This window comes from Phormidium sp. CCY1219 (assembly GCF_035615515.1).
In the GTDB taxonomy this organism is placed as follows: Bacteria; Cyanobacteriota; Cyanobacteriia; order Cyanobacteriales; family Laspinemataceae; genus CCY1219.
The window spans coordinates 1-52,336 of the sequence record NZ_JAJENT010000858.1; the positions used below are offsets into that span (position 1 = coordinate 1).

Consider the following 52,336-nt stretch of genomic DNA (forward strand, 5'->3'; position numbering starts at 1 on the left):
GACGGCGGCTAAAGCCGCACGTTCGTTTTTCCTCCCCCGGCTAAAGCACGGGGGTTTCCAAACGTATCGGAGGTTATTATGATTCGTCAACTGGTAGAAAAAGCCCTCTATATCAAGCAATTAACTCCCGATATTGAAAATGGGATTAACTCCGAGTTAACCAGGCTAGGATATATCGATGATGTGGATTATGAAGCCCTAGAGTTATTGATGGCAGAGATGGATGCAGGACGCATTCAGCTCGTAGCCAGCCGATAACCCCTACAAAGCTGCGATCGCAGCTCAGCACCAGCAAATCGGCACCAGTGGTTACATCCTCTGGGGCAAAATTTTAGGGTGCATTGCTTCAACCTTGCTCGGGTTCCACCTCATCCACCCGACAACCCGTCAGCAGCGACTCGAGCCTCAACCCCCCACAGTCTAGAAAAACACTGTTGAGCCGCCCCAAGGGTAAGGTAAACTGTCTAATGGTTTTCTACCCTTAGCAGGAGCTGATTGTCTAGTCGTCATGGAGTTTGCCAACCGTTTAAAGAAAATCCCCCCTTATTTATTTGCCGAGATTGACCGCAAACGAAAGGAATTATTATCTCAGGGGATTGATATTATCAATTTGGGTGTGGGAGACCCGGACAAACCGACTCCCGATCGCATTCTCCAGGCAATGCATGAAGCCATTGACAATCCAGCCACCCATAACTACCCCCCTTACCGAGGCACGAACGACTTCCGAGAAGCAGTGGTGCAGTGGATGGAACACCGATTTGGCGTAACGGGACTCAACCCGCAAACCCAGGTCGTTGCTTCGATTGGCTCGAAAGAAGCCATCCACAATACGTTTTTAGCATTTGTGGATCCTGACGACTACACCCTGATTCCCGATCCGGGATATCCGGTCTACCGAACGGGAACCTTATTTGCCGGTGGCGAACCCTACATCATGCCACTGAAACCGGACAATGACTTCTTGCCGGATTTAAACGCCATTCCCGAAGCCGTTGCCAGAAAAGCAAAACTGCTATGGATTAATTACCCCAACAATCCCACCAGCGCTGTAGCCAATTTGCAGTTTTTTGGAAGATTGGTGGCATTTTGCCGAGAATACGATATTTTGCTATGCCACGATTGTGCCTACTCGGAAATCGCGTTTGATGGATATCAGCCTCCAAGCGTGCTGCAAGTCAAGGGGGCGATAGATGTGGCCATCGAATTTCACAGTTTGTCTAAATCTTTTAACATGGCAGGCTGGCGGGTGGGTTTTGTGGTGGGGAATGCAAGTGCAATTCAAGCCCTGGCGCAGGTGAAATCTAATGTAGACTCCGGGGTGTTTAAGGCCATTCAACAAGCGGCGATCGCTGGTTTTTTGACCCCAAAAGCAGAACTCCACGCCATCCGCTCGGTTTATCACCAACGTCGAGACCTCCTGATTGCCGGACTACAATCGCTCGGGTGGCCCGTGCAACCGCCCAAAGCCACCCTTTACGTGTGGACACCCGTTCCGCAAGGGTATTCTTCTACAGAATTTACCACCTTACTTCTAGAAAACTGTGGGATTATCGTCCCTCCTGGGAATGGGTACGGAGTCTTCGGGGAAGGCTTCGTTCGCATCGCCCTCACCCTCCCCGAAGCGCGCATCACCGAAGCGATCGAGCGCATGAAACATGCGGGGATTCATTACGCTTAACTCCTGTAGGAATTCCCTCTCAATCGGCTTGTGGGTCTCCTTGCTCTGTAGGCACTCCATTGCCAATTTTCTGAAACACATGGGGATAGGCGTGCCAAACCTGCTGTACGAAGCCTCTAAGTTGCTGATGGTTCATTTTTGCGGTTTCCGGCGCAGGGGAGGCAGAATTCTCAAGCTGCGCGAACAGGGAAATCACCTCCGTATCCACCGCCAGTCGAAATAAATGAATCGGCCACACCAGATCGGCACCCTCGCGCAGATCGTAAAGCGATCGCGGCGATTCCTGAAAGGGGTCTCGGGTGTCACTCGGCCAAACTGCCAACATAAGAGGGCGGATCCAAAGCATTCCGCGATTTTCTACGATTTGAATCACTTCTGCATACAGGTAGCGACCAAGATGTTCGAGGCAAACTATCTGATAGGGTTGAAAAACTTGGGAAACTTCCATTCCTGTGAGTTTGACACAACGATGGCAATATCAACAGCAGATGTTATAGTTTTGTATTTTATTCCACAGACCGATGGGGAAACGGCGGGGTGAAACTTGCGGGCTTTCCAGGGTGGGGCTCGGGATGGGAAGGGGCGATCGCCACTCGGAAAATTATCCCCTTCATTCACCGAGGCTGAACCTGAATCGATGCAGCGCCTGAGCAATCCCTGTGATTTTCCTCCCCCGAGTGGTTGGGTTTTCTCAGTCCACACCCTAAGAAAACCATTCAGATGGGAAGAATAGTTGTTGGGGCATCGAAGCCACGGAATTTTGGTGGCGCTTATCGGGCACCCCTCCCGAGCAAGGTAGGAGTGTCCCATCCGGAAAAGAAGGTGAAGGCAGTGAAAAATGATTGGCAAATCAAGGATGAATCGATTAAACTAACACAGCTTGTCATCAAGCCTTGGTCTTCGTCTAAACGGGCTTGGTAGGGCAAGAGCGTTTTATCCCCTCTGGGTCGATTGCACGATCGCGATAAGACAAACCCGATGAACGATACGTTAATTTGGGAAACTGTCCCACGTCCTTCGTCCCATCCAGGCTCGCAACATGCTATCTTTCAAACCAGCTTTAAATATTATGTTAATCCATTGAAGTTCAGATATCGTTAGAGGCCCAACTCAGACGCTTGCGCGAGCGTCACGAGCAACCAGGCAAACCTCTACGGCTGTGTTATTTGTCTAAACAACGGCTCCACAGGAGAAATTGGGTGAAACCGCAAGTATTTTCTTGGCTACTACCTTCCGCAATCAGTGTCTTGCTGCTAGCAAGTCCGTCTCAAGCAGCACAACTGGAGTTTTGGCGTTTTGATACCAGTCAAAACCGACTTCACTTTACGACAGAAGGGGGGGTGCAACCGAAGGCGCAATTAATTGCCAATCCCACTCGGTTGGTGATTGATTTACCCGGAACCACCCTCGGACGTCCTACGGTGACTCAGCCGATTGTGAAGGAGGGATTTCAATCCATTCGGGTGGGTCAGTTTGAATCTGACACGGCTCGGTTGGTGATTGAACTCAGCCCGGGTTACACGTTAGACCCGGGAGAGGTGAAATTTAGAGGCATAACGGCCAATCAGTGGACCGTGGAAGTCCCCACTCCGCAACGGCGAGGTGCAGTATCGAGTCGGGCCTCCGAACCAGAACGGCTGTATGGAGAAGCATCCCGGGACGAGATGGCGATCGCGGCGGGAGGCATTCAACTGGAGAATGTTCAGGTGACGCCGGATGGCTTTTTTATCCGGACGCAGGGGGGAGAGCCACAAATTGAAGTCCAGCGCAATAATGACGAAGGGGCTTTGTATGTAGATTTACAAGGAGCTACCATTTCGTCGGATATGCGATGGAGAGACCAGCTTTACAATCAGCATGGGGTGGCGCGTCTGAATGTTAGGCAGGTAGAGTCCTCGCCGCCAGTGGTGCGCCTGACGTTTCTGCTCAGCGATCGCGACTCGGAGTGGTTGGCGACAGGGAGCAGTTTTGGGGGCGTGGTGCTCTTGCCGAATGCTAGCGGGTCGGGAACTCCCGGAAATGTAGCATCTAGGTCCAGGTCGAGGAGCGATCGCCTGGTGGAAATTGAGGGGGTCGAACTTCAAAGAGATGGTTCGCAAATTTTGGTGAGATCCGATAGCCCGTTTACCTACACCAGCGGATGGGATCGCGCTTCAGGAGCTTATAAAATCTCGATTCCATCGGCACGTCTCTCCAACGGGGTTAGACCGCCAAAACCTACCGGAAACCGATCTTTTTTGTGGGTTCGCCTGGAACAAGAAGACCGGGAAACTGTGGCAATTTTAGTGCAGCCATCGGCTGGGGTGCGAATTGGTCAACTCACTCAGCCGAGTCCGGAAGTGCTCTCCGTGGCGTTGGACGGGCCGCGTCAAACTTCTGCTTCGAGTTCTAGGGGAACGGGTTCGGTGGCTCCACCCCAGCGCAATCCAAGGCCGAATTCGATGCGTCTGCCTCGCAATGCCCGCGTGGTGGTGGCGATCGACGCCGGACATGGCGGTCGCGATCCGGGTGCAATTGGGATTGGCGGAATTCAAGAAAAGGATATCGTGCTGCCGATCTCGGAACGGGTGGCGGCAATTTTAGAGCAAAATGGGGTGCAAGCGATTTTAACTCGTAGCGACGATCGCGAAATCGATTTGGCTCCTCGGGTCCAGCTTGCTAATCGGGTGAATGCGGATCTGTTTGTTAGCGTTCACGCCAATGCGATCGATATGAGTCGTCCTGATGTGAATGGCATCGAGACCTATTATTATGCTACGGGGAATGGTCTGGCGCGGACGATTCACAACAGTGTGCTACAGATGAGCGGATCGCGCGATCGCGGCGTGCGCCGAGCTAGATTTTATGTGTTGCGGCACACCTCCATGCCGGCGGTTTTGGTAGAAGTCGGTTTTGTCACTGGTGCGGAGGATGCACCGCGATTGGCAACTGTGGCCCATCAAAACCAATTGGCTGAGGCGATCGCTCGCGGTATCCTACAGTACCTTCAGAATCGTTAATTTCTGCGTGGGTCTGCAACCGGTTAGTCCCTCGGACCGACCGAGTGCTTAGACAGCAGCGGGTTGACTTCATCGAACGAACAGTTTTCGTCCGTTGCACCAAACTCGCCTTTAGACCTGAACTCTGCATCAAACTCAACTCTATCTCTAGCCTCGTGTCTAACTTTATCGATCCTGTCTCCAGTGCCTCTCGAGATGCCGACGCAACCAGCTTTTCGCCATCCTCGTCTCGCTCTCCCGACCCACTTTTCCCAGAGACGCCAGTAGGTGCGTCTTCACAACCCCGCCCTCGCAAACCCTTTGGGGGAAATATCCAAAAAGCTAGAATTGGAATTTTTGACAGTGGGGTGGGGGGACTGACGGTTTTACGAGAACTTTACCGACAATTACCTTCCGAGTCGATTCTTTATTTTGCCGATACGGCTCGCCTCCCTTATGGCAACCGCCAGCCGGCAGAAATCGTGCAATTCGTGCGCGAGATTCTCTGCTGGATGGAGTCACAGGGGGTGAAAATGGTGATTATGGCGTGCAATACCAGTTCGGCTTTGGCACTCGAAACCGTACAATCGGAATTTGATGTGCCAATTTTGGGGCTGATTTTACCGGGAGCGCGGGCGGCTGTCCGGCAAGGTCGCAGAATTGGCGTGATTGCAACTCCAGCTACCGCCGCAAGTAATGCGTATCGGCGAGCGATTCAGGAAATGAATCCTCAGTGTCGGGTTTGGCAAGTGGGGTGTCCGGAATTTGTGCCGTTAATCGAGCGCAATCGAATTCACGATTCTTACACGATGGAAGTGGCGCGGGAATATCTTGCGCCCCTACAGGAGCAGCAAATTGATACCTTGATTTACGGCTGTACTCACTATCCGCTTTTGGCCCGCGTACTCAAGTCCATTTTGCCGAGGTCGGTGCAATTGGTGGATCCGGCTGTATGGGTGGTGCAAGCTGCGGCTCGAGAACTCGAAGCTTTGGGATTGCGCGATACTGGTGCTGCCCTGCCAACTCGATTTGGGGTGAGCGGTTGTCCGGAAGAGTTTGGCCAACGTGCGGTGCAGTGGCTCGGTTGTACTCCCACGGTGGAAAAAGTTTGCTTACCTCAGCCAGAAAGCGAGCCTTTACCGCTTAAACCTTTGGAGTAGCAGTGGGTTTGGCGGATCGAATGGAAGTCAACCCGCAGCGCGATTTTGCTGCGGGTTGACTTTTTCGATTCTGCGATCGAGTAGTTTGTTGACCACAGAGGGTTCTGCTGCGGCTGTTGACCCGATCGCTGAGATCGGGAATGTGCCTAAATTGGGCTAGGGACGCGAACTCGATCCTCTCGCGTGTCGTCCTACTAAGCTCAATAGCAGATAAATTGCTAACAAATAACCGGTTGCCAGAATCGGAATAATCAAAGGCATATCGTGGTAAGTCATAGTACGGCCAGATGAGGTAAGCGAGGAGGTCTTGAACTTAAATGTTTATGAGAAATCTTTGGCTCAGCATTCTCAGGCAGGAAACTGACCGCAAGAATGCTGACCCACCACAGGCCAAGCTCGGAACATCGCGAGCCGCGCCTCCCTCGGGGCGATATCTCGCCCTTGCCCCCGCGCTTTGGAGCCAGACTCGCAGTCTCGATCGCCGCAACCTACCTTCGCGAGATGACTGCAGCTTGATGCCTGCGTCCTCCTTCCAAAACAGCTCAGGAGCGAACAAAACAATTAGAATCATGCCGTGGAGGCGAGACCTTTTCCTGCTCCAGTATCGGGTACTCCTGGGCGGAACCCGCTCGGCGTAACCCGCTCTGGGTTTTCTTGAGGTCTGCGAACAGATTGGGTTCCTCCAGCTAAGAGCAGGTCGGGAACCAATACAATTAGGGAATTCCCCTAAAGTTTTTGCCAAATCCACAGCACCCCTCAGTTACAAATCGTAACCGAATCTGGGATTTCCGTGGTTCGAGCTATAGCCTCTCCTAAAAGGAGACCCAAATTAGGAAGGCTACCTGTAGCTGGGATATTGCCCCCAGTGCGTACTCCGCTACAACAGACATTCACAACGGAAGTCAGCAAGACCTACAGCCGTTGTGGCGCTTTATGTATGGAAATGTTTCAATTATTACGATTTAGGATAACACAAGATGGCTGAATTGGAACGGGTTTTGCCAAATTGCTTAACAATTCTCTACAATTGACGCAGCAAGCTGCTGGATGAGATTTGAGGAGTTTTTTGTCATAAAACTTTCGGATTGCCAGAGGCTTCGCTTAGAATGTATGTAAAATTTCGTAACTTGACGCCTGAGTCGGCCTATCCATGACCTCAACCACCTCCCTATTTTCCCCGGTTGAAGCAGACCTGCGTTTGTTGACCGAGAATCTGAAAAAGCTTGTTGGGGCCCGTCACCCCATATTATTCGCTGCGGCGGAGTACCTCTTCGGCGCTAGGGGAAAACGGGTGAGGCCAGCAATTGTCCTGTTGCTCTCGAGAGCGACGATACCCGATCGACAACTGACCCCCCGGCATCGGCGGTTAGCGGCCATCACCGAAATGATCCACACCGCCAGCTTGGTGCATGACGATGTGGTGGACGAATCTGAAGTTCGCCGAGGGGTGCCTACGGTTCACAGCCGATTTGGCAACCGCGTGGCGGTGTTGGCAGGAGATTTTCTGTTTGCCCAGTCTTCCTGGTACCTAGCGAATTTAGATAACTTGGAAGTTGTCAAACTTCTTTCAGAAGTAATTATGGATCTCGCGGAAGGGGAAATTCAACAAGGACTGAATCGATTTGACAGCCATTTGTCAATTGAAGCATACCTAGAAAAAAGCTATTATAAAACTGCCTCCTTAATTGCCAACAGTGCGAAAGCCGCTGGTATATTAAGTGAGGTAACAGCGGAAATGGCCGAGGACTTTTATCAATATGGCCGTCATATTGGTCTGGCCTTCCAAATTGTGGACGATATCTTGGACTTCACCGGTTCGACGGAAAGCTTAGGCAAAAACGCGGGTTCGGATCTCCAAAGTGGGAATCTGACAGCCCCGGTGTTATTTGCCCTGGAAGAAAAACCTTATTTGGAAGTCTTGATCGAGCGCGAGTTTGCTGAAGCAGACGACTTGGAAAAGGCGATGACCCTGATTAAAGAGTCAAACGGGATTTCACGATCGCGAGAACTGGCGGCTCATCATGCCGAAGTGGCGGTGAAACATCTAAATTGCCTAGAGCCATCGGAATGTTCTGAAGCGTTGGTGAAGTTGGCTGATTACGTCCTGAGCCGTCTGTATTAGCAATGAGGGTTCAGCAAGAGGAAAGCTCTGCTGGAACGCGCACGCCCCGGGCGATCGCCAGACATCGCCAGAAAATCACTGGCGATGCTGTAGATCCCCGGATGCGTTGCGGCTTCTATCTCAGGCAATGTCTGGCGGAAGCTGGCTCGATTTGGGACGCTTCGGTGAATGCTGTAGGTACTTCTGTAGCTGAAGCCGGATCGGATGTTGAATGTCTTGACGAGGGACTTCCGTGCCGCTAGTCAGTTCCCCGGGGGTCTCAAAGAAAACCACACTATCCACAGTATCAATCGTGACCATCTGAAACAAAATGTGAATCACTGGCACGGGCAGAGCGATCGCTTGAGACGCTTTGGGAGCATAAGCACTGTTTTTAGCGTCCTCTAACGAAGGAAACGCATAAATCACCTTTTTTTCAATATCAGGTTGGGCGCGATTGCTTAACGTAGTCACTACCCAACGCTGGTTGAGGGTTTGCAGGATGTAATACTGGGAATGGCGCAACTGAACAGCGATCTGCTCGAGCGCTGGCGCGATCGCCTTTATAATTCCCGGAGTTTGTCCATCTTGGGGTGCATTGTCAATTAACAGCCGAACTTGTTGGTCTAAATCCATGTTGACACTGTTGCAACTTTAGATCGTCTCTTCAAGTTTAGCTGTTGGAATCTCTAGTCAAAGCTAGGGTTGTTGATAGTTACAAACCATGATGGCAAAAATCGACGGGCGCGTGGAAGAAATATTAGAATTTTTATTGACACAACTCCAGCAGTCCACTCGTGCTTCTGAACAAAACTGCCGGGAGGTAGCCGCCCGCATAGCCGCAGAAGTAACCCGGATTTGCCAAGAAAGCAAGCGCATTCAAGCCTCTGGAGAGGAGCAAACTTGGATGGAGATCCTGGCGAGACATCGCCTACAGCAATGTCTCAACTACTACAAGCTAGGAGCAAGAGCCGGAAGAGTGGAATTGCACAGTACCCTGAGTGCGATTGTTTATCGTTACATAACTCCTCCCCAAATCCAATCGAGCTATCAAGCAAGATTAAGCCTGATTGAAGATTTTTTGCAGGGATTTTACCTCGAATCCTTGAATGCTTTTCGACGAGAAGCACAACTCGATCCAACATTTTCACCGTCAACCCTGTTAGAACTGGCCGAATACATGGCCTTTACCGAAAGATATGGAAAGCGACGCATTCCCTTGCCTGGGGGGCGCTCTCAGCAGCTCATCATCTTGCGATCGCAGACCTGCGCCCAACAGCAACCGCCGGAAACCACTGTAGATATGGAACAAGCGGCAGAAGGAGCGGGGGTGGAGTCGGACAAAACCTGGAATGACTCCTCGGTGCAGCAGGTGCGAGAGGCAATGGTGGATCTCGACTCGGAACCGGCGGAGGATTCCCTGCGCGAAACTGTAGTCAAAGAATTAATGAGTTACCTGCAAGAGCGGGGTCAACAAGACTGTGCCGACTACTTTACCTTGCGCTTGCAAGATTTACCCACCAGCGAAATCGAAGAAATTCTCGGTCTGACGCCTCGTCAGCGAGATTACTTACAACAGCGCTTTAAATACCATTTGATTCGCTTTGCCCTCTCCCATCGCTGGGAACTGGTGCATCAATGGTTAGAAGCGGATTTAGAGCGCAACTTGGGTCTTAGCCCAAGCCAATGGAAAGACTTTCAAACCAAAATCGGTCCGGAGCAGTTGCAACTACTCGAGCTCAAGCAAAAAAAAGTACCCGATCCAGAAATCGCCCAAAAACTCGGTTGTACCGTCAATCAACTGCAAAAACGGTGGTTTAAACTGCTAGAAGCAGCCTGGGGTCTTCGCAACGCTCGGGATTCCGGAAAAAGTGCATCTACAGATGAATAGGGGGTTAACACATGACTAGGGACGAGCAAGTTTTCAAATACCTTGCTTCCTCAGAAGCGATCGAGCAACATCTACTCGCTTGGCTCTTGCAAAAGCCGATCGCCAGCGATCGGCCACCCACTGGGGAGCTGGCAAGTCCCGAAACACCTCCGGGGGAAAATGAAAATTTCGTCGCCCAGGACGAAACCGACGACTTACATCCCCTCGATTCGCAAGCGATCGACCCCCCACCCGGGACAGCGGGTGACTCGGAGGCCGGATTTGCAAACCTCAATGAATCGAGTTTCGGAGGAGATCCACCAACTAAACCAGGAGAGATACCTGCCGTGCAAGACCGTTTTTATGCACTCGTGAAGCGCCGACTCCAAGCTGAAATCCTTTCATCTCCGCCCCTATTCCCCTGGGAAACCGAGATACTGGATTACGAACCTGAGAACATTGACTTTTCTCTCGCGCAAGAAGTTCCCGCTATGGTGTGGAGCGCTCAATTACCCGCCTTGAGCCTGCCAATTTCCCTGCCGGAAAAAGTTTTGGCTCAAATCCTCGCTCGCTCTCAGACCCTCGTTCAATCCTCCGTGCGCGAAGGTGCCAAATTAGTCCGAGCGGTGGAAGAATTATTCCCCGATCGCTTTACCACCCTAAACCACCTGGCGGGATTGGTCATGCAAATGTCTCCCACCCGAGGCTCGAACTCTTCCACCACCAATCCAGTCTCCAAAACCGCTGGTGAATTTCCCGCCACCTACGAAGCGGCTACATCCGATCAACAAATGGTCCTGTGTTTGCTGGCGGCGCGAGAAATTATGGGCACCCTGAGCATGACGGTTCGGGCTTGTGGGCATCCGGTGGAACGACAATGGCTGACCAGTGCGGGGATGCTGAGCATTCAAGTTCAATATCTCCACCGGGATCCGGAGGCTTCTTCCTCCACCGAGTCTGGAGCCTCTCTCAAGGTTCAGGCTCAATTGCCTTGTGCCGGCAGTTTGCACCTGCATCATGGAGAAACTCAAACCACTGCCCAACGCCCGCATTCTGGGGTCTTGAGTGTGGAACTCAACGACGCGCAACCTAACCAAACTTATCTGTTAGAAGTTCGCTTCCACAATCACGACAATAACTCCCTTACCTTTGTCGTTTTTCCCACCACTGACACCCAAAGATAAATGCAAAAACGCCGAACCTTCCCTTAAAGTAGGAAGAAAATTCCCCTTCTTCCTACCCCTACATTTCCTTCCACGATTTATGTTTAACTTTTCAGGGACTCAGCATCTGCAAAACCTCCCCTTAGTCGGTCGTCTATGGCAGCAGCTTAAAACCTTGCCAACTCCCGTGGTGGAGGACTCTCTTTCCCTCCGCGTTCTGGTGCAATCACTGGTTCTGGTGGGAATTGTGGCGACTGATGTGGCAGCAGGAACTTCTATGAGTCTGTGGGCGGTTCCGGCGAGCATTCTCGGTGCAACTTGGAGCTGGTATCGACGGCGCAATCGCAATATTGCGGTCAAGTTCCTGCTCGCCATCGGAATGCTGGTGGCGTTGGCGGCGTTCTTCGGGCGCTTGGTGGAAGAACTCAACGACACCCGGGTGGTTTTGGCGGAATTATTAATTCAACTTCAAGTTCTCCATAGCTTTGACCTACCGCGCCGACAAGACTTGGGATATTCGATGGCGATCGCCTTGATTCTGTTAGGGGTCGCCGGAACGGTTAGCCAAACGTTAGCCTTCGCCCCTTTTTTGCTGGTATTTTTAGCGATCGCCCTGCCAACTCTTGTCTTAGATTATCGCTCTCGCTTGGGCCTGACTCCCTCGCCCCGTGGAAAAACCAAACGCAAACGCCGTCAACTCAACGTCTCGGCGCTCAAATTTTACGCTATCCTTTTCGCGGCGATCGTCTCTTTGGGACTGGGGATTTTTGCCCTCCTGCCTCGCTTTCCGAGCTACCAACTCCAAACGTTTCCGGTGAGTTCTGGCATCGAATTCGAGGGGGAATTTGACGGTCGCAGTATTGTCAACCCGGGTTATAGTAACGGGGACGGCGAAGGCACCGGCACGGGGGAGGGTTCTTCCGATGACGCTGCCGGCGAACTCGACGACACATTTTACTACGGTTTTAACACCCGCATCAATCAAAACCTGCGCGGCGAAATGACGCCCCAGGTGGTGATGCGGGTGCGATCGCAGGCTCCCGGTTTTTGGCGAGTGCTGGCATTTGACCGCTACACGGGTAAAGGTTGGGAAATCTCTCGCAATGAAGATGCCGAAACTCTCGATCGCCCAAGCTGGACTTACCAATTCGTGATTCCTAACGAGAAACCCCGAGTCCCGCATCGAGATGTGGTTCAAAGTTACACGGCGGTTTCCGATTTGCCGAATATTATTCCCGCACTTGCCGATCCGAAGATTCTTTATTTTCCCACGGAACAAATCGCGGTGGATCCGGAGGGCAGTCTGCGATCGCCCCTGGGGTTAATTGAAGGTCTGACTTATACGGTGATTTCTGAAGTCCCCTACCGCGATCGCACCGCTTTAGGTCAAGCGCCCACGGACTATTCTGACCAAACTCGCAAATACTATCTCCAAGTTCCACCGGCAATCTCCGATCGCGTCCGCCAACGCACTGAAGAAATCTTACAAACCTCCCCCAAACCCCTCACTTCGGTTTACGAAAAATCCCTTTATCTCGCCCAATACCTCAAACAAAACTACACCATCCCCTCAGACCCCTTCGGTTTGCCTTTTTTGGATCCTGATGAAGATTTGGTCCTCCAGTTTCTCTTCGAGGTGCAAGGAGGCTACCCGGATCACTTCTCCACGGTTTATACCATCATGCTGCGTTCTATTGGTATTCCAGCGCGTCTGGTGGTCGGTTTTGCTCCGGGAGACTTTAATCCCTTTACCGGTCTTTATGTGGTTCAAAATACCGATGCTTATGCGATGACTGAGGTCTATTTTCCTGAGTTCGGTTGGTTTGCCTTTGACCCCATTCCCGGTCACGACCTCATTCCTCCGTCAATTGAAGAATCTCGACGGTTTGGCGTTTTGCGGCAGTTTTGGAACTGGGTGGCGGGTTGGTTGCCCTCTCCAGTAACCGGTCTGCTCGAAGGAATTTTTTCCGCTCTGGGCACCTGGGTGCTTGGCAGTATTGCTTGGCTTTTTCGCCTGTTTACCCGGGGTTGGGTGGGTCTGTTTGCCGGCTTGATTTTAGTGACCAGTATCGGATTTCTCGGTTGGTTGGCTTGGAATGGATTCGTGCAGTGGCGCTATGGTCGTTTCCTGGGAAAAATGCCGCCGATGGAACGGCTTTATCGTCAAACTCTGGATACTTTAAAGCGTCAGGGATATCGCAAGCATCCAGCACAAACGCCGTTTGAGTACGCGCGGGAGTTGCGCCGACACCAAACGAATCTGGATGTGGGGGCGATCGAAGAAATTTCCCAGGCTTATATTCGTTGGCGTTATGGTCGTCAAGAACCCAATATCGAGCACCTGCGCCAACGGTTGCAAGGGTTGAAAAAGCGATCGCTCCGCCAGCGTTAAAAAAGCGCGGTGAGGATAACAAATACCGCCAGTTGAGATATCCAATTCAACCATAGGCTGATGATTCCTCACCGCATTCTTCTACCAAATAACATAATGCCCGGAAGCGAAGACTCATCAACTGTTCGTATAACGGGTTTATCTTGCACAGGGGCGGAATGCGAAACCAAACTTTTCCGAATAGTTTAATTTCTCGCGCAAACGGACACTGTGCTGGAATCAGTTTACACAGTAACCTTGCCGATTTTGGATTTCCGACTTGGATGCGATCGAGCCGCTGCTTTAGGGGACGCAATAGGTCAAATTTGCGGTTCTGAGAACTATGCAGCCTAACAGTATTGCGGGTGCTGTTGCTTTGTTTTGCAGAACGTTCCGCTGTAGGCGTTTGAAGCAAGTTTTTTAAGGTAAGCTCTAATACATTCATCTTTCTTTTCCGCTGTTTTGGATGTCTGAAAAGCGCTTTTTACAACTCTACAACTGTGAATTTGCCTGAACCGGAAAGTGCAGAATTCGCGTTTTGTAGCTTAGGTTGCTTTTCATTTACCTGTTGGGTTGTGATGAGCTGATTGTTTCGGCGATTCCTTCTCCTGTAGTGCCCCATTTTGCAAGGCTTTCGAGTGACGGAAAGCCCAAACTTTGGTTATCTGACTGTGCAGTTGCGATCGCCACCCCTTGATTTTGTTCCCTTGCTCCTCCGACTATCTGTTTTTGGCCCAATAACAGACTTCTATCCCAGCTTGCGTTATTGCCACTTTGACAAAAGCTATTAATTCAACAACAAAATACGGCCAATAGTTATTTGAAATATTCCGATTTTTCCGATTTAAATTGTAGGTAACCAGATAGAAAAATAATAGAACAACAATTACTGACGAATAGTGTTTAGCAGAGTTACTCCTCTTCATCGGCGGCTTGGTACCTATTATTTGAAACTACAATACACAATAATTGGCAAGTGTTTTAGTCAAATTAGCAACCTCAGCCTGCAATCATACCTTACCAAAGAGGGACAAATAAAATACCTCTCCAGAAAGAAGACAAAAAAATAGATTTAGGGCATTATATAAATAAAGCGTGAGAGGTATGACAACAATCAAATGGTTTTGAAACAGTTGATGAAAGGGGTTAAAAAATTAACGTTATTTCGCACGGTAATTGTTTTTGCCGTGGGGGGCTTGTTAGGAGGTTTCATTCCGATTTCTACACCCGGTCCTCCAAAAGTTTTGAATTCGAGAGAATTACCAGAACCCCGGTATTACAGGTTGACGGGAACTGTGGAGTTGCTTTCTACGGAAGATGAGAATCCTTGTCAAAAAAGTGCCGATCGCGAGATTAAGGAGGGGATGGAAGTGTTGGTCAAAAATCGCGATCGCCAAGTTATCGCCCGGGGAAATTTAGGAAAAGGAGAGCCCGAACCGCTGCAACGGGATTTTTCAATAATGACCTGCAATTTTCCCCTAGAAGTCAAAAACCTGCCCGAATTAAGTTCTTATATCGTTCAACTCGAAACCGGAAAAGAATTTATCTATTCCAAAAAGCAGCTTCAAGGTAAAAACTGGAAGTTAGAGTTAACCCTGATACAATCTCCTCGTGAAAATGGGGAGTTAAATGTGGAGTTAGATCCGCAGCAATCGTGATGTCATAATTTTGCAATCAGAGAGAAAAATGGCCGAGGCGATCGCGATCGCAATCCCCCCGCAGGATTGTCACACGATCGCCGAGATAGCGATCGCGGACAATCCTTTTCAAAGGATGCAATATAGTAAGAATAGGTCTAAATCCATTACGGAAGGTGACAGCAACATGAATCCTGAAGAAACTCCAACCCCGGATGAAAGGGAACAAGAAACGTCCGAAAAACGCCAACCGGAGGTTCAGCCTAACTCCGGGGACAGCGAAACCACAGAAGAGTTAAATGCCATCGCAAAAGCGATGATGGTTAATCTGCTGTGGAATAAAATGGGCCTGTTTGACGAAAAGCAAGAGTAAAATGGGTCTCTCCACCGAAAAAAGCCGAATCGATTGTCGGTAATCGAATGCAATGCGGATGTGGCAAGCTATCGCAATCGGGGTGCAAGGGGTGCGATCGCCTAAATCTCTTGCCACAAAATTGTTGCCAATTGCCTCAATGACTGATTCGAGAACATCGGCAAACCGAGAATGCTAGGGGTGCAACTTTTGAATCAGGGTGCCCTAACAGTCTCAGCCATTAAAGAATTTCTTTGTCGCGGTTTGAGAACTTTTCAAAAAGATGATTTTCTGCTTGCCAGATAAAAAAATAGCCCATATAATTGGCGCAAAATCTCTCTCCTGAAGGCGAAAAGCTTCACGAAATGCCTTCAAACGGGCCGAGAAATGTCGGGCGGGGGCGGGTTATATGAATTTCCCATAATGCTTTGACTACCGCTAATATCTCTCGCAGGATATAATATCGCATGGAATCGTTGCGAAAGACTCCCCAATCGGGGGTTCCTAGCCCAATAGCATCTACTCCCATCTGACGACAAGTGTAGACGGCGCGGGGTAAATGATAGCGTTGGGTGATTAATATTGCCTGTTGAATGCCAAAAATTTCTTTGGCGCGATAGCAACTTTCGTAGGTGCTGAATCCGGCGTAGTCAAGGGTGATATCTGTTACAGGAACGCCGCGTTTTTCGGCATAGTTCTGCATCGCCGCCACTTCGTTGTAGTGGGGAGTGCTGTTATCGCCAGTCATCAAAATTTTTTGGACACGACCCCTTTTGTAGAGATCTACTGCAGCTTGAATGCGATCGGCAAGCATGGGAGTGGGGGTGCCATCTTCCCACACTCCCGCACCCAAAACAATAGCAATCGGTTGGGGAGTCACCCGATCGCGATCGCTGTAGCGATAGGGTTGGGTGGCGGAATAAACGTAGTAATTGAGTGCCACGGGGATGAGGGGGACACTCACGGCGAGGAGGAGAAGAATAAAACGCCAGTTGAAAAACCAGGGATGAAGTATCAATAGTTTCATTGGAGTTGCGATCGCCAAAACATTCGGGGGTCAAAATGCAGTCATACCTATTATAGATGACCTGGAGAAGGACAATCGCCAGGGCGATCGCGCTTTGATTATGATGCGATCGCTTCTCCCAGTTTACCTGATTTTGAATCTTCAGAAAAAAACTGGCGATCGAGAAGTCGCAGGGGAAAGCGATCGCTCTCCCACACAGGCTACTTTTCAGGCATAGTTTTGCGCGGGATTTTGTCTTACAGGCTAATCTCGGGCAAAAAATAACGTTCATCTCCAACTCTTATATAAAGCATGTCATTCAACAATTCAGACATAGGCTATTTTCCAATTTATTCAAAAGTTACACTAAACCCTATAAAAACCAGCGAATTCCCTCAACAACATAATAAACGCCTCCTAAAATCAGAGCCACACTCCCAATCCGAATAATCCAGTCCGAATACTGCATCAATGTTTTGGCTTGGGTCGCAAATCCAGTCAACAGACTGGCAAGGAAAATAACCATCGTATATCCCAATGCATAGCTAATCATCGTCACAGTTCCAATCAGTTTAGACCCCGTGGCTGCCGCTGCTGCAAGCACCGCAAATAAAACCGGACTAGCGCAGGGAGAACTGACCAAAGCAAAGGTCAAGCCAACGCCATAAGGCCCTAAATTAGAAGCATTGACATTGACTGTGGGTAAAGGAATTTTTATCAGTCCAATTAGACCCAAACCCATGACAAAAATGATGGCTCCCACGGTCAAATTAATGTATCCCCGATAATCAACCATGACCGCACCGGCAAACGAAGAGGTTAACCCAAAAAAACTTAAGATAGTGACCGCTCCCAGAACAAACAAACTTGCTTTGATAAAGGCATCGCGCCGAGAGGTGATATTGCGAGTTCCGATGTAGCTTAAGTTAATGGGTAACATGGCCAGGATGCAGGGAGAAATACTCGCAATCAATCCGCCAATAAATGCCAGGGAAAATAATACCAGTGGATTGGTAACGTTTTGCCGAACAAACCACTGCTGGTAGCGATTTTCTACAAGCGCTATCATATGTTCGATTTGTGCAGCAATCGGTTCGCTGATGACCAGTGCCAGGACTAAGCCCAATAGCAGCAATCCTCCCCAAAGTAGCCATTTTTTTCGGGATTTTACAAGCAGAGGTAGTTTAGTCGAACGATGGGACTTGTCAAAATTAGTCATGGTTTTTTGATAACCTGGAATCGGGAGGTTAATTTTACAAAGGGTCAAGGAGTAAGGGGTTTATTGGGATTAAAAAAGTCGGATGGAAGAGAGGGAATATGGGAAGGTTGGTTAAGGAGAGGGTGGAAGTTAACCAACCTTTAGCGATTGATTATTGGGGGTTAAGCGCTGAGTCGATGACCCGAGTGTAAGCAGATTTATCTGGATTGTTACGATACTGAGCCAAGATATTTCCAGTGTCGGGATCGATGATGGTGACGCTGCCCGTGTTGGATTTATTTTCGGCAAAAAAGCTGGCGAGTCCTAGTTCGTTGGCGCGGGTTTCTGATTCACTGGTTTGGGAACGATCGCTGACATCGAGTTTAATAAAGTGAATGCGATCGCCATATTCCTGACGCAATTGAGACAGGGTTGGAGCAATGTTGCCACAGGCGGGACACCAGGTGGCATAAATATCAACAACCACGGGTTTTCCTTGCAGTTGTTGCGCCAGAGGACCGCCCACATTACCCTGTACCGAGGCGGAGGAAGTGGTTTGCGCGATCGCGCGATCGGGCGTAGCAGAAGTTTTGCCTGTAGTTCCCGTCACTAGCGTTACCGTGACAACCACACTACTCAGAAATAAGCCGATCCATAAAGCAGGTTTCCGCATTGTCAATCTCCAAAATCTAGTGTTTATCTGCAACAGAGCAACTATCAATAGGGGGATTTTCTATTCCCCGCTTGTCAAAAAGAGCGCCTTTATTCCGCTCTTTCTTTGAGGTTAACCTCATTAAATTCTGAACAGATGAGTGCTAGATGAGAAACACCTGAATGCTTAATAAAACCTATAAAAATGGCTGAATCAGTCTCGATACGCAGGGTTGCCTCGGTTCTCAGCAAAAATTAATCTAACACTCGGGAAGAACTCATCATCATTATTTTTGAAACATTCAGAGTTTCTACAATTGTCAATAAAGATAACCGGGCGGGGATTTTAATCCCCGCCTCATAGCTAAAGTCGGTTAAAAACTGACTAAAACGCTTACTGTTAAAGCAGACAAGTTGTCTAAATACGACTTGAACGATTCCCCCGGAGAATTTATTGCAAAGCGGGTGAATATGATGATTTTTTAACCGAATCAAACCCCACAGGCAAGGATGAATGATGATAGTTTATTCGGGTTGAGTATATTGACAGAGTGGCAACTATCGGCGCGCGATTTATTTCGGTGGTTGTATGTGGAGTAAAAACATGAGGAGGTATTGAGGGTTATTCGATCCGCATAACAAACTCCATCTAGATTAATTTTTTCACTGACCAGAAACCGAATCAGTCAGGGAGAAAATTGACAGTACAATCTCTCAAAAGCCCCTTTTACAGGGAAAACAGTGTAGGATGTAAACTGAGTTTGTATCTGCTATAAATTCTCGATTCGCGCCCTACTGCAAGAACCTTTGCCTCAATTTTATATACCTTTGACCAATTCTGCAGGAAACTTATCGGTGCCGAACGAAGCTATAATTTCATGGGTAGTACGATAAGTTGATATGATGAAATATATTATGAGCAGTTTTTATCCAAAATAAAAATTCATACCTACCTCAGCTTTTTCAGTCATGCAGAATTGAAATACATTCAGTGTATGTTACTAATAAATTGCACCCTAATCTACCGCATAACAACGCTTGCAGTCAGAGCGAGGGTGCAATTTATTTGGTCTACATACTTGCGATCCGCCTATCTCTCCTCCAATCTTTAACTCCCTCTTCCAACTGCTTCGCCAATACTTCCCAATCCATTTTCTTCTAACTTCTGCAGCAACCCTTCTAATATCCGGCGCACCATCCAGGGACCTTCGTAAATCAAACCGGTGTAAATTTCCAGCAAACTCGCACCGGCGGTAATTTTCTCCCAAGCGTCTTCTGCGGTGAAAATTCCTCCGGTGCCAATTATCGGCATTTGTCCTTGGGTTTGCTGATGAATAAACCGGATGATTTCGGTCGATCGCTCTTTTAAAGGCATTCCACTCAATCCCCCCGCTTCTTCCGTTATCGGTTTGCCGGTTAAGTCAATTGTTTCGGTTTTTAATCCATCTCGGCGGATGGTGGTATTGGTGGCAATAATTCCCGCCAGTTGATAGGTTTTGGCAACAGCGATCGCCTCTGAAATTGCCTCCCACTCCAAATCCGGGGCAATCTTCACCAAAATCGGTTTTTTCCCTTGATTCTCCCCTTGCAAAACCTCTAAAATCGCCCCTAATTGTTTCCCTTCTTGCAGCGATCGCAATCCCGGTGTATTCGGCGAAGACACATTCACCACAAAATAATCGCCCAACCCTTTCAACAGGCGAAAACTGCCTAAATAATCTGCCGGCGCTTCTTCCAGTGGGGTTATCTTAGATTTGCCTAAATTAATCCCAATGATAGGTTTGTCATTGCTCATTTGCCCCTTATCATGTGCATAAATTAGGCGTTTGGCTAATGTTTCCGCCCCGTCATTATTAAATCCCATGCGATTAATTGCCGCCAAATCTTCTCGCAACCGAAACATTCGCGGGCGAGGGTTGCCGCTTTGCGCGTGAAAGGTGACAGTACCGAGTTCGGCAAAACCAAATCCCAAACTGGACCAAACCCCGGCGGCGGTGCCATTTTTATCAAATCCTGCCGCTAATCCAATAGGATTGGGAAATTTTATCCCCCAAAGGGTTTGTTCTAACCGAGAATCCCGGAGACAAGCGCTGTTTCTCAGTTGAGACAAAATCCCACTCACTGGGGGGCGATCGCCGTAGCGATTTAACCATCCCAGGGTTTGCATCGTCTGATGATGCCACCATTCCGGATCCGGTTGCAATCCCGAAAAAATAATTGGCCGAAGTGCAGTTTTATAGATATCCAAGGTTCGATAATCAGCCCTGAGAAACGATTGAATTAGCCCGCATAAGAGAGGCTTTAAATGCAAACGCCCCACCGTTTTTGGCTGCGGGGCTTTTCACATTAATTTTGGCACAGAATTAGGAGGCAGAGCCTCTGTGGGGGCGTTCCCAGCTCATGCTGGGAACGAGATGGGGGGAGATGGGAGAGAGAATTAAACATCAAGAACGAGCCGAAAAATTGGTCTCACTTCTTAATTTTCAATTCTCCCATTCAGGCTATCGCTGTTCCACCACAGCAGGAGAAGCCGATTGCATTTGTGGCTGGAATTGGAACAGAGAGTACACCACATTGCGACGAATATTCGTCATCATGTCGAGGAACAGTTCGTACCCTTCGCTCTTGTATTCGAGCAACGGATCTTTTTGACCGTAACTGCGTAACCCCACGGATTCGCGCAAGGCGTCCATTTGTTGAAGGTGTTCGCGCCACAGGGTATCGATTTGTTGCAGAATAAAGAATCGTTCAGCTTGGCGCATCAGGCCCGGTTGAATCCGATCCACTTGCGATTCTTTCAAATCGTAAGCAATCCGCACTTGTTCGTGAAGGAACGTTTTAATTTCCTCCATCGATAAATCTTCGAGTTGATTGGGTTCGAGGTCAGACAGGAGATAGACAAATTCTTGGACTTTTTCCACCAAACTGTCAAGCTGCCATTCTTCCGAGGGCAAGTCGGGGTTGACATAGGCTTCCACGATGTCATCCATCGTTTTTTCGGCGTATTTAATCACCTGTTCTTTCAAGTCCAGTCCTTCAAGAACCCGACGGCGTTCGGCATAGATAGCACGACGCTGGTTGTTCATCACTTCGTCGTACTCGAAGACCTGTTTGCGGATGTCGTAGTAGTAGGTTTCGACTTTTTTCTGGGCGTTTTCCAAGGAGCGAGTCAGCATTCCGGACTCGATGGGCATATCTTCATCCACGTGGAAGGCATTCATCAATCCTGCCACGCGATCGCCGCCGAAAATTCGCAACAGATTATCCTGTAAGCTGAGGAAAAACCGCGTGGAACCGGGGTCTCCCTGACGTCCGGCCCGTCCGCGCAACTGGTTATCAATCCGGCGGGACTCGTGACGTTCGGTCCCGATCACGTGCAGTCCGCCGCGTGAGATCACTTCTTCATGTTCGCGCTGGGTAAACCCTTCGTATTCTTCGCGGATCTGGTTGTAAACTTCGCGCAGTTTTTGAATCACCGGGTCATCGGTGGGGGCTTTTTCCGAGGCAACGGCGATTTTATCTTCTGCCTCCAGTTCTGGCAAGCTGCGTTCCCCATAGTGCTGTACGGCAAAATCCACCGCCGCTTTGAGCTGTTTTTCGGTTTCGCGAGACAGTTCGGTGGGGTAAATTTGCGGGGATGCTTTCCAGGATTTCACCTTTTTCCCGGCAGCAAAACCTTCTGCTTTGTTGCGCTGGTTCGTGCCGGCAACTTTGACGGTTGCCAACTCTTCTTCTTCTTCGGGACGGACGATGCGGGGCAACAGGTACTCGCGGGTTTTCAACCGGGCCATGTATTCGGCGTTCCCGCCGAGGATGATGTCGGTACCGCGACCGGCCATGTTGGTGGCGATCGTCACGGCACCTTTGCGACCGGCTTGGGCGACGATTTCGGATTCTCGCTCCACATTTTCGGGTTTGGCGTTGAGCAGGTTGTGGGGAATTTGCAAGCTTTGCAGCAGATTGCTGAGGACCTCTGATTTTTCCACACTGGTGGTACCGACCAACACCGGACGACCGGCATGGTGCATTTCGGCACAGTCTTGCGCGATCGCGTGCCACTTGCCTTGTTCGGTTTTGTACACCACATCGGAGAGATCTTTGCGCCCCAGGGGACGGTTGGTGGGAACCACGGTCACTTGCAAATTGTAAATCCGCTCGAACTCAGCTTCTTCGGTTTTCGCAGTGCCGGTCATCCCTGCCAATTTGGGATAAAGCAGGAAAAAGTTTTGATAGGTAATCGTGGCCAAGGTTTGGGTTTCGGGTTGAATGTCCACATCTTCTTTGGCTTCGATCGCTTGGTGCAACCCATCACTCCACCGGCGTCCCGGCATCACCCGTCCGGTGAATTCATCCACGATCACCACTTCACCCTGGCGGACGATATAGTTCACGTCCTTAATAAACAATTCCTTGGCTTTAATCGCATTGAACACGTAGTGCGCCCAAGGATCTGCCGGGTCGTAAAGGTCGGTGACTTCCAAGAGCTCCTCAGCTTTGGCAAAACCTTCATCGGAGAGAATAATATTACGGGCTTTTTCGTCTACCTCGTAATGCTCTTCCTTCGTGAGTGCGCTGGCGATTTTGGTAGCTCGCTTGTACTTCTGTGTGGGTCTTTCTACCTGACCGGAAATGATTAACGGGGTGCGCGCTTCGTCAATCAACACCGAATCTACCTCGTCAATGATGCAGTAGTTGAAGGGACGTTGCACCACATCGGCGATCGAGGTTGCCATGTTATCGCGCAAGTAGTCAAACCCCAGTTCGGAGTTCGTGCAGTAGGTAATGTCGCAGTTGTAGTTTTTTCGGCGTTCGGTGGGACTCATGCCTTGTTGAATCAGGCCCACGCTCAAACCGAGGAAGCGATGCACTTGCCCCATCCATTCGGCGTCCCGGCGAGCCAGGTAATCGTTCACGGTGACGATATGCACCCCTTTTCCACTCAGAGCGTTTAAATAGGCGGGCAAGGTCGCTACCAGGGTTTTTCCTTCCCCGGTTTTCATTTCGGCAATCTGTCCCACGTGCAGGACTGTCCCGCCGAGTAACTGCACGTCGAAGTGTCTCATGCCCAACACTCGCTTTGCCGCTTCGCGCACGACGGCAAAGGCTTCGGGCAGGATATCTTCCAGGATTTCTTTTTCTTCGTTGAGAGATTTCGCTTTCGCGAGCTGCTCTCGAAATTCGGCGGTTTTGGCGGTGAGTTGCTCGTCGGTGAGCGCTTGGATCTCTTCTTCGAGTAGGTTGATCTCAACCACGGTGGGTTGATACTTTTTTAGTTTGCGTGCGTTGGGATCGCCTAGCAGATTTTTAAGCATGGCAGGACATTCGGGGTACTTTAAAGATAAATTTAATCGCCAGTGCAAACGCCTGATGCCTTGCTCGATTGACCCGATCGCCGGGTAGCAAGGGTTGGCATTTGTCAATTTATCGGCTAAACAAGTAGCGCGAAAAACAATCGTTTCACGGACAATTAGTCGGGTTGGGTGTGCTACGGTTAACCGGGCTTTTTTCCCTGGTTCTCCACCAACGCAAAGACAATTACCGATCGCGTTGCTGAGATTTGAGAACCTGATTTAACGCGGGGAAGGAAAGAAGCAACCGCACGATTGGGCGTCCCTCTATATTTTCCCGGTCTGTTGGGTTTGAGGTCGGCACTGTTGACTCGCGTGCAGGCTAGATTAACCCTCCACGGAGACAACCCGCAGGCTGCTGGCAAGAGAAGTCAGAGCGCTGGGAATTGAAATTAAGCGAATCTCGTCGGTTTTTCAGATTGAGCGCTCCAAATTTGAACTTATATTAATTTTATCATTTTACATTTGAGCGGGCGATCGGGAAACCTCTGGGGGCTGAGGATTGGCGATCGCCCTGGTGAGGGTTTCTTCTACTTGGGTTGCTGGTTTTCCCCCATCCTCCTCATGCATGGGATTTCACGCCCTTGCCCCGGGATGCTCAATTCCCGGCTGCATTTTCCAGATGGTTCACTCGGCGTTTTCCCACTTTGGGGTGAGACTGCGAAAATCATAATTGCTCGCCCCAGGGTGGCAGGTGACGCAGGTCATCAGGGAGATGGGTTGGGATAGCTCGACTCTGGGGTGCAGGGCTTTGAAGTGGCGGGATGCGCCCACGCGATAGGGGATAGCTTCATCGGCGGTTTGCGGACGGGAGAAGTTTTGCAGGTAGTTCCACACCAGTAGGCGACCAGGATCGATGAGCGGTTCGATTCGTTTGCCGTAGTGATTGGGATCTTGTAGCAGTTGCAGCCAGGTTTGGGTGGGCAGCACGGCGGGGGGCACGGCAATATGACAGGTGGAACAATTATTTAGATACAGTTCTTCCCCGAGTTGTAATTCGGCAGGTACGGGGTCTACGGTGTTGATGTGGGGAACCTCTAGGGCATGGGCGATCTCCCCGGCGATCGCGAAACTCCACACCAGCAGCAATAGCAACCCGATGAGGGGCAATCTCCGCCACTGCTGCTTGATGCGTTTTTGTGTTGCAAAGGGTGACATAACTATCTGGTGGTCAAGATGAAGAACGACGCTGGTGCCTGTCCGGTGTCGGTCCGTTGCCCCTGCACTGCCACCTCCACCGTCTATCGCGGATGCCTCGAAGAAGATTAGGGGATGGGAACTTGGCGCAACAGTTGCTCTATCAGGTTCTTGGGGCGGCGTCCGCCTGCTGGGATGAGGCGGTGGGACAGGACGTGGGGGGCTAAATATTTCACATCATCGGGAATCGCATAGTCCCGACCTTCGAGAAATGCGAAGGCTTGTGTGGCGCGATATAAGGCCACTGCACCCCGGGGACTGACGCCGAGGGTAATCTCTTCGGAATCCCGGGTGGCGCGCACCAGGTTGATGATGTACTGTTGCAGGGAGTGTTCGACTTTGATTTGAGAACACAGACGCGACAGTTCGAGGACTTCTGATAATTCAATACAAGGCTGCAATTCTTCTACCGCAATCTTGTGGGCTAGCCCTTGGAGCATTTGCAGTTCTTCGTCTTGGGTGGGATATCCCACGGAGAGGGATAAGGTGAAGCGATCCATCTGGGCTTCGGGTAAGGGAAAGGTGCCTTGGTATTCGATGGGGTTTTGGGTGGCAATGACGAAAAAGGGGGTGGGCACGGTCCGGGTTACGCCATCTACGGTGATTTGTCGCTCTTCCATTACCTCGAGCAAGGCGGATTGGGTGCGGGGGGTGGCGCGGTTGATTTCGTCCGCTAGCAGGACGTTGGCAAAGACTGGGCCGGGGAGAAATTGAAATTCGCCGCTACTGGGATTCCAGATATTGGTGCCGGTGATATCGCTGGGTAATAAATCGGGGGTGCATTGAATGCGTTTGAATTCGCCGGCGATCGAGCGGGCTAGGGATTTGGCTAGCAGGGTTTTGCCGACACCGGGAACGTCTTCTAATAAGGCATGACCGCCGGAAAAAAGGGCGACTAGGACTAACTGAATTGATTCTGCTTTTCCGACAATGGTACGGCTCAGGTTTTGGGTTAGCCGATCTACACGTTCTCTGATCATAGGGGTAGGGTTAACCTGAGATTTTTAAGGTGACAGGTCTTGGTAGGGATTATCCAAATTTTTCCCTCCCAGAGCATAAATGCTTCATGCTACCACACTAGCCGGGATGGGGGATAGTCTATGGGAGATAAACTATCCTCTGTAAGTTATTGGTAATTTGATGTGTAAAATACAGCGACGGTCAAACCACATTTGACCGTCGCTGGGTAGGTTAAGCGGAAGATTTTTGGGGTGGCGCGAGTAAGGCTCTGACTTGGTGACAGTCGGTTTGAATTTGGGCTTTGAGGGCTTCGAGGGAGGGGAATTTTTGTTGCGATCGCAGAAAGTGTTCGAGTTCTACGGTAAGGGTGCGATCGTACAGTTCCCCGGACCAGTCGAGCAGGTGGACTTCCACGGTTGGGGTCTGGTTCTCATCCACGGTGGGCCGACAGCCAATATTCAATGCGCCGATCGCGCAAGCGTCTGGCGAAATCTCGCCGGGACAATGCACCCGCACGGCATAGACCCCATGTCGCGGCAAGAATTTATGGGGGGGAAGTTGGAGATTGGCGGTGGGAAAGCCGATGGTTCTGCCAACTTGCTGTCCGCGCACGACTTTTCCGACGAGGGAGTAGGGTCGTCCGAGAATTTGGTTGGCGCGCTGCACTTTGCCGGCTTGCAGGGCTTCCCGGATGGCGGAACTGCTGATCCGCTGGCCATTGGTGGTTTGCAGGGGCACGATCTGGACCTGTACGTTATATTGGGCGGCGATCGCTTGTAGGTCAGCGACGCTACCGGATCGCTGGCGACCAAAGCAAAAATCCTCACCCACGCTGATTTGCGTGGCTTTGAGCTGCCGCACTAAAATTTGTTCGACAAACTCTTGCGGACTCATGCGCGCCAATTGGCGATCGAAGGGTAATAACACGAGCTGCTCGACGCCCATCGCTTCGAGGACTTTTACCTTTTCGTCAAGGGGAGTCAGCAGACTTCTGCGTTGACCGGAAAAGAATTCTTTGGGATGGGGAGAAAAGGTGACCACAGTGGCGTAGGGATGTGCCATGCTGCGATCGCGCCGATCTGGAGATGGCGGTTTTGAGTGGGAAGCACGCAAGGGAATGGAGCTGTCACCCCTGACTGGAGGCACAGCGATCGGTTGACGCGCTATCAATGGGTTGAAAATCGGCTGCATGACTTGTCTGTGCCCCCGATGCACGCCATCAAAGTTTCCGAGGGCTACAGAGGTGGGAGTCAGCGCCGTTGAAAGAGTTGAGGTAATCCACACAGTTTACATTTTGACACACAAAGGGAAATTCCCCACACTCGTCGCCAGAATTTTCAATTTTTCTGGCTTGGGTTTCCCGATTGCCAGGGGAAAAGCAGCCGGGTGGGGCGGTTCTCTCCCCTCAAGCTTTTGCCAGCCCACGCCGAGGCTAATTGAGTTCGTTTCTCTGCCTGGGTTCGTTCTCCGACTCTTGGGGGATTCCCAACGGGGTCAATTATTTTATGCTGCACGAAATTCAGCACAGAGCTGTTTTTTGAACCCAATAACTTGGGCAAACAAATCAATCCAGATACAAAGCAAATACTTCCCTCTGCCCGGATCGAAGCGCGATCGCCCCTGCCCGCCAAGCCATTGTCGCCGGAGAATCCAGCACCGCTGAGGGATTCGTGCTAAACTGACGCTTTGGCCTGCTGCTCTTTGTCCGGTGCTTTCGCATCTTCTGAAGGAGCCACGAGCTGAATGGACAGCCCTTCTCGCGCCATCAAAGAATTCGGAAACTGTTGAGCGGCTTGCTCTCCGATGCGATCCAAGAAATTGTCGTTATGTAACGGATCGTGATGGAAAATGACCAGTTTTTTCACGTTTGCGGCTTTGGCAACCTTGACGGCTTCTTGCCAGGTGGAATGTCCCCATCCCACTTTGCTGGAGGTTTTGGAGTTGTACTCTTCGTCGGTGTAGGTGGCATCGTAGATCATTAGATCTGCGTTGCGCGCCAGCCACAAGACGTTTTCATCGAGTCTTTCGGGGAAATGTTCGGTATCCGTGATGTAAGCGGCGGCGTAACCTCTCCAGTTCACCCGGTAGCCTACCGCTTCGCCTGGATGATTCAGAAGCGCGTTTTCCACTTTAATGTCGTCGATTTCTACTGGCTCCCCAATTTCGATATCGTTAAATTCGAGTTGGGCACCCATAATCTGTAAAGGCACCGGAAAATTAGGGTGGAGCATTTGGTCGTTGAGCCGCTGTTCGATGGTGGAGCCATTGGGAGCGATCGCGCCATGAATGTGGAACTGATTGCCTTTAATAAACGCCGGCACAAAAAACGGAAACCCCTGGATGTGATCCCAGTGGGAGTGGGTAAAAAACATATAGGCTTCTACTGGCATTTGAGACAGGAGGGACTGTCCCAACACTCTCAAGCCCGTCCCACCATCAAAAATTAGGCGCTTCCCACCCACTCTCATCTCAATGCAGGGCGTGTTACCACCGTAGCGGACGGTTTCCGAACCGGGACATGCTATGCTCCCTCGCACGCCCCAAAAATGAACTGTGAATTGGTTTTGCATATCTTGCATGGGTGTGTTTCGCTTTCGCTTGAATGGGGTCTCTCAGTTAGGTTTTACGCTTCTGTGAAGTCTGTAATTTCCTAAAATATAGGCAATTCTATTCTTCCTATGCGATCGAGTTTGCCCTGGTGGCGAGTCTGTGGGGAACCGATGGGAAATAATCGATTGTTGCCCCCAAAAACTCTGTTCTTGCCGCTTCCCACCCTAGTTGGGGTTGGCCATCGGAGTGACTCTGTTTCTGCGGCATCTACAGCGATCGCCGGATGCGGGCAGTTTGCCCCTAGAGGGAGACACTTCCTGCGCCCCTGACTTAACTCCCGATTCAGCCACCGATCCCTCGTGTATCATGGATGCGCTGTGAAGCAACTCGGGTTGCTGAGTAGGCACCATCCCCCGTCCGTACTGGCCAATATTGTCATTGGATCCCGACCGGGTGGCGTACACGCGCGATCGCTGCTCTGTGATGGGTGGGCTTCGGTTCATCTATCCTCTTTATACTCTAACAATCTTCATGCGCCAAGGGTTTTTCCCGCCGTGACTCTAAATCTTACTCAAAAATTTCTCCACCCTGTGCAGCCAAGTTTGGGCGCAGTTTCATATTGGATTCCACTTCTGAGCTTTAGCTTCATTCGGATATCCGAGATTTTCTAGTGATTCGACGTCTATTCCTCGGTTAGCTATTCTCTCATATCTATTTCGTTTTTTTGGCTAATTTTCTCTTTAAATCATCCGCACTTTATCCTATCTCATTTCCTTTATTCCTCGTTCTCTATTCCTTGAATTTTTAGAATGCGTTTGAACTATTTATATTTTGTAAAAACAAAAAATAACTCCAAATAAAAAATTAACATTTTTGCCATCTTTTTTTGTTTAGCTACTCCTTTAAAATTGCCTCAATCATTTAGTTTTACATCTATTTTATCTGGTATTTGTACTGCTTTGGGAGATTTTGGGTTTGTTTTGTATTGCAGAATCCTGTTTAGCTGGGAGGGTTAAAATTTCCTAAAATAGCGTCAATTCAAGCTTAACTAATGCTTAAGTTATCGCCACCTCCATCTGGTCTAATCATCGATATAATTTCCAGCGGGTTGCTGCTCTAATGAATGGACAGAATTATTTCGTTTAAATATTCGTTCACGGGCGAGTAATTTTTTAGCCAATTTAAGGCCAATATTTTTTAGGTTTGCCTTGCAATTTTATTGACATTTGGGCGAGTATTTTTTAGTATAGCTTAATTGTACTTCTCGGGTTAATAACTTTTATTAAATTTTCGCAAATTTTTCATTGACCAGGGTGAATTGAGTCGCCGGTAGGGTGTTGATGTCAGGGTAAAAAGGCTGAGGGTTGGGAAAGTGGAGTATTCGATGGGTTGGAGGATGCGATCGCGCCATCGGGTTGAGAAATCACCGAAACAGAATCCTTGCCAAAAACAATCTGAATCGAGAGGGCGGTGTCCTTGCATCGGGGGATTCCGGAATAATTTGCTGAAATGTCAAGAAAGTTTTTCGGACAGCCGCCAGATTCAGGTAGGGATGGGTGGGGTAAGGGGAAGCTTAACCATTTCATCCCTTGGGAAAGGTTAGAGGAGAGCCATTCGCGGTTCGAGGCATGTTCTAGAGCGATCGCGGTTTGCGCCCTGGAAACCACCACATGGATGATGGTGGGTGTTAAAGGGACTTTTGCGATAGTCTTGCGACTTGCTCTGCCCGGAGTGGAGGAATTGCCCAATCAGTGCAATTGAGATGCCAGTGAGTCCCTAGGGCGGGGTTGCGATTTGCTCATTCAGCCCTTGAAGCTCAATCAAACGAGTGGATCTGGCGAGCGAATTTGCTGCTGGCAGATGCATCTTTAATCTTTTAACGATAGCAAGATTAATTGAATTCGGCAAGCATTGGAGAATCGGATCTGGGGGAAAGCCGGATCCCGAAGGAGCAGCATGAGGCGGAAGGGGAAATGGAAGGAGTCATCATCAAAGGGAAACAATTGTCCCAGCGATCGCCAATGGTCATCAATTCTTGACAAATCAATGCTTGACACAGAGGCGTGCCTGGGGGCACAGATGCCCGAGGGTAAGCTTGTGCGAGGTGGGCGATCGCCGCGACTCAGGGATTCGTTTTGGGACTGCGAGAAACCTGTGGAGAGACAAGAGAGAGATGGATCCGGCAAGAATCGGCGACCCTGGAGAATGGAACATGGATGCATCCCACGGGTTGCGAGGGTTGAGTAATCGGCCAAAAATGGTAGGCGATCGGGGGTTGAGGGCATAGGGGTGGATGGGAACAGACGCCAGGATTTTCGCTCCAATTTTTGCGAGTGCGAGGGGTGGTGTTCTCACAGGGGGGCGAGTGGAGGTTATACTGATTTGAAATTTGAGATTCTAAAGTTGAGACAGAAAAATCCGCTGGTGAGGATCCTTCGAGGGATGGAAGGGGAATTGGAGGGCGAGGCACGCAAGATTAAGTTTTGGTGACATACAAAAGCTAAAAGGCATGAAAATAGCCCCCGATCGCGAGAATCGGGAGGCGCGATATTTGCGATCGATGGAGCGCTAACAATATTCCCTAGCGATCGCGCGATTGTGGCCATCGATGTTCTGAAGCTTTTGCCAAAACCCGGATAAATGTTATGGGTAATCTATGCCGAAGTTGAAATGGCGATCGCACTCCCGTGGCGGTTTTGACCGAGCGATCGACAACAGAAGCCTTCAGCGAGATTTAGACATTGCCTTGTTGTTCGAGAGAAAAATTATTAACTACATAATATTTTACGCCTTGGCAAGCAGGGGGGAAGGGGAAAAGCCGGAAACAAGGCGATCGCATCTAGCGAATCATTGATGCGAAACGCCTTATTTAATTCTATCTGGATAAGGAAGGCGGTTATGGAAGCAACCTGCAATCCTCACAGCGCTGAACGGAGGGTCATTTACCTATCGATCGCCGAGGAACTTCTCTGATTCGGGGAAAACTTTCCCACCGATCGAGCTAGGGTGGCTCATGTAGATTGCATTGAGTTAACTCGTGCTTTTATGGATGCCAGAGGCGCATGAAAACGGTGGTTTTTACCGCAGCAGTGAAACGCTACGGACAACAAACCGAGGCGATCGAGGAGAACTGACAGCAAGATTTATCATCAGATGCATTGGCTGTCAGCCCCAGGCACAAGTAATGACAAACCACCTGGAGGTGCTTTGTCGGATTTGGCTGATTTGACAGCGGCTACATATCAGAGAATAGAGGTCTTTTAAGCCGCCCGAGTGCGGTGCTTTACCCAGTAAAGGCGGGTTGTGTCCTGAAGATTTAACGCCAGGACCGATTGAGTGGACTCCACTTTAATTAAACCGCCGCCCAGGAGAAAGATTTCGGTACCGTTGCATCCGCGATCGCGAATGAAGGCTGAGGAGATTTGGCAATGATTGAATCTCAATCATTGCCATCATCTACCGAATTCATATCCTTTCTGGCGCTAGCTGAAATTAGGCTGAGTGACGCCTATGGTAGCCGTCAAGGGATAAGCCGTGGAAATTTAAGAAACTTCTGATTCTTTATCGACTTGTCGCAGATGAATGTGTTTGCGACCCAGGGAAATTTCAAATTCATCTCCCGGTTCGAGATCCATCTGCTTGGTATAAGCCGCGCCAATCAGCAAGTTCCCATTGGACTGAACGCTGATCCGATAGCTAGCGCTGCGTCCCCCGCGCCCTTGGCCATTTTGCTTGCCGTCGAGTTCGATACCCTCGGCATCAATCAGGGCGTTGAGGAATTTCATCATATTGACGCGCTCTACACCATTTTTGGTAACGGTGTAGTAGCCGCACTCTCTGGCTTTTTCTTCTTTGCTAAGGTGTTCTAGCTCTTTGACTTTTTTGAGGAGGTCTTCACCAACTAAGGGTTCCATCTTTTTCTTTTTACTCATCGACTTACAACATCTGCCACGAACAGTAGGTCTATCAGGTTCTATTTTAGCGGACTTTTGCTAGAAATAAGAACGTTTTGCTGGCAGTCACCTTATTAAACTATATTACACGAATCGAGTGAAACGACCACAGATTTTTAGCAAAACTTGTTGGAATTGTTAGCTTGACAATCGAGCCAAAATGGTGAATGGCAAGGCATTCAAGGGTTGCAGGGATTTCAGACACTGCACTGAGGGGTGGAACTGACTTAAACCTCTATGGGGATAGGCATGGGTGAAGGGTGAATCTTGACAGAAAGATGAGGATTGCCCGATCGCATCCGGCGAGGAGGAAGGCGATGCGGAGAAAAAATTTTGACCCCTGCTGACTTAACAGCAAGAGTTAGTGCTCGAAGATGGTGGTGGATGCGAGTGGGGGGTGAGTTAATCGAGGGGGGTAAGCGAACTTCTGCGCGCAGGAAGTGACGGGCAACGGGAATTGCCAGTAGGCAGATGTTGGCGATCGCTTCTGCCTTGTGGAATCACTTGAGCCAGAAAGCTTATGCACAGTTAAGCCACTGCTTTTCATTCAGACCGAGTCCTTAATAATCCTGCCAGATTGGCCACGTCTGAGTCAGCCAGCCCCATTAGTTTCCATTGGTACTGTAGCATTGCTGAGTGTTCTTCTATTTATCTGTAACCACATGCAACACGGCGATCGGAAGCGCTGCATCGATCGGGTCTTTCTCGATAACACTGCCTTTTGGTGTAGGCACAGTGAAAATAGCAACCCTCACCCATCTAGTGGGTCAAATAGCCACATAAGCCACAGGGCTGCTTATCGAGGTAAAGAAAGCGTACCTCCGGGGCAATGCGAGTGCATTTTTAGAGAGATTTCCCGTAGAGGGGAAAGGATGCCTTCGTTTAAATAGAGATTATTCTCCCCGGGAGGGGGGATTAAAATAGAACCCCTAGTCTCCCCACACCGGGCATGGGTAACACACAGCGGTAAATAGATGATATCATCGGTTCGGACAGGCTTTCTATTCGAGTCGAAAAAAAACCGAGAGAAAAAATGCCAGAGGGCGGGAAAGATTCCCCCCATAGATAAAGGGAACTCCCCGATCGCAGTATGGGCGCAAAGCGCTAGTGGGGCGGGGGTTGACCCATAAGGTTTCCCGCCACTTTTGGTGGAGGGAGATTGCCGCTTGGGTAGAGATATTCGTAACCCTTGACAGAACAGTTACTCCTCTAGATATGCCGCATCGATGGAGTTAAATCCGGGAGTGGTACGGCACAGGATTATCCAGTTGCCAGACACCTCAAAACTCTTGCGAGTCGATTTTAGAAGCAGCGATCTTGCCGATTGCAGCACAAGATAGAGATGGAGGGGACAACGATCGCCCGCTTCCGGGTGGGTAAAGTTTAGCCGATAGAATCTATAGAATCGATTGCCGGACAAGCGCAAACAATCCCGTCACAGTATTTTACTCGCGAGTGCATTACATTAGATGTCGATCCGTGTCAAGCCACTCCAGAGAAAACTTACTTATTTTGTGGTATAGTAAACCTCTCCTAGGTTCCCACGGCAGAACCGAACAATTTAAAATAAAGCCAACCAACGAATCAGCGCTAATAATATAGAACGGCCCCCAGTTGATGGCGCACAGTTTCGAGGCATTGTTATTTCCCAGGGGGGAGATCGCATCAAGTCAAAGGCAGCCCGGGAAGGAGAGGCGATCGGGATAATTTCGGTTGCGATCCGCTGGGTGTGGCAGAAAATTGGGGGAGAGATGACTGGTGGAAATCCAGCTTGGCTTGCCGTCAATTTAACCGAATCAACACTGAAATTTCAACTGGAATCGACCTGTGGTTATTTTAGCGATCGCCGCGACGATTGATTATCTGATTGGAGACCCGTGGAATTGGCCCCATCCGGTGCAGTGGATCGGGTGGGCAATTTCTAGCTACACGCAATGGGTCTTAAAGTGGTGTAAAACCCCCCTACCGCGTCGAATTGCTGGCATCATACTCGGCATCGGAACGATCGCCGGCACCGGGTTAGTCAGCAGTTTAATCATCGCGGGAGCCTACCAATTTCATTGGGGAATCGGCATAGTAGTGGAAAGCGTTCTGCTTGCCAGTTGTTTTGCCGGTCGAAGTTTAAAAACAGCGGCGTCAGAAGTATTAGCCCCCCTCAATGAAGGCGATTTAAAAACCGCTCGAGAAAAATTAAGTCTTTATGTAGGCAGAGATACAGAAAATTTATCCAAAGCAGAAATCCTGCGCGCCGTACTAGAAACCGTGACCGAAAATGCGGTAGATGGCGTTACCGGCCCGCTATTTTATGCGATCGCCGGTGCGGCATTGCCCCATGTCGGGCCGGTTCCATTCGCACTAGCCTACAAAGCTGCCAGTACATTAGACTCAATGGTAGGTTATCGCGAAGAACCCTATGCAGATTTAGGATGGTTTAGCGCCAAAGTTGAAGACCGGTTAACTTGGTTCCCATGCCGACTCACCGTCATTACATTAGGACTAATCGGCGGATGTTTACCACAAGTGTGGACAATTTGTCAACGAGATGCCACCCGCGATCCCAGTCCGAATGCGGGTTGGAGCGAGTGCGCGTATGCAGTGATTCTCGGCGTCCAACTCGGCGGCACCAACTATTATCGCGGCGTGCCCAAACCCAAACCCCTGTTAAATACTCCCGATAATCCGATCGCGCCAGAGAGCATCCATCGCGCCACTCAACTCACGCGGACTTGTTTTCTCATCTGGTTGGGGATTGCTCTAACATGTGGTTTAATCGGCGATCTCCTCATAGGAGGTTAACCCCTGAGAAACTGCTGCGATCGCGAACCAATCCATCTCCCGCCCCTCTCCAGATATTCCCGCCCGGTGAATCCGGGGGCATGGCCATCGGAGAATCCGGCGAGTCAGAGTTGGCCTGCGATCGCGATCCTGGGGATTGGATACCCCAGACAATCCAGAGATTGCACAAGCGGTAGTATAGTGTGGCGTGAGGCATGGGGAAGCGAGAAAAGGGCATCCAACCGTGCAATCGGAAATGGAGACCCACCGACGCGCCTAGGGCACGCACAATGCTCGGGCACCCCCAGGAAAGCACTGCCCCTACCCACCAACAGGCAATCCCAACGGGGCGATCGCCGATAAATTCTCCCAATCGGGACAAAACCTATCCCATCTGACACCTTACCCATGCCGATGCGCTTATGACTTCCAAAGTAGTCGAAATTCTCTGTGCCGAAGAGTTCCGTCGCACCTTAACCCGATTAGCCTCGCAAATTGTCGAACGCTCTGGCGATTTGTCACAACTGGTGCTAATCGGAATTTATACTCGCGGCGTCCCCCTCGCCCACCTACTGGCGGCGCAGATTGAAATGCTCGAACAAGTTCGAGTCCCCGTGGGTGCCTTAGACATTACCTTTTATCGAGATGACCTAGATAAAATAGGCATGCGGACCCCCGCGAAAACCGAAATCCCCTTTGATTTCACCGGCAAAATCGTCGTCTTGGTGGACGATGTAATCTTCAAAGGGCGAACTATCCGTGCCGCGCTCAATGCGATTAACGATTATGGAAGACCCGCCGCCATCCGATTAGCGGTTTTGGTGGATCGCGGGCACCGAGACGTGCCGATCCATCCGGATTTTACCGGCAAAACCCTGCCCACCTCGAGCGAGGAACAAGTGAAAGTTTACCTGCAAGATGTGGACAACCGGGATGCGGTGGAATTGATTAAAGTGTTAGAAGAGACCCCCTAGGGGGTGGGTGTGGGGTGGAAGAAAGCGGACGGGAGACCTTCTGACGCGAATGGGTTGCGAATGAGTCAATAATTTGCGAGGAAGGTTTCTACCCGCCACTGAACTGATGCCCTAGCCAATTGTACTGCGATCGTGGGACAGTATCCCTATTCGAAAAATTGTGTAACTTAGCTTGTGTCTCAAATGCCAATCGAGAACTCCTCTACTGATGCTGCCCAAACCCAGTCTCGCAAAGCGGATCACATTCGGGTTTGTCTGGAAGAAGACGTGCAATTTCGCGCCCAAACCACCGGGTTGGAACGCTATCGGTTCGAGCATTGTTGTTTACCCGAACTCGATCGCCGCGACATTGACGTAAGCGCAACATTTTTGGGCAAAACCCTCGGCGCACCCCTGCTGATTTCTTCCATGACGGGGGGAACCGATCGCGCCTGGACTATCAATCGTCGATTGGCTGAAGTTGCGGGGCATTACAAAATTGCAATGGGGGTAGGGTCCCAACGGGTAGCGGTGGAAAAACCGGAAGTGGCGAATACCTTTGCGGTGCGATCGCTCGCTCCCGATATCCCCTTATTTGCCAACTTAGGGGCCGTACAGCTTAACTACAGCTACGGAGTCGAGGAATGTCAGCGAATCATCGACATCCTGGAAGCCAACGCCCTGATTTTGCATCTCAACCCCCTGCAAGAGTCCGTGCAAACCGGCGGCGATACCAATTTCAAAGGATTGCTTGACAAAATCAGCAAACTGTGCTATGCATTGCCCGTGCCGGTGATTGCCAAAGAAGTCGGCAACGGCATCTCCGGGAAAATGGCGCAAAAACTCATCGATGCAGGTGTCAGCGCGATCGACGTGGCGGGGGCGGGGGGCACCTCTTGGGCAAAAGTCGAGGGACAACGCGGTAAAGACCCGCGACAGCGCCGCTTAGGGGCGACCTTTGCCGATTGGGGTTTGCCCACCGCCGAGTGCATCACCTCAGTGCGCGCCGTGGCACCGGAGATTCCCTTAATTGCCTCGGGGGGATTGCGAAACGGGCTGGATGTGGCCAAAGCGATCGCCCTCGGCGCCGATATCGCCGGCTTAGCTTGGCCTTTCCTCCAAGCCGCATCGGAATCCCTCGAAGCCCTGCATGCTTTAGCAGAAGCATTAATCGCCGAAATCGCCACCGTCTTATTTTGCACCGGACAAGCCACCCTGGCAGATCTGAAAGCCTCGGATGCTTTAGTCCCCCTCCAAGCGGCAAAACCATTACCATAGTAGATAGACCCGATCGCGACGGTAGATCCGTCAAGACAAAACAACGTTAAACGAATCAACGCTTTCGGTCTAGGCACAGATAGCTTTACGTGATTGAAACATGCGTGATTTTTTCAAATACACTTTTGCCAGCGTGGTAGGTACAGTGGTGGGGTTGGGCGTTCTCGCCGGGATGGGAATCGGCGGCTTGCTGATGTTAATTGGCATGGCAGCATCTTCCGCCCGAGATGCGGATCCGAAGGTGGAAGACCAATCCATGCTGGTGCTGGATATGTCCCTGAACATTACCGATGCCAAACCCACTTCGACTACTGCACAAGCCTTATCCGACGCCCTCTCGGATCGCGATCGCCCCGATAGCATCGATCTGCGAAGCGTCCTAGAAAGTATCGAGGCGGCGAGGAAGGACGAGCGGATTGTGGGCATCTACCTGCATGGCAGCTCTAGGGGCACCAGTAACGGCTTTGCTACCCTCAAAGAAGTTCGCAAAGCGATGGAAAGCTTCCGCGAATCGGGCAAAACGATTGTCGCCTATGACCAAGATTGGTCCGAGCGCGAATATTACCTCGGCTCAGTTGCCGAAACCCTGTTTCTCAATCCGTTGGGGGTGATGGAACTTAATGGTTTGAGTTCGGAAACCACCTTTTTGGCCGGTGGATTGGAAAAATACGGCATTGGCGTTCAGGTGACGCGGGCGGGCAAGTATAAATCCGCCGTCGAGCCATTCTTGCTGACCGAAAGTTCTCCCGAAAGTCGCGAACAAACCGCAAAACTCTTGGGCGATATTTGGGGGGATTTTCTCACCACGGTGAGTGAGGCGGGGTCTTTGAATCCCCAGCAGTTGCAACAAGTGGTAGACACGGAAGGAATTTTGATTGCGGCTGAGGCTCGAGACAAGGAATTGGTCGATCGCCTCGCTTATTTTGATGAAGTGGTGGCGCATCTGAAAGAGTTGACCGACAGCGAGGAAGATGACCGCACATTTCGGCAAATTAGTCTGCAACGCTACGCTGCAGTGGCTCAGACAGACAGGGAGACGAACAATGCCGCAAACAACCAAGTTGCCATTGTCTACGCGGAAGGTGAAATTGTCGATGGGCCGGGAAGCGTGACTCAGGTGGGGGGCGATCGCCTCGCCAAACAACTGCGTCAGTTGCGCCAAGATGAGGATGTAAAAGCGGTGGTCCTGCGCGTGAATAGTCCGGGAGGGTCTGCTACCGCCTCGGAGGTGATTCAGCGCGAGGTACGCCTGATGCGCGAGGTCAAACCGATCGTGGTTTCGATGGGAAATATTGCCGCTTCTGGGGGGTATTGGATTTCTACCTCGGCGTCTAAGATTTTTGCCCAACCGAATACCATTACTGGCTCGATTGGCGTGTTTGGCTTGCTGCTGAACGTGCAAGAACTGGGCAATAATAATGGCATTACCTGGGATGTGGTGAAAACCGGTCGCTATGCGGATTTGGGTACGATTACTCGCCCGAAAACCCCGGAAGAACTGGCGATCGCCCAGCAAGTTGTCGATCGCATTTACCAGCGCTTCTTAACCATTGTCTCCGAGTCTCGCAATCTCTCCAGAGAACGGGTAAACCAAATTGCCCAAGGACGAGTCTGGTCCGGTGAAGAAGCCAAACGCATCGCCTTAGTCGATGAGCTTGGCGGTCTCGAAGATGCCCTGAATACCGCCGCAGAACTGGCAGAACTCGGCGACAACTGGAAGGTGAAAGATTATACCGAACGGCGCAGCTTCGAGCAACTGCTGCTCGAAAAATTGAGCGGCTCTCGCTTCGTGGGGGAAGCGACTCCCACCACCCGCCTCGATCCGCTGACGGCACAATTGCAAAACCTTTATCAAGACTTGGCCATTTTGCGAAACTTAAATGACCCGGTTGGAGCCTATGCTCGCATTCCGTTTACATTCCGCATTCGGTAAGGTTGCTCGCGCGATCGCTCTCGGGTGAAAAAGGGAGGATTGCATCGTATTTGCATACCAAGACTCGATTTTTCACCCTTGAGAGTTCAAGCTAATTTTGTAGGCACAACGGCGATCGCCTTGAATAATATGCTCGCTTCGTTCCACATAAACCTGTGGTCCGAACAGGGTTTTAAACACCTCGAGTTCCGAGCGACAAAATTGCCCGCAGGCGATCGCCGCCCCCCGAATCGGGCAGTGGTTTTCTACCAGTAGCCAACTCCCATCGCTCTGGAAGATCGCCTCTGCCATATACCCTTCTTCACTTCGGATCTGAGCCAGTTTGGTCACGATTTGCCCCAGGCGAGTTTCTTGGGATACTTCGCTCTCCTCCTCTCCCGGTGCGGCGCTGACTTGCTGTTGGTAGCTTTGGATCTGGTGGTGAGTGCGCTCTGCTAAAACTCGTTCCAGTGCGTCTTTTCCAAACAGCGTCTCGAAGTTTTTCAGGAAGTCTACCATCAAGTCCTGATGCGTGTCGGGAAATAAGGGCGTCGATGCTGGCGTTAACTGCCATAGTTTCACCGGTCGCCCAATGGGACGTCTTTGTTCTTGATAGCTGACTAAGCCATCTGCGAGTAGTGCTTGTAAATGCTGACGCACCGCCATTGGGGAAACCTGTAGCTGCTCTGCTAGCTCGGTGGCACTCTGCCCTCCTTGCATTTTTAACAGGTATAGGATGCGATCTTTCGCTTTTTGTTTTTCCTCCATTTCTTCAGAAAAATAGGGTTCTCGACGACACAGGGGAATGGATCGGGATTTATTTACGGGTTTTTTTATGTTGCTGGCTTTTGCTTCAGTGGGCTGCATCTTTGTTCGGGTTTGAGTAAAAATAACAGTATTGGCTCCCATGCCCCGCTCGCTAGGGGATTTTTCCCGCGAGGGTATTGGGAGCGCCTCGCAAAGTCTCTCGTGTCTATTGTAGGCAAAGATAAATTTTTTAATGCCCCGGTTTAATTGCACTGGCGTGGAGTCGGCTGAACGGTGCTGTTGAAAATGATGAAAAAGGTAAGCCCGCTTTCCGATCGAGGCGATCGCCTCGGGGGAACACCCTAACATTTACCGGAAAACTCCTCCTTTGTCCCGTCAACAGTCTCTCCCGAAATTGGGGGGTTGACCTTGGCGATCGCTCAGGCGGTAAACTCATTCGATTGGCGAGTCGGTAAAATATCTGCACCCTCAGCTTGATTGCGGATCCACTTAACCCACTCCGAGGGCGCGATCGTGACTTCATATTTTAAACCGAATTGATTGAAGTGTGGGCGCATTTGGCGATCGTCACTCCTCTCAACAGCGCTTTATTCGTCAAGCTCACCCCCGACTCCTTCGCGCTCTACTCAGAATGCCCTCAATTGGTTACAAAATTAACTTTTTGAGTCCCCAGAGGCTTCCCCCTCATGGCAACATCCACTGGATTTCTCCTCGAAATCAGCACTGGATGGTGAAAAATTTATTTTTCTGCTTAATTTTTCTTTAGCCAATCTGTCATAAAATACCGGGTTTTTAAGCAAGGGTGCAAACCTTTGCAATCGCATTTATTGGGGGGGGGAGGCGGTAGCTCTGGAGGAACGTTCCCCCCAGGGGTAACGACTTCAACGAGTTCAACCAGTTAACGAGTTAAAACCTGCAAATTATTTTGCATAAGTGCTTAATTATTATTGGTGATACCTGCATTTTTTATCCTGTTTTTTAATATAAAAAACTCTCGTTTTTACTTAAGTAAATATAGTATTATCCTCAAACAGCCTGGATTTTTAAACCGAGTATTTTTCTGAGTTTTTCAAAAAACAATCAGACAATTAATTATTGGAGCCAAACCCTGCACTGCCGCATCCCGCAGCGTGCGATCGCTGGTGGGGGGTGAGTTGCTAGGATAAGGGTATCTGCGCCTCGTCAGCCACTTTGCCTGTTCTCCCACCGAGCGATCGCATTGCTCAATTTGTTCTCTTAAAAAAGGTAAATTCGGCCTTTTTCATCCAAATAAAACCCGCGATCGATGCGATCGCCGGTTCGTGCAGAACGGATGGCAACAGTTACATTATTACGGAAAGAGTCAATCTCGAAGTGCAACTCAACCTCGCTCAACTCCACCGGTGCATTAATCAAAACATTAAGAGTGCGAGATATATCGTTTTCGGCATTTGGATCGATGAAAAAGCTACCCAAAGTAATGCGCTCTCCCACACCTAAGACTCGTATAGGACCTTCGGCAGTATCATATTCCAGAGGAATCCCCGTATTATTAAGCAGGGTAATATCGATGGGACGATTAACATTCACATCCTCTGCCGGTTGCCAGAACCCGGGTTGGTAACCGCCATCTTCACTGGGTTGAGAAGAAACGAAACTGGGGGTCAAGACGCTAAGGGCGGTGAGTAGCGCAGCCGTGGCAATGATTCTAAACTTCATCGAATGTAACTCCAAGCTAAAAAAATGTTGAGCGTGTTGTCGGATAGATTCGAGGGTGGTGAGGAATGAAAGAACTATTTGCCCAAGATAACTCACGCATCACCAACGAGTCAATAGGCTGTTGGTCATTAAAACAGGGAGTTAATCTGGAGGTGGAGCCTGCTGAGCGCCCTGGCGCGAGGCTGGGAACGAGTGGGGACGGTAATGGGATGGTTCTAAAATCTCCCGAGAGAACCACCGCCTGTAAGCAGATGGGAATGCTTTGTGCCGAGGTTAGAGGGGTATTTTTAGGGTTAAAAACCGGGAGAAGACTGAGAAAAAACCGGGTTGGCGCGAACCAACCCGGTTTTGATGCAGAAAGTTAGGTTGATTTATTTCCAATCTTCCCAAGAATTATTAAAAATGGAAGTATTGGGGAAAGAAATGGGATTGCCATTTTGCACCAGGCGTTTTTGGAGCAATTCTAACGCGGGTTCGCGCTGGGGAAGGTCGTCTACCAACTGATAAGGAAGGAGGCCCTTTTCTAAGGCAAATGCGGCGGTGGTGCCGGCTGCAGCACCGGCAGACCATTCGAAAGAATGGACCCGATAAGCAGCGGCGGCGATATGGCTGGTGGCAATACTTTTGCCGGCGACTAAGAGATTATCAATGCGCTGTGGAATCAGGGCGCGCAGGGGAATTTGGAAGGGATAGGCGGTACCGGCACCGCGTCGTTCGCCTTCTCGTTCGGTATTGCCCGGGGTTTCTGGGGGAGAGAGGGTCATGCAGGGGTGGAAATCAATGGCGTAGTGGGCAATTCCCACAGAATCGGGGTAAATTGTGGAACGCGATCGCCGAGGCATATTGTCCAGATCCGGCTTTTCGCGAATAATCTCCACGGTTTCCAAACCGCCCAAGGATTCCCACAAGCGGCGATATTCTTCTGGGAGTAAATTGAGGCGATAAAAGTCTTCGCTGTAGTCAGCGCGAGAAATATCAATTTCCCATACGGTAAATCCATCGGGATGGCCCCAACCGGGACGCCCGATAATCCGGCGTCCTTCGCGCATATAGGGATATTTGGACAAGCCATGCGCGGTTCCCATTGGGGAATCCAAACCAGAGAGATAGCGATGATTGGGATGGGGTTGTTTGACGCCTTCTCCCAATTGGGAATCGGTGGTTCCGCGAACTAACCAATAGAAAAAGCCTTTAGCATGTTCTTCACCGGCTTGCAGGGTAGCGGTTCGCAGTCCTCCCATCCAGCCTCCGGGTTCTAGCTGCCCGGTTTCGATTAATTGCTGGCGGGTATAAATCAAGTTATCTTCCGGGTTTCCGGGGCGATAGTCGTTGCCCCAAGTCCAGTTTTGCATGGAGATATCCCCGGGATGGATGGGATACTCTCTGGGGTTAGAGGGGAGATTTTTCTCGTATTTAGCACTCCAGATGCGACGGTAGGTGTACACCAAGGTAAAGTTAGCGAGGCGCTCGAGTTCGTAGCTGTAGTAGGGGGCGTAGCGATCGTAGAAGGGAGGTTTGACGTGCGGTTGGGGGTCCTCCGTGGCTTGCATAGCGAAGGTGTAGGTAAACCCTTGGGTGCAGTAAGGGTCATTAGTGGTGCTGGAGGAGGAGGGTTCGAATGGCGATCGCGGATCGATACCGAGGCGATAGGGAACGTCGGCGAGGGCGATGATTTCCCCGGTTTCCGTGGCATCCACCACATACCAATCGGCGGGGCGATCGCCCGGTGAGGAAGTGTCTGTAGCTTCGGGTTGGCGCAGGGGGACAAAGCGAATGATGGTTTTCTCAAACCGAGGGGAATCTTGGTAACGATAGGCGTCTTCGATGGTTTGGGAGAGAGGTTCGGTGTTGAGGGGGGGCGTTCCGGGTGCGGGTTGGTGTTGGATGGCGATCGCGCTTTGAATTTGCTCGCCGCCATTGGAACCGCGAGCAATTTCCAACTCCTTAATGACGGTGTTGGGATACCATTTCAAGGTTCCTTTGCCTTTTTTGGCGGCTTTTTGCAGTTCCTCGAACAGTAGTTGGTGACCGTCTTCGGGCAAAAAGCACGATTCACTGACCCAACATTGACCGGGATTGAGGCGATTGTATTCCTCTTTGATGAGCGATCGAAATTCCAAATAGCCGCGCGGGTAAAATAGCAGGCGTCTTTGGGTAGGTCGTTCGTCCAGTGCGGAGGTGCCTTGGGAGGAGATCTGACCTCCCACCCAATCGGTAATTTCGCTCATGCAGACTGTGCGACCGGCAAGCAAGGCTTCGTAGGCGGTGGCGGCCCCGGCGAGTCCACCGCCGACAACGAGAATTTCGCAGGATTCTTCTTTCTCTGGGGGTCGCGGCGGTGTTGCTTCGGATATCGAGGTTGCCAGTCCAATGGAAATCAGGCTCAGGCAAAGGCTGAAGGCAGATTTGCCGCCACAGAGACCTTGAACTGAGCGCTGTAGGAATCGCTGCACTTGACGCTGCATAGGAGTTGTTGGATATTTTGGCTTTGGGTGTATGGATTATGCCACCGAACCTGGCTGGCTGTATCAAAAGCTACAGGTGGCTAATTGTTCATTACTGACTATACGAGGGTCGAGTAAAATATTCAGGTCAATCCGCTGGGTCTTCGCGCCTCTACTGAGGGGGAAAGGCAGGGGTTGCGAGGAGAAAAGCGGCTGCTCTGAAGGGGCGATCGCGCCCGGGTGGCTTAGTTAGGATGACTTTAGAAGCAAGACGGAGTGACGTACACTAAACTAGAGTGGGCAATGTCTCCCTTGATTGCTCAGGGTCAGTACAGTCTCCCTCCGCTTATTTTAGTTCCTTTAACAAGAACTGAAACGGCAGGTATTCATGTCGTCCGAAGCGCTTACTTTTCCCGAGGGATTCTGTTGTCCCCCAGAGGTTATCGAAATCTGTTCTCATTATCTGCCTCCCGTCATTTTTATCCCCACTGCTTGCGCGATACTGCCATAAATTTTCTTTGCCCACAGGTTCGACACTGCACTTAACTCTGGAAAAGTAGACAATGCACTTGCCATCCAATCACTCTTTTTTACAACATTCCTCTACAAAAAAAGCCCGATCGCCGGGATTTTCCGCTGCTGAAGGAAAGGGCGATCGCGACCAATTCTATGCCAGTTTGCTCGGTCACATTCCGGGGGCGGTTTACCGCTGTGTCTGCTGCGATTCTAGCTGGTTTCTTGAATACATCAGCCAGGGCATTGAGGACATTTCCGGCTATCCCGCCACCGAGTTTGTCAATGCGCCGGTGAGCCATTTTAAAACTCTCGTTCATCCCGACGATCGCGCCAGTACACAACAGGCAGTTCAACAAGCAATTGCCCAACAAACTCCCTATTGTATTGATTACCGAATTCGCCGCGCTGACGGTCAGATTTCCTGGGTGCGGGAAAAAGGAAAAGCCATTTTTGATTCTTTCGGGCATATTTCCTCCCTGGATGGAATCGTCTTGGACCTCGGGGATATGGTTCCCGATCGCCCCACCAATTCTTCATCGATTTTCTCTCCCCTACCTGCTTCTATCCAGTTAGATATCTTAGAAAATATCACCGATGGTTTTTTGTCTTTAGACAAAAACTGCCAGTTAACTTATCTCAATCATCGGGGAGAACAGTTGCTCGGACAAAGCCGCAACGAGCTGTTGGGTAAAAATTTGATACATGAGTTGGATTCGCCGACAGTAGAGAATTTTTTCGGGGAACTGGCGGGCGCTTTGACTCGACAAAAGCCCGTTACGTTTGAAGCGTGCTACTCCTATGAGCAAAGGTGGTTGGAGGTGCGCGGTTTTCCTCATTCTGAGGGAATTTGGGTGTTTTTGCGCGATATTACCGAACGCAAAGAAGCATTGGCAAATCGCCGTCATCGGGATGGATTATACCGCACGCTAATTAAAAATTATCCGAACGGGTCGGTTTTGTTATTTGACAAAGCGTTGCGCTATACCGTGGCAGCAGGAAAGGAATTAGAAACGTTAGGGTTTTCCAAATCGGCGATCGAAGGCAAGACGCTTTGGGAGGTATTTTCTGAGGAGCATTGTCAGATTTTAGAGCCACTTTATCGCGGGGCACTGGTTGGAGAAGCGAAGGTGACTGAACTTGCCTATGGCGATCGCATTTATTTAGTGCATATTCTGCCGGTGAAAAACGAAACGGGGGCGGTGTTTGCGGGAATGGTGATGACGCAAAATATCACCGAGTGCAAAATCGCGGAAGCGGAAAATCGCCGCTTAATTGCATCGTTACAAGAAAGCGAAGCAAAAACGCGATCGATGGCTTCTCTGTTGGCAGAAGCACAAAAACTCGCTCATGTGGGATGCTGGGAATTTGATGTCACCACGGAAGCGATTACTTGGTCTGATGAAGTATTCCGGATTTTTGGTTTGGATACCACGCAAGAACCGCCAAGTTATGGTGAATATTTGGCCAGAATTCATCCGGAAGACCGGGCGGTTTCGGAAGAAGCGATCGCGCGATCGCTTCGCAAAGGACAGCCTTATGAGTTGGAGCAAAGAATCGTACAACCTTCTGGGTCAATTCGCTATTTATCGGCAAATGGAGAACCGATTTTTAATGAACAAGGTCAGGTGATTAAGCTTTTAGGCAGTATGTTGGATATCACCGATCGCCACTTGGCACAGGAAGCATTGCGTCAGTCGGAAACTCAACTGGAACTCCGGGCAAAAGAATTAGAAGCAATGGTCCACAAACTTCAGCACACCCAGTCTCAATTAATTCAAACCGAACGGATGTCCGGATTGGGGCAAATGGTGGCTGGAATTGCCCATGAAGTCAATAATCCCGTGAGCTTTATTTATGGCAATATCGTTCATGCTAATTCTTATATCGAAGATTTGGTTCATTTGGTGAATCTCTACCAAGAATACTACCCGCAACCCGTTCCGGAAATCGCTGAGGAAATTGACGCGATTGATTTGGAATTTTTGTTTGAAGATTTACCCAAACTGCTAAAATCGATGAAGTCTGGGGCGGAACGAATCCGGGAAATCGTGCGATCGCTGCGGAATTTCTCCCGTCTCGATGAAGCCGAAATTAAGCCGGTGAACATCCACGAAGGCATTGACAGCACTCTGCTGATTTTGCAAAATCGCTTGCGGGGCAATGAGGGGGACAATGGTGGTAAAACTCCCAGCATTGAGGTGATTAAGGAGTATGGCGATTTGCCGCCAGTGGATTGTTATCCGGGTCAGCTCAATCAAGTGTTTCTCAATATTATCAATAATGCGATCGACGCTTTGCAACGCAAAAATCCGCCGCGAATCATTCGGATTCACACCCGGGTCATCGAGGCTTCGGAAGTGAAACTCCCGGCGGATTCCCAACAGACTGGCGAGGAGGAATCTACTGGCGATCGCCACAGAGAATGGGTGGAAATTCGCATTGTGGATAATGGCCCCGGTATCCCGGAGGAAGTTCGACAAAAAATGTTTGACCCCTTCTTTACCACGAAACCTGTGGGAACGGGAACTGGGGTGGGATTGTCAATTAGCTATCAAATTGTAGTGGAAAAACATAAAGGTCGTTTGACATGCTTTTCCGAACCGGGACAAGACACGCAATTGCTCATTCAATTACCCCGGCATCAGGAGTATTGCGAACCGGCGTTGTTTGAGTCTTAACCTTTCGAGGGAAGGGTAAAAAATAGAGCTATTTCAGCTCTATTTTTTTCAGGACTTTGAGGATAAACCAACAAACTAAAGCACTGATTAATCCGAGTTCCCAGAATCCACAGCTAATGATGACTCCCAAGGCGGCGGTGACCCAAATGGCTGCAGCGGTGGTGAGTCCTTGAATGGTTTGGTCGCGCAAAATGGTTCCCGCACCGATAAAACTGACTCCGGAGATGATTCCTTGGATAATTCGGGTAAATGCATCGGCGCTTTGCACGGCTAAACCAAGCTGGATGGGCAGGATGGCAAATAGCGCCGCACCAAAGCTGACGAGCATATAGGTTCTTAAGCCGGCAGGTTTGTTTTGACTTTGCCGTTCTAAGCCGATCGCGGCTCCGACCAATAAGGACAATGATAAGCGAAACAGCAGGGTGAGGGCATCAATGGGAGCAATGGAGGGCGGAGTTGACAATTTCTCTGGGTTCGGCTGGAGGGTGCAATTTTTTAGCGTACAGGCGCTGCTGGGGTCGTCTCTGATACGGAATCCGTCTGGCACAGGGAGCGAGACCCGAGGCTATGCCGATTTCGACCAGCTTAAATTTTTATGCAGACATTTGACAACTGGCTGGGGTATGAGCGATCGCGATGCTGGATGGTCTCCGGCTGGATCCGCGATCGGGGTCTTCCCTGACTCGGGCGATCGCCCCGTTTTCTATAAATTTTTCTTATGATGTTAGAATTTCTACCTTTCGGGGGTGAAACCATTGCAAAACTCGTGCATAGCTGGAGAAAACTTCTCTCTCCTAGTTGTTGCCACAGAGGAAGGTTTCACACTGTAAGGTCTTTACAGGGTTCTGTTGGAAGTGTTCTAGGGGTGAAGTTCCATTGGAGGATTTTGTGGAAAAATTTCGCCTAACTCATCAGTTTTACTTATAAAAAAGTTAAGTATTCCTTTGGGTAGAGGCTTGATAAGGCTCTGTGGGGGAACAATAATATAAAGTCTTTTAATGATTAGTTCGAGCCTAAGCAAAAATATGGAATCTGTTGCATCTAAAACTGGCAAGCGCGTTCTGTGCTACTTTGCCAACCCCACGAGTAATATTGTAATTCTTAGAAGCGGTCATCAAAAATCTCAAAATTTTGAGCGAATTGTGTTTCCTGGAGAACGGCTTTTTTTTGAGGCAAGTTCTCGGGATAGTTTAGAGGTCTATCAGTCTGGCTCTTCCGGGTTGGATTTGGTGGAAACCATGAGGTGCGATCGCTTGCAAGTGAATGCCGATCGTCATTCACCGCAAAAGCTTGCGGCTTAATAAGCGGTGAAATTTGGCTGATTAGAAGCTATTTGCCCTGCAAATTTCAGCGATCGCCACCGTTCCAGAACTGAAAAGAATTTTTCTGTAAACTGCAGCGATCGCTACATTTTTTCCTGCCATATTCTCTCCACCAAGCGACACAGAGGCGAGGGTTTTCCGCACCGCGATCGCGCGATCGCTCCGAATTAAAAATTACCAATTAATAATATCGAATTTCTCCGGGGCACAGAGCCATTTCCGACGCAAAAACTATCGATCGCGAAGGAGATAACTGGAAAAGCAATGTTCCCATTGTTGTTTCCCCTGAAGGGATGGCTTGGGATTTCCAGGATAAATCCCTAAATCTACGGATAGCTTTATATTTTTTTAACCTTTAAGATATCATCGAGAGGGATATCTGGATCTCTTTGGGGATGGAGATGCGCCCAACTGAGTGTGACGCCAGAGTGCCCTGCACTGGGCGGTACAAAAAGGGCGATCGCGTCCCAACTGCGAAACCCCTAAGGAACCAGATTCTCTCCTGGAGTCCGTGCTGACGAATCCAGTGCCCTCACCAATGGGCGATCGCCGTCTAAGCAGACTCGAAGAATTTAGTCTAGCCGATAAAAATGGTATCAGAAAGCCTTACCTCTGCCAATCCCATCGCCACTTCTGCCCTTTCCACCGCAGATGAACTGCAACGATCGCTCGCCCTTTTGCGAGCCACTTTTGAATCCACTGCGGATGGCATTGTTGCGGTCGATCGCGAGGGTCGCATTACCCACTATAATCGAAAATTTGTCGAAATGTGGGAGATTCCGGAGGGATTAATGGAAAGTCGCGACTTTCCCCCTATTTTAGCATTTATTCTGGAACAATTACAGAATCCAGAAAAATTTTGTCGGCAAATTAAAGCTTTATCTGAAAATACTAATATCGACTATCATACGGTGTTAGAATTCCGCGATGGTCGAGTCTTTGAATATCATTCTCTCCCCTCAAAGGTGGGGCAAGAAATTGTGGGTCGCGTGTGGAATTTTAGCGATATCACCGAGCGCAAGCACTCCGAAGAGCAACTCTGCTCTTCCCTGAAAGAACTCACGGATTTTAAATGTGCTTTAGATCGCTCGGCGATTGTTGCTATTACCGATGCCCGAGGGATTATTACCTATATCAACGACAAGTTTTGCGAACTGTCGCAATATGAGCGAGAAGAATTGATTGGCAAAGACCATCGCGTGATTAATTCCGGCTATCACTCTCGAGAGTTTTTCAAAAATCTCTGGGGTACCATTGCTCAGGGAAAAGTCTGGAAAGGGGAAATCAAAAATAAAGCCAAAGATGGTAGTGATTATTGGGTAGATACCACCATCGTTCCGTTTTTGGATGAAAACGGGAAACCCTTTCAATATTTGGCGATTCGGTTTGATATTACCCAGCGCAAAGAAACCGAATCCGCCTTGCGGCGATCGCAGAAGCAATTACAAGCGCAAACCGAACAACTCAAAAAAACATTAGGCGACTTAAAACGCACCCAAGCGCAACTGGTTCACAGCGAAAAAATGTCCAGTCTCGGTCAATTGGTGGCTGGGGTTGCCCATGAAATTAACAATCCCGTCAGCTTCATCTATGGCAATCTTTCCCACGCGACGTTGTACATGGAAGAACTGCTGCATTTGCTGCAACTTTACCGAGAGCATTATCCCACTCCCGTTCCCGCGATTCAAGAAGCAGCGGAAGAAATCGAAATTGAGTTTTTGATGCAAGATGTACCGAGTCTGCTGGATTCGATGAAACTTGGGGCAGAAAGAATTCGCAACATCGTGCGATCGCTTCGCAACTTCTCGCGACTCGATGAGGCACAAATGAAGTCGGTCAATCTGCACGAAGGGATAGAAAGCACTCTACTCGTTTTGCAAAATCGCCTGAAAGCAATTCCCGGACGTCCAATTGAAATTATCAAAAACTATGGAAATATACCAGAAATAGAATGTTATGCAGGGCAGCTCAATCAAGTGTTTATGAATCTGCTCAGTAATGCGATCGATGCTTTGGAAAACCAACCGGAACCGCGACGGATATCAATTAAAACTGAAGTGGCGATCGACCCCCCGCAAAATCTGGAATTACCCAACTCCCCCACGTCATCCGCAGGGACAAACTCACAACCTTTCGTGGCGATTGAAATTGCAGACAACGGGCCGGGAATTTCTCCGGCAGATTTGCAACGCTTGTTCGATCCATTTTTTACCACAAAACCCGTGGGAAAAGGCACAGGTTTGGGATTAGCCATTAGCTACCAAATCGTAGTAGAGAAACATGGCGGACGACTCAAATGCGATTCCGAACCCGGACGAGGGGCCGCGTTTACTATCGAAATTCCCCTAACCCAGAATACTCACTAATTACCTCAGTTCAACTGTGGAAGATAGTCATTGGTCATTTGTCCTTTGTTCTTTGGCGTTTGTTCTTTGGTATTTGTGGAAGTACCAATGACCAACAACCTGTTACCACATGACCAATGACCAATGACCAATGACCAATGACCAATAGCCAATGACCAATGACAGGAGAAAGCTGGTGTAACAGTTCCGTTGAGGGATTAGAATAAAATGGAGATAGAGAAGAGCGTTTAAAGGAAAGGAAGCTAGCCGTGGATCCGGAAAGACAACAACAAATAATGGGCTATTTTATCGAGGAAGCGAAAGAACACCTCGATACGCTAGAAACCGGACTGCTAGATTTACAGTCCATTGTCAGCGACCAAGAACGAGTCAACGAGCTTTTTCGTGCGGCGCACTCGGTGAAAGGGGGTGCGGCGATGTTAGGTTTTGGGAGCATTCAAAAAACGGCTCACCGCTTAGAGGATTCATTTAAAGTGCTCAAAGAGCAACCGGTTACAGTTGACGAAAAATTAGAAACTTTATTTCTCAAAGGGTTCGATACCTTAAAAGACCTACTGGAAAAGCTGCAAGGCCCTTATGGAATCAGAGATGAAGACGCCGATCGCCTAGTGTCCGAGTCCGAGCCAGTATTTAAGGAATTGCAAGACTATCTCGACAGCCTAACTGGAGGGGGAGGAGGTGGAGAAACCGGGGCGAAAGGGGAAGCGCAACCGAGCAAAGATCTGCCTAGGGAAACCATTGCCACCCTCCAACAAATGTTAAAGTTATTCAAACAACAAGCAGATGCAGAAAACCGCAAACGGCTGGGAGTGTTGTGCAACCATCTAGCGGAAATGGGGTCAGAGATGGAGAATTGGCAAAACCTGGTCAACACCGCATCCAAAGCGATCGCCAATCCGAAGAACTCCTATGAAACCTTAGCGCCGGTGGTGATCAAAGAACTGAAATACGCCAGTGACTTCGTAGCGGTGGGCAAACCCGACACGACCCCGCCGAGTCCGGTATTGCTAGAATTGGCGGGAATGCCAGCCACCGAAGCGGGGGTGAACTTAGGAGCCAATGAATTTATCCTAGAATCCGACCCGAAAGCGGCGGCCAAAAAGCTGATCGAGATGTTCGATAAAAAACAGCTTACCCAACTGACAAAAATATTAGTCAAAGAGGTAAAATCCGGCAAATAAGATAACGCCACGAAAGCAGGACGAGAGCGCGGGAAAGGGGCGATGAGCGCCACTCCTGCGCCTTTGAACTCGCGGGGGTGCAGGCGATCGCTTCTGGCGCTTTAGAGAGGGGCGATCGCGCCACAGCAGTTGAGGGGTTTAAATAGAAACCTGCAAGAATTAGCGTAAGAATTAGGCACGTGCTACGAACCAAGGTGACGTACTCCCGACGCCGACCGCTTAGGCGGTACGGCGCGGGCTTCTGGGCCGAGACCTTTGAGATCTGGGTT

The 52,336-nt window shown here is 49.9% G+C and carries 43 protein-coding genes; 20 read left to right on the top strand and 23 right to left on the bottom strand.

The features are described from left to right. Positions 1 to 78: 78 nt before the first annotated feature. A complete protein-coding gene (locus LKK83_RS27525) occupies positions 79 to 258 on the top strand; it encodes a hypothetical protein (protein ID WP_324634655.1) in 180 nt (59 codons plus the stop codon). A gap of 250 nt (positions 259 to 508) precedes the next feature. Further along, on the top strand, positions 509 to 1,681 hold the full coding sequence (locus LKK83_RS27530; RefSeq protein ID WP_324634656.1) for a pyridoxal phosphate-dependent aminotransferase: 1,173 nt from the start codon (positions 509 to 511) through the stop codon (positions 1,679 to 1,681). A gap of 19 nt (positions 1,682 to 1,700) precedes the next feature. Here LKK83_RS27530 and LKK83_RS27535 read toward each other — a convergent pair whose 3' ends face one another. After that, on the bottom strand, positions 1,701 to 2,129 hold the full coding sequence (locus LKK83_RS27535) for a hypothetical protein (RefSeq protein ID WP_324634657.1): 429 nt from the start codon (positions 2,127 to 2,129) through the stop codon (positions 1,701 to 1,703). A 751-nt stretch (positions 2,130 to 2,880) separates the two neighbouring features. On the opposite strand from LKK83_RS27535, the gene LKK83_RS27540 reads away from it, so the two are divergent. The 3 genes from LKK83_RS27540 (at position 2,881) to sds (ending at position 7,941) form a co-directional block, all read left to right on the top strand. After that, entirely contained in the window at positions 2,881 to 4,680 is a 1,800-nt protein-coding gene (locus LKK83_RS27540) for an N-acetylmuramoyl-L-alanine amidase (RefSeq protein WP_324634658.1), read from the top strand. Between the two features lie 311 nt (positions 4,681 to 4,991). Then, positions 4,992 to 5,819 (top strand): glutamate racemase, encoded by an 828-nt coding sequence (gene murI / locus LKK83_RS27545; protein WP_324634694.1) that lies wholly within the window; start codon positions 4,992 to 4,994, stop codon positions 5,817 to 5,819. Positions 5,820 to 6,969: 1,150 nt separating this feature from the next. Then, a complete protein-coding gene (gene sds / locus LKK83_RS27550; RefSeq protein ID WP_324634659.1) occupies positions 6,970 to 7,941 on the top strand; it encodes a solanesyl diphosphate synthase in 972 nt (323 codons plus the stop codon). A gap of 120 nt (positions 7,942 to 8,061) precedes the next feature. Here the strand turns inward: sds and LKK83_RS27555 are convergent, their stop codons facing one another. After that, entirely contained in the window at positions 8,062 to 8,556 is a 495-nt protein-coding gene (locus tag LKK83_RS27555; RefSeq protein WP_324634660.1) for a hypothetical protein, read from the bottom strand. Positions 8,557 to 8,644: 88 nt separating this feature from the next. Between LKK83_RS27555 and hetZ the strand changes: the two genes are divergently transcribed. From hetZ to LKK83_RS27570, 3 genes are all read left to right on the top strand, one after another. Further along, positions 8,645 to 9,811 (top strand): heterocyst differentiation protein HetZ, encoded by a 1,167-nt coding sequence (gene hetZ / locus LKK83_RS27560; protein ID WP_442957370.1) that lies wholly within the window; start codon positions 8,645 to 8,647, stop codon positions 9,809 to 9,811. 11 nt (positions 9,812 to 9,822) lie between these two features. Continuing rightward, positions 9,823 to 10,974, top strand: coding sequence for a hypothetical protein (locus LKK83_RS27565; protein ID WP_324634661.1), 1,152 nt, complete (start codon positions 9,823 to 9,825; stop codon positions 10,972 to 10,974). Between the two features lie 79 nt (positions 10,975 to 11,053). Continuing rightward, positions 11,054 to 13,345, top strand: a complete 2,292-nt coding sequence (locus tag LKK83_RS27570) for a transglutaminase TgpA family protein (protein ID WP_324634662.1) — start codon at positions 11,054 to 11,056, stop codon at positions 13,343 to 13,345. 46 nt (positions 13,346 to 13,391) lie between these two features. Here the strand turns inward: LKK83_RS27570 and LKK83_RS27575 are convergent, their stop codons facing one another. After that, a complete protein-coding gene (locus LKK83_RS27575) occupies positions 13,392 to 13,769 on the bottom strand; it encodes a Mo-dependent nitrogenase C-terminal domain-containing protein (RefSeq protein WP_324634663.1) in 378 nt (125 codons plus the stop codon). A gap of 673 nt (positions 13,770 to 14,442) precedes the next feature. Here LKK83_RS27575 and LKK83_RS27580 point away from each other — a divergent pair. Both LKK83_RS27580 and LKK83_RS27585 read left to right on the top strand, forming a co-directional pair. Next, positions 14,443 to 14,982, top strand: a complete 540-nt coding sequence (locus LKK83_RS27580) for a hypothetical protein (protein WP_324634664.1) — start codon at positions 14,443 to 14,445, stop codon at positions 14,980 to 14,982. A gap of 166 nt (positions 14,983 to 15,148) precedes the next feature. Then, a complete protein-coding gene (locus LKK83_RS27585; RefSeq protein WP_324634665.1) occupies positions 15,149 to 15,334 on the top strand; it encodes a hypothetical protein in 186 nt (61 codons plus the stop codon). A gap of 337 nt (positions 15,335 to 15,671) precedes the next feature. Here LKK83_RS27585 and LKK83_RS27590 read toward each other — a convergent pair whose 3' ends face one another. From LKK83_RS27590 to LKK83_RS27640, 11 genes are all read right to left on the bottom strand, one after another. Then, the gene (locus tag LKK83_RS27590) at positions 15,672 to 16,340 is read right to left on the bottom strand and encodes a SanA/YdcF family protein (RefSeq protein ID WP_324634666.1); all 669 of its coding nucleotides are present in this window, start codon (positions 16,338 to 16,340) and stop codon (positions 15,672 to 15,674) included. Positions 16,341 to 16,692: 352 nt separating this feature from the next. Next, complete coding sequence (locus tag LKK83_RS27595; protein ID WP_324634667.1) at positions 16,693 to 17,454, bottom strand: cytochrome c biogenesis protein CcdA; 762 nt, start codon at positions 17,452 to 17,454, stop codon at positions 16,693 to 16,695. Between the two features lie 235 nt (positions 17,455 to 17,689). Then, the gene (locus tag LKK83_RS27600) at positions 17,690 to 18,190 is read right to left on the bottom strand and encodes a TlpA family protein disulfide reductase (protein ID WP_324634668.1); all 501 of its coding nucleotides are present in this window, start codon (positions 18,188 to 18,190) and stop codon (positions 17,690 to 17,692) included. A 1,086-nt stretch (positions 18,191 to 19,276) separates the two neighbouring features. Next, complete coding sequence (locus LKK83_RS27605) at positions 19,277 to 20,416, bottom strand: quinone-dependent dihydroorotate dehydrogenase (protein WP_324634669.1); 1,140 nt, start codon at positions 20,414 to 20,416, stop codon at positions 19,277 to 19,279. A 253-nt stretch (positions 20,417 to 20,669) separates the two neighbouring features. After that, complete coding sequence (gene secA, locus LKK83_RS27610; protein WP_324634670.1) at positions 20,670 to 23,480, bottom strand: preprotein translocase subunit SecA; 2,811 nt, start codon at positions 23,478 to 23,480, stop codon at positions 20,670 to 20,672. Positions 23,481 to 24,143: 663 nt separating this feature from the next. Continuing rightward, the gene (locus LKK83_RS27615; protein ID WP_324634671.1) at positions 24,144 to 24,674 is read right to left on the bottom strand and encodes a diheme cytochrome C; all 531 of its coding nucleotides are present in this window, start codon (positions 24,672 to 24,674) and stop codon (positions 24,144 to 24,146) included. A gap of 107 nt (positions 24,675 to 24,781) precedes the next feature. After that, positions 24,782 to 25,690 carry an AAA family ATPase gene (locus LKK83_RS27620; RefSeq protein ID WP_324634696.1) on the bottom strand — a complete coding sequence of 303 codons (909 nt, stop codon included), beginning with the start codon at positions 25,688 to 25,690 and terminating at the stop codon, positions 24,782 to 24,784. A 214-nt stretch (positions 25,691 to 25,904) separates the two neighbouring features. Beyond that, positions 25,905 to 26,957: a bifunctional riboflavin kinase/FAD synthetase gene (locus tag LKK83_RS27625; RefSeq protein ID WP_324634672.1), complete on the bottom strand. Its 1,053-nt coding sequence runs from the start codon at positions 26,955 to 26,957 to the stop codon at positions 25,905 to 25,907. Positions 26,958 to 27,346: 389 nt separating this feature from the next. Continuing rightward, positions 27,347 to 28,252: an MBL fold metallo-hydrolase gene (locus tag LKK83_RS27630; protein WP_324634673.1), complete on the bottom strand. Its 906-nt coding sequence runs from the start codon at positions 28,250 to 28,252 to the stop codon at positions 27,347 to 27,349. A gap of 195 nt (positions 28,253 to 28,447) precedes the next feature. Continuing rightward, positions 28,448 to 28,726: a hypothetical protein gene (locus LKK83_RS27635; protein WP_324634674.1), complete on the bottom strand. Its 279-nt coding sequence runs from the start codon at positions 28,724 to 28,726 to the stop codon at positions 28,448 to 28,450. Between the two features lie 840 nt (positions 28,727 to 29,566). Then, complete coding sequence (locus LKK83_RS27640; RefSeq protein ID WP_324634675.1) at positions 29,567 to 29,893, bottom strand: hypothetical protein; 327 nt, start codon at positions 29,891 to 29,893, stop codon at positions 29,567 to 29,569. A 225-nt stretch (positions 29,894 to 30,118) separates the two neighbouring features. Between LKK83_RS27640 and LKK83_RS27645 the strand changes: the two genes are divergently transcribed. Further along, positions 30,119 to 30,262 carry a hypothetical protein gene (locus LKK83_RS27645; RefSeq protein WP_324634676.1) on the top strand — a complete coding sequence of 48 codons (144 nt, stop codon included), beginning with the start codon at positions 30,119 to 30,121 and terminating at the stop codon, positions 30,260 to 30,262. 617 nt (positions 30,263 to 30,879) lie between these two features. Beyond that, the gene (locus tag LKK83_RS27650) at positions 30,880 to 31,077 is read left to right on the top strand and encodes a hypothetical protein (RefSeq protein WP_324634677.1); all 198 of its coding nucleotides are present in this window, start codon (positions 30,880 to 30,882) and stop codon (positions 31,075 to 31,077) included. A 406-nt stretch (positions 31,078 to 31,483) separates the two neighbouring features. Here the strand turns inward: LKK83_RS27650 and LKK83_RS27655 are convergent, their stop codons facing one another. Both LKK83_RS27655 and LKK83_RS27660 read right to left on the bottom strand, forming a co-directional pair. Next, positions 31,484 to 31,666 carry a hypothetical protein gene (locus tag LKK83_RS27655; RefSeq protein ID WP_324634678.1) on the bottom strand — a complete coding sequence of 61 codons (183 nt, stop codon included), beginning with the start codon at positions 31,664 to 31,666 and terminating at the stop codon, positions 31,484 to 31,486. Positions 31,667 to 31,765: 99 nt separating this feature from the next. Beyond that, positions 31,766 to 32,155, bottom strand: coding sequence for an AbrB family transcriptional regulator (locus LKK83_RS27660; protein WP_324634679.1), 390 nt, complete (start codon positions 32,153 to 32,155; stop codon positions 31,766 to 31,768). 1,848 nt (positions 32,156 to 34,003) lie between these two features. Here LKK83_RS27660 and cbiB point away from each other — a divergent pair. Continuing rightward, positions 34,004 to 34,972 (top strand): adenosylcobinamide-phosphate synthase CbiB, encoded by a 969-nt coding sequence (cbiB, locus tag LKK83_RS27665; RefSeq protein ID WP_324634680.1) that lies wholly within the window; start codon positions 34,004 to 34,006, stop codon positions 34,970 to 34,972. Here the strand turns inward: cbiB and LKK83_RS27670 are convergent. After that, the gene (locus tag LKK83_RS27670) at positions 34,959 to 35,333 is read right to left on the bottom strand and encodes a hypothetical protein (RefSeq protein WP_324634681.1); all 375 of its coding nucleotides are present in this window, start codon (positions 35,331 to 35,333) and stop codon (positions 34,959 to 34,961) included. The genes cbiB and LKK83_RS27670 overlap by 14 nt on opposite strands. A gap of 40 nt (positions 35,334 to 35,373) precedes the next feature. Here LKK83_RS27670 and pyrR point away from each other — a divergent pair, with 40 nt between their 5' ends. The 3 genes from pyrR to sppA all read left to right on the top strand — a co-directional run bounded on the left by pyrR (position 35,374) and on the right by sppA (position 39,115). Continuing rightward, a complete protein-coding gene (gene pyrR, locus LKK83_RS27675) occupies positions 35,374 to 35,925 on the top strand; it encodes a bifunctional pyr operon transcriptional regulator/uracil phosphoribosyltransferase PyrR (RefSeq protein ID WP_324634682.1) in 552 nt (183 codons plus the stop codon). A gap of 183 nt (positions 35,926 to 36,108) precedes the next feature. Next, positions 36,109 to 37,182 (top strand): type 2 isopentenyl-diphosphate Delta-isomerase, encoded by a 1,074-nt coding sequence (fni, locus tag LKK83_RS27680; protein ID WP_324634697.1) that lies wholly within the window; start codon positions 36,109 to 36,111, stop codon positions 37,180 to 37,182. A 100-nt stretch (positions 37,183 to 37,282) separates the two neighbouring features. Then, entirely contained in the window at positions 37,283 to 39,115 is a 1,833-nt protein-coding gene (sppA, locus tag LKK83_RS27685) for a signal peptide peptidase SppA (RefSeq protein ID WP_324634683.1), read from the top strand. A gap of 72 nt (positions 39,116 to 39,187) precedes the next feature. On the opposite strand, the gene LKK83_RS27690 is transcribed toward sppA, so the two are convergent. The 4 genes from LKK83_RS27690 to LKK83_RS27705 all read right to left on the bottom strand — a co-directional run bounded on the left by LKK83_RS27690 (position 39,188) and on the right by LKK83_RS27705 (position 44,025). Beyond that, positions 39,188 to 39,961 carry a helix-turn-helix transcriptional regulator gene (locus tag LKK83_RS27690; RefSeq protein WP_324634684.1) on the bottom strand — a complete coding sequence of 258 codons (774 nt, stop codon included), beginning with the start codon at positions 39,959 to 39,961 and terminating at the stop codon, positions 39,188 to 39,190. Positions 39,962 to 40,281: 320 nt separating this feature from the next. Further along, entirely contained in the window at positions 40,282 to 40,419 is a 138-nt protein-coding gene (locus LKK83_RS27695) for a hypothetical protein (protein WP_324634685.1), read from the bottom strand. A 679-nt stretch (positions 40,420 to 41,098) separates the two neighbouring features. Next, on the bottom strand, positions 41,099 to 41,560 hold the full coding sequence (locus tag LKK83_RS27700) for a hypothetical protein (protein ID WP_324634686.1): 462 nt from the start codon (positions 41,558 to 41,560) through the stop codon (positions 41,099 to 41,101). A 371-nt stretch (positions 41,561 to 41,931) separates the two neighbouring features. After that, entirely contained in the window at positions 41,932 to 44,025 is a 2,094-nt protein-coding gene (locus LKK83_RS27705) for an FAD-dependent oxidoreductase (protein WP_324634687.1), read from the bottom strand. Between the two features lie 542 nt (positions 44,026 to 44,567). Between LKK83_RS27705 and LKK83_RS27710 the strand changes: the two genes are divergently transcribed. Continuing rightward, complete coding sequence (locus tag LKK83_RS27710) at positions 44,568 to 47,198, top strand: PAS domain-containing sensor histidine kinase (protein ID WP_324634688.1); 2,631 nt, start codon at positions 44,568 to 44,570, stop codon at positions 47,196 to 47,198. A 28-nt stretch (positions 47,199 to 47,226) separates the two neighbouring features. Here the strand turns inward: LKK83_RS27710 and LKK83_RS27715 are convergent, their stop codons facing one another. After that, on the bottom strand, positions 47,227 to 47,661 hold the full coding sequence (locus LKK83_RS27715) for an MgtC/SapB family protein (RefSeq protein WP_324634689.1): 435 nt from the start codon (positions 47,659 to 47,661) through the stop codon (positions 47,227 to 47,229). A gap of 562 nt (positions 47,662 to 48,223) precedes the next feature. Between LKK83_RS27715 and LKK83_RS27720 the strand changes: the two genes are divergently transcribed. After that, positions 48,224 to 48,499: a DUF1830 domain-containing protein gene (locus LKK83_RS27720; RefSeq protein ID WP_324634690.1), complete on the top strand. Its 276-nt coding sequence runs from the start codon at positions 48,224 to 48,226 to the stop codon at positions 48,497 to 48,499. A 46-nt stretch (positions 48,500 to 48,545) separates the two neighbouring features. On the opposite strand, the gene LKK83_RS27725 is transcribed toward LKK83_RS27720, so the two are convergent. Further along, the gene (locus LKK83_RS27725) at positions 48,546 to 48,701 is read right to left on the bottom strand and encodes a hypothetical protein (protein WP_324634691.1); all 156 of its coding nucleotides are present in this window, start codon (positions 48,699 to 48,701) and stop codon (positions 48,546 to 48,548) included. A 409-nt stretch (positions 48,702 to 49,110) separates the two neighbouring features. On the opposite strand from LKK83_RS27725, the gene LKK83_RS27730 reads away from it, so the two are divergent. Together LKK83_RS27730 and LKK83_RS27735 are read left to right on the top strand one after the other, a co-directional pair. After that, positions 49,111 to 50,886 (top strand): PAS domain-containing sensor histidine kinase, encoded by a 1,776-nt coding sequence (locus tag LKK83_RS27730; RefSeq protein ID WP_324634692.1) that lies wholly within the window; start codon positions 49,111 to 49,113, stop codon positions 50,884 to 50,886. Positions 50,887 to 51,134: 248 nt separating this feature from the next. Next, on the top strand, positions 51,135 to 52,067 hold the full coding sequence (locus tag LKK83_RS27735; RefSeq protein ID WP_324634693.1) for an Hpt domain-containing protein: 933 nt from the start codon (positions 51,135 to 51,137) through the stop codon (positions 52,065 to 52,067). Positions 52,068 to 52,336: the final 269 nt, after the last annotated feature.

Excerpts from the sequence above, each read along its gene's own strand:
- LKK83_RS27525 (WP_324634655.1), top strand. The coding sequence starts at position 79 with ATGATTCGTCAACTGGTAGAAAAAGCCCTCTATATCAAGCAATTAACT.
- LKK83_RS27530 (WP_324634656.1), top strand. The coding sequence starts at position 509 with ATGGAGTTTGCCAACCGTTTAAAGAAAATCCCCCCTTATTTATTTGCC.
- LKK83_RS27535 (WP_324634657.1), bottom strand. The coding sequence starts at position 2,129 with ATGGAAGTTTCCCAAGTTTTTCAACCCTATCAGATAGTTTGCCTCGAA.
- sds (WP_324634659.1), top strand. The coding sequence starts at position 6,970 with ATGACCTCAACCACCTCCCTATTTTCCCCGGTTGAAGCAGACCTGCGT.
- LKK83_RS27555 (WP_324634660.1), bottom strand. The coding sequence starts at position 8,556 with ATGGATTTAGACCAACAAGTTCGGCTGTTAATTGACAATGCACCCCAA.
- hetZ (WP_442957370.1), top strand. The coding sequence starts at position 8,645 with ATGATGGCAAAAATCGACGGGCGCGTGGAAGAAATATTAGAATTTTTA.
- LKK83_RS27565 (WP_324634661.1), top strand. The coding sequence starts at position 9,823 with ATGACTAGGGACGAGCAAGTTTTCAAATACCTTGCTTCCTCAGAAGCG.
- LKK83_RS27570 (WP_324634662.1), top strand. The coding sequence starts at position 11,054 with ATGTTTAACTTTTCAGGGACTCAGCATCTGCAAAACCTCCCCTTAGTC.
- LKK83_RS27575 (WP_324634663.1), bottom strand. The coding sequence starts at position 13,769 with ATGAATGTATTAGAGCTTACCTTAAAAAACTTGCTTCAAACGCCTACA.
- LKK83_RS27580 (WP_324634664.1), top strand. The coding sequence starts at position 14,443 with ATGGTTTTGAAACAGTTGATGAAAGGGGTTAAAAAATTAACGTTATTT.
- LKK83_RS27585 (WP_324634665.1), top strand. The coding sequence starts at position 15,149 with ATGAATCCTGAAGAAACTCCAACCCCGGATGAAAGGGAACAAGAAACG.
- LKK83_RS27590 (WP_324634666.1), bottom strand. The coding sequence starts at position 16,340 with ATGAAACTATTGATACTTCATCCCTGGTTTTTCAACTGGCGTTTTATT.
- LKK83_RS27600 (WP_324634668.1), bottom strand. The coding sequence starts at position 18,190 with ATGCGGAAACCTGCTTTATGGATCGGCTTATTTCTGAGTAGTGTGGTT.
- secA (WP_324634670.1), bottom strand. The coding sequence starts at position 23,480 with ATGCTTAAAAATCTGCTAGGCGATCCCAACGCACGCAAACTAAAAAAG.
- LKK83_RS27615 (WP_324634671.1), bottom strand. The coding sequence starts at position 24,674 with ATGTCACCCTTTGCAACACAAAAACGCATCAAGCAGCAGTGGCGGAGA.
- LKK83_RS27630 (WP_324634673.1), bottom strand. The coding sequence starts at position 28,252 with ATGCAAGATATGCAAAACCAATTCACAGTTCATTTTTGGGGCGTGCGA.
- LKK83_RS27635 (WP_324634674.1), bottom strand. The coding sequence starts at position 28,726 with ATGAACCGAAGCCCACCCATCACAGAGCAGCGATCGCGCGTGTACGCC.
- LKK83_RS27650 (WP_324634677.1), top strand. The coding sequence starts at position 30,880 with ATGCCGAAGTTGAAATGGCGATCGCACTCCCGTGGCGGTTTTGACCGA.
- LKK83_RS27660 (WP_324634679.1), bottom strand. The coding sequence starts at position 32,155 with ATGAGTAAAAAGAAAAAGATGGAACCCTTAGTTGGTGAAGACCTCCTC.
- pyrR (WP_324634682.1), top strand. The coding sequence starts at position 35,374 with ATGACTTCCAAAGTAGTCGAAATTCTCTGTGCCGAAGAGTTCCGTCGC.
- fni (WP_324634697.1), top strand. The coding sequence starts at position 36,109 with ATGCCAATCGAGAACTCCTCTACTGATGCTGCCCAAACCCAGTCTCGC.
- sppA (WP_324634683.1), top strand. The coding sequence starts at position 37,283 with ATGCGTGATTTTTTCAAATACACTTTTGCCAGCGTGGTAGGTACAGTG.
- LKK83_RS27690 (WP_324634684.1), bottom strand. The coding sequence starts at position 39,961 with ATGCAGCCCACTGAAGCAAAAGCCAGCAACATAAAAAAACCCGTAAAT.
- LKK83_RS27695 (WP_324634685.1), bottom strand. The coding sequence starts at position 40,419 with ATGCGCCCACACTTCAATCAATTCGGTTTAAAATATGAAGTCACGATC.
- LKK83_RS27700 (WP_324634686.1), bottom strand. The coding sequence starts at position 41,560 with ATGAAGTTTAGAATCATTGCCACGGCTGCGCTACTCACCGCCCTTAGC.
- LKK83_RS27705 (WP_324634687.1), bottom strand. The coding sequence starts at position 44,025 with ATGCAGCGTCAAGTGCAGCGATTCCTACAGCGCTCAGTTCAAGGTCTC.
- LKK83_RS27710 (WP_324634688.1), top strand. The coding sequence starts at position 44,568 with ATGCACTTGCCATCCAATCACTCTTTTTTACAACATTCCTCTACAAAA.
- LKK83_RS27720 (WP_324634690.1), top strand. The coding sequence starts at position 48,224 with ATGGAATCTGTTGCATCTAAAACTGGCAAGCGCGTTCTGTGCTACTTT.
- LKK83_RS27730 (WP_324634692.1), top strand. The coding sequence starts at position 49,111 with ATGGTATCAGAAAGCCTTACCTCTGCCAATCCCATCGCCACTTCTGCC.